Below are 56,503 nucleotides of genomic sequence, written 5' to 3' on the forward strand. Positions count from 1 at the left end.
TCGGTCGACGCCCGAGTCGGAGTCGGCGTGCTCTGGTTGCTGAGCGTCGGCGACGACACCGAGCGCACCGGCAGCGGGGAGTCCGTCGGCGGGACGCTCGATCCGGCAGCGGGCGGCGGGCTGCTCGGCGTGGAGCCGCCGGGCGACAGCGGTTGCTGCGTGCACGCGCCGCGCGCCGGGAGCAGGCCCAGTTCGTCGGTGGTGCCGGTGGTGATCTGGTAGCAGCTCAGCCGCGAACCGAGCGCGGTCGTCCGCTGCTGCACCCGGTCGAGCAGGACGCGGGCCTGCGCGAAATCCTCGCGGGCGGACGCCGGTACATCGGCTTGTTCCGATTCCAGCTGGTGCGACTGGCTCTGCGCCCACGACTCCAGCGACGTCAGCCCCGAGCGGTTGCCGCTCGTCGTCGCCAGCTCGGTGAGTCCGGCCACGCCCGCGCGGACGTCGCTGCTGAAATCGTGCAAGGCGGTTTGGTACGCCGACGGTGTGGCGTCGCTCATCCGGCCCAGTTCGGTGACGCGGTTCGCGGCGAACTTCAGGTGCTTCTCGGCCTTGGCCTGGTCGCCGAAGGTCAAGCCGAGCGACGTGACTTCGCCCGCTCGCTTCACGCTGTACAGCGCGTCACCGGGCAAGGCGTCTCGCGACAGCAGCAGCGTCAGCCCGCCCAGGCCGAGGACCAGCGCGATGCCCGCGGCGGCGAGGTCGGCCATCCGCGGCCGCCATCGCCGTCGGGGAAGCGGCTCGCCGATGCGGCCTTCGATCTCGGCGCGGATCCTGGCGCGGGTGGCTGGATCGGGGTCGCCCGCTTGGCCCAGTTCGTGCAGGGCGCCGACGAGCGCCAGCTCCTCGGCGAACTCGTCCGGCCGCTGTCCGGGGGAAGCATTGATCGCGTCGTCGAACCGCTCGCTCTCGGTCCGACCACGCGAAAACCACCCGGGCACGCCCACGGTGCTGCTCCGTCTCCACCAACGCCCGGCCCTGACTGCCGGTCTGCGGTGGGGAAACGATTAAGAAGCCGAAAAAGTTACGGCTGATCGTTGAACGATCAACGCAGGCCGGTGGGCAGCAACTGCGCGAGCCGCCGGACCGCGCGGTGCTGCAGCGCCTTCACCGCGCCCTCGTTACGGTCCATGATCTGGGCGGTCTCGGCTACCGACAGCCCCTGCAGGAACCGGAGCACGATGCATTCGCGCTGGTCGTCGCCAAGCTCGGCGACGCACCGCAGCAGTTCGGCCCGGGTCGCGCCCGCGATCGCCTGCTGTTCGGGGCCTGCCTGCGCCACCGGGCCGACCGGTCCGCCGCGCACGCCGCCCGGTTCGGCGACCTCGTCGGTGACGACCTCGAGCCGGAACCGGCTGGACTTCACGTGGTCGAGGATCAGGTTGCGGGCGATGGTGACGAACCACGCGCCGACGTCGCGGCCCTGATAGCTCACCGACGTGATCCGGCGCAGCGCGCGCAGGAAGGTCTCGCTGGTGACGTCCTCGGCCAGGTCGCGGTCGCCGAGGCGGAAGAGCGCGTAGCGGTAGACGACGTCGACGTACCGGTCGTACAGCTGGCCGAACGCGGAGGAGTCGCCCGCCTGCGCGGCCCGCACCAGTTCCCACGCCTCGGCCTTGGCGACCTCGGCGGGGTCCGGTTCGGCGTCGGCCTTGGGCAGCGGCACGGCGGCCGCGGACGAGCCGAACACGCGGTCGGCGAACATCGCGACCGGTCCGCGGTGTGCGGTGGCGGACAGGGTGATCGGACGGGTCATCGAGCGGCACCTCCGGCTGTCCCTGGTGCTGCCGGGCGCGTACCCGAGGGCGTGACGGCGTGCCGCGGCGCGTGTCCCACTTCCTCGTGGACCGGCAGCTTCGGCACGACGACTCCCTTGTTCGGGTCACCCGGTAGTGATCAACGCCACCCGGCGACGCAGTGCAGCATACGTGTTGTTACCGCGAAGTAGGTAGTGTCCCGGTCAGGCAGAGGTGCGACGATCGCGCGGCATCCCCATTACGGGTGACAAGATGACGAATCCGCAACGGAACGAGAGGGGTGGGAGTGGACCGGATCAGCACCGCCCACGGCGTCGCCGGCCTGCTCGCCGATGCGGCCAGCCGCTGGCCGGAGCGCACGGCGGTCACCGAGACGGGCACGGGCAGCACGCTCACCTGGCGACAGCTGGACGAGGCCGCGCACGCGCAGGCGCGCCGGCTGGTCTCCGCCGGTGTCGCGCCCGGCGACCCAGTGGTGCTGCGGCTTCCGACGTCGGCTGACTTCGCGGTCGCCCTGTTCGCGGTGCTGCGCGCGGGTGCGATCGCCGTGCCGCTGTCGCCGCAGGCCCCCGCGCCCGAGCTGGAGCGGCTGCTGGAGCACTGCGGCGCGAAACGCGTGGTGCAGCGCGACGACGCCGAGCTGCCCGAGGGCATCGCTGGCCTGCCGCCGCGCGGCGACGAGCCGGGCGACCCGGTCGACCTCGGTCGTTCCGGCGAGGACATCGCGGTCATTTCGTACACCTCCGGCACGACCGGCCCGCCGCGCGGAGTGCTGCTGTCGCACCGGGCATTGCTGGCGAACCTCGCTCAACTGTCCCAAGTGGACGGTGTGACCGAGCACGACGACCGCGTGCTGGTGTCGATCCCGCTCTTCCACGTCTACGGCCTCGGTCCGGGGTTGCTCATGGCGACCGCGGTCGGCGCGACGCTGGTGCTGTCCGAACGCTTCGAAGCCCGGCGGACGCTCGAAGACTGCGCCGAACATCGCGTCACGGCGATCACCGGCGTGCCCGCGATGTACAACGAATTCGCCTCGCTCGAGACCGAGGAACTGAGCCGCGGGCTGGCGACGGTCAAACGGCTGACGTCCGGTGCCGCGCCATTGCATCCGAAGGTGCTCGCCGCGATCCGCGAGGCCACCGGGCTTGATGTGTACGAGGGCTACGGGCTCACCGAGTGCGCGCCGGTGGTGACGTCCACGCTGGTCACCGGCTATCCGAAGCCCGGCTCGGTCGGACGGCCGCTGCCCGGGATCGAGCTGCGGCTGGTGGAGTCCGACGGATCCGCCGACGACCTGCCGCTCGACCCGGAGGAACCGGACGACGTCTTCGAGTCCGGCGGCAGCACCGGGCTGGTGTCGGTGCGCGGGGCGAACCTGTTCTCCGGGTACTGGCCGGACGGCGCGCACGGCCCGGACGCCGAGGGCTGGTTCCGGACCGGCGACGTCGGCTATCTCGATTCCGACGGCGACTTGCATCTGGTCGACCGGGCGAATGACTTGATCATCGTCAACGGCTTCAACGTCTTCCCGCACGAGGTCGAGGAAGTGATCTCACGGCTGCCCGAGGTAGTCGAGGCCGCCGTCGTGGGCGTGGTCGACGAGCGAAGCGGCGAAGCGGTGAAGGCGGTCGTGGTGCCTGCCGAAGGCGCGGCGTTGTCGGAGCAGCAGGTGGTGGACCAGTGCACGGCGCATCTCGCCGGGTACAAGGTGCCGCACACGGTCGAGTTCGCCGAGACGCTGCCGCATTCGGCGACCGGAAAGCTGCGGCGGCTGAAGCTGCGCTGACGGCCTCGTGAGTGGCAATGCCGGTTAGAACCGGGATTGCCACTCACGAGCCTAAGGTGGGGTGGTGCACAAAGTGACCGTGATGAGCCGCGAAGGATGCCACCTGTGCGACGTGGCCGAGGCGGACGTCGCGCGGATCTGCGACGAACTGGGCGTGCCATGGGAGACCGCGGACGTCGACAGCGACCCGGAATGGCGCGCCGAATACGGCGACCAGGTGCCGGTGATCCTCATCGACGGGGTCGAACACGGGTACTGGCGCGTCGAGGAAGAACGGCTGCGCGCGGCACTGCGGTAAGCAACCCGTAAGCGCTTTGAACGGGCCGGATGCGGTCGGACCCGCCGAAGATGGTGGGGTGAGTGCGTTGAAGGAAGCTCCGCTGGCCGCCCGGCCGCGTTTGTCCCTGGGCATCGCGACGTTCATCGGCCTGGTCTCGCTGGCCGTCGCGCTGGGCGTGGGACATCTGGTCGCCGGATTTGTCGGGTACAACGCGTCGCCGTTCGTCGCGGTCGCGGACTTCGTGATCGCGCACAGCCCGCACGCCGTCGTGGCGTGGGCGGAGCAGACGATCGGGACCGCCGACAAGACCGTGCTCAAGATCGGTCTGGCCGTGGTGCTGCTGGGGTTCGCGGTGCTCGCCGGACAGCTTTCGCGCAGCCGTCCGTTGCCGGGCCAGCTGCTGGTGATCGTGGTCGGCGCGTTCGGAATCTTCGCGGTCTTCGAGCGCACGGACGTCGGACAGCTCGCGTTGCTGGCTCCGGTACTGGCGCTGGGCGCTTCGCTGCTGGTGTTCAGCTGGCTGCACAAACGCGCGCTGCCGCCGGAAACCGAGCTGCGGCAAGGACTCAGCCGTCGACAGGTGTTGCAGCGCGGCGCGGGAATCGCGGCCGGGGCCGGGGTGGCGGCGATCGTCGGCGAGGTCGTATCGACCACTGGCAGCGCGGCTGGCTCCCGGGCTGCGGTCGGGCCGCTGGTCGCTGCCCGGAAGGCCCCGCCACTGCCTCCGGACGCGGATTTCCACAAGCTCGGCTCGCCGCCGTTCATCACGCCGAACGGGAGCTTCTACCGGATCGACACCGCTTTCGTCGTGCCGCAGGTCCGGGCCGAGGACTGGGCTTTGAAGATCCACGGCATGGTCGACCGCGAGGTGAGCTTCTCCTACGCCGACATCCGGAACCGCCCGCTGGTGGAACGGACCGTGACGCTCACCTGCGTATCCAACGACATCGGCGGCGACCTGATCTCCACCGCCAACTTCATCGGGGTGGACCTGGTCGACCTGCTGGACGCGGCGGGCGTGCACCCGGGCGCGCAGCAGATGTACGCGACCAGCGTCGACGGATTCACCTGCGGCACTCCGGCCAACGTCGCGCTCGACCCGGCGCGCGGCGCGATGCTCGCGATCGGCATGAACGGCGAGGCGCTGCCGGTCGAGCACGGGTTCCCGGCGCGGATCGTGATCCCCGGGCTGTACGGCTACGTCTCGGCCACCAAATGGGTCGCCGACCTGGAGTTCACGACCTGGGACGCGCGGCAGGCGTACTGGCTGCAGCGCGGCTGGGCGGAGCAGGCCCCGATCAAGACCGAATCGCGGATCGACGCACCGGCCAACGGGACTTCGGTGCGCGCGGGCAAGGTCCGGGTGGCGGGGACGGCGTGGGCGCAGCACGTCGGGATCGCGAAGGTCGAAGTGCGGGTGGACCAGGGCGCGTGGGTCCCGGCGACGCTTTCGGCCGAGGTCAACAAGGACACCTGGCGGATGTGGTGGGCCGAGGTGCCGGTGCCGCCGGGCAGCCACACCGTGACGGTGCGGGCGACGGACCAGTCCGGTTACACACAAACGGACCGGCCCGCGGACCCCGTTCCAGACGGTGCGACGGGCTGGCACACGGTGCCATTCACCGCTGCTTAAGCCAGCTGTTGCTGTCCGTGAGGGGAACCCTGAGGGACTCAGAGTCCCTCAGGGTTCCCCTCACGGACGCGAGGAAGGCCGAGCACCGCAGCGGAGGTCCAGGTGCTGGCGTGGACTTCCGAGGGGTGGGGTTGTGCTTCTGGTCATGCGGATGACCAGTGACTTTGTGCATGCGTTCACAAGTGGACTACCGTAGGAACCCGTCCCCGCGAGGTCCGGCATCGAACCGGACGGAAGCCGTGGGGTCAAGGGTTGGTTTTCCACTGCCGGACAGGCAGGTGGGGGACAGCGCGGGCACGAAGCCGGATTGAGGAGAAGTCAGCGTGGTGACACAGCGGGGTGGGCGCAGCGGTGCCGAACCGCCGGCCACGCCTCCCCGCGACGAGTCCGAAGCCGCCCCGCCGACCGCGCGCCGGACCGGTGGACGGCACGCCGCGGGCAGCCGCCGTCGAGCCACGGTGAGCGAGAACGGCTTGGCGCGCAACGGGAATTCAGCGGAAGCCGGTCACGAGAACGGGCAGGCCGGGCACGACCAGGTCGCCGGTGGCGGAGAGCACGCCGCGGGCAACGGTCGCGCCTCCGGAAACGGCAGGGCAGCGTCTGGCAACGGCCGCGCCAGCCGCGCGACCACCCGAGCCGCCGCGTCAGCCGAAGCGAGCCGCACCGCCGAGCCAGCCGAGGGCAGCCGCGCGACCAGCCGAGCCGCCGCGCAAGCCCAACCCCCCGCCGAGAGCGACGCCAAACCCCGCTCCCGCCGCGCGTCCCGGACTTCCCGCCCCGCGCCGGACGCCGACAACGCCCCGACCGCCGAGATGCCCGCCGTTTCCGACGGCGAGGACACCGCGGTCCGCGCGAAGCAGATCCCGGAGGCCGCCGTCGCCCGGCTGGCCGTCTACCTGCGGATCCTCTCCGGATTGGCCGAACAGGGCGCGACCACCGTCTCCAGCGAGGAACTCTCCGCGGCGGCGGGCGTGAACTCCGCCAAACTCCGCAAAGACCTCTCCTACCTGGGCTCTTACGGCACCCGCGGCGTCGGCTACGAGGTGCAGGTGCTCGTCAGCCAGATCGAACGCATCCTCGGCCTCACCCGCCAGCACCGCGTCGCCGTGGTCGGGATCGGCAACCTCGGCCACGCGCTCGCCAACTACGGCGGCTTCCCCGGCCGCGGGTTCCCGGTCGAGGCGCTCTTCGACCTCGACGCCGATCTGATCGGCGTCCCCGTAGGGGGTCTCCCGGTCTCGCATATGGACGACATTCCTCGCGTTTGCTCCGAACGGGAGATTTCCGTGGGGATCATCGCCACACCTCCTACCGCCGCGCAGTCGGTGTGCGACAGGCTGGTGGCGGGCGGCGTCCAGTGCATCCTCAACTTCGCGCCGGTAGTGCTCCAGGTGCCGGCACACGTCGAGGTCCGCAAGGTCGACCTGGCTGTCGAACTGCAGATCCTCTCGTTCCACGTGGCCCGGCGCGCCGACAGCGCGGCGAGTGCGGGGTCCGCGGGGGAAAACCAGGGGAATACCGGGTTACCCGGCACCGGCCTGCCCGCCGACAATGGCAGCACGGGCAATGGCAGCACGGGCGGCGGACGAAACGGCGCCGGTACGGACGGCGGTCTCGGAATGGTGGTGCGCTGAATGAGCGTGTTGGCGGTCGGGCTCTCCCATCGCAGTGCGGATCTCGGCACGCTCGAGCGGGCGGCGATCTCCGCGGACGAGCTGACCAAGGTCCTGCACGACCTGCAGCAGGCGGAGCACATCAGCGAGGTCATGCTCGTCTCGACGTGCAACCGCATCGAGGTCTACGCCGTGGTGGAGACGTTCCACGGCGGCGTCAACGACGTCTCGGACGTGCTCTCCCGCAAGGCCGGGATGGAGCCAGCCGAGCTGTACGACAGCCTGTACGTGCACTACGCGGGCGCGGCCGTCGAGCACCTGTTCTCCGTCACCTCGGGCCTTGACTCGATGGTGGTCGGCGAGACGCAGATCCTCGGCCAGATCCGGTCCGCGTACGCCACCGCGCGCGACGCCGGCACCGTCGGCCGCACGCTGCACGAGCTGATCCAGACCACGTTGCGCGTCGGCAAGCGCGTGCACTCCGAGACCGGGCTCGACCAGCTCGGCGCGTCCGTCGTCTCCGAGGCGCTGGCCGCCGCGGGTGACATCGCGGGCAAGCACGCGCTGATCGTCGGGGCCGGTTCGATGGGCGCGCTCACCGCGTCGCAGCTGCGCAAGGCCGGGATCGCCGAGATCACCGTAGCCAACCGCACCGAAGCCAACGCCGCCCGGCTGGCCGAAAAGGTCGGCGCGGAGGGGATTCCGGCGCGGTCGGTGCCGCTGTCCGAGCTGGCCGGCGCGGTCGAGCTGGCTGACCTCGTGGTGGCGTGCACCGGTGCGCAGGACGCGGTGTTCCTCGCCGGGCACGTGCCCGCGCGCGCCGGACGTCCGCTGGTCGTCTGCGACCTCGGGCTGCCCAAGGACGTCGACCCCGCGGTCGCCGAACTCGCCGACGTCACCGTGGTCGACCTGGAGACGATCCAGCGCCGCATGCGCGACGCGGGCGCCCCGACCACCGACCGGCAGACCGCCAAAGCCAACGGCATCGTGCTCGACGAGGTGCGCGAGTACCTCGCCGGACAGCGCAGTGCCGAGGTCACGCCCACGGTCACCGCGCTGCGCAGGCGCGCGGCCGAGGTGGTGGACGCGGAGCTGCTCCGCCTGGACAACCGGCTGCCGGAACTCGACAGCCAGGTTCGCGAGGAGGTCGGCCGCACGGTTCGCCGCGTGGTCGACAAGCTGCTGCACGCGCCGACGGTGCGGGTCAAGCAGCTGGCCGCCGAGACGGCCGACACCGACTACGCCAACGCGTTGCGGGAACTGTTCTGCCTCGACCCGCAGGCTCCTGCGGCCGTGGCGAGCCCGACAGCGCCGGAAACCGAGAAGAAGCGGTAAGTGACCAGAGTCATTCGCATCGGCACGCGGGGCAGCAAGCTCGCCCTCGCGCAGACCGGCATCGTCGCCGACACCATCCGCGCCACCGGGGCGGAGGTGGAGATCGTCACCGTCACCACGCCCGGCGACCTCTCCGGCGCCCCGATCTCGCAGATCGGGGTCGGCGTGTTCACCTCGGCGCTGCGGGAAGCGTTGCTGCGCAACGAGATCGACGTCGCCGTGCACTCGTACAAGGACCTGCCCACCGCACCCGAGGCCGGCCTCGTGCTGGCCGCGGTGCCGCCGCGCGAGGACCCGCGCGACGCGCTGATCGCCCGCGACGGCCTCACCCTCGGCGAGCTTCCGCCGGGCGCGAAGGTCGGCACCGGCGCGGCGCGGCGGATGGCCCAGCTGCGCGCGCTGGGTCTCGGTTTGGAAATCGTGCCGATCCGAGGCAATATCGATACCCGCATGCGCAAGGTGGCCGACGGCGAGCTGGATGCCGTGGTGCTCGCGCGTGCCGGACTGGCCAGGGTCGGCCGGGTGGACGAGATCACCGAAACCCTCGACCCGATCCAGATGCTGCCCGCCCCCGCGCAGGGGGCGCTGGCGCTGGAGTGCCGGGCCGCCGACGTGGACATCGAGCACCTGCTCGCGTCCGCGGTGGACGACGAGAGCACGCGGGTCGCGGTGACGGCCGAACGGGCTCTGCTCGCCGCGCTCGAAGCCGGGTGCAGCGCGCCGGTGGGCGCGCTCGCCGAGATCGTCGAGGACCTCGACGACGAGGGCGCGGTGGTGGAACGCATCTCGCTGCGCGGCACCGCTGCCGTCGAAGGCGAGAACGGCGGCGTCGACATGGTTCGGGCTTCCGCGATCGCCGGGATCGGCGACGCGGAGAAGCTCGGCCGGGAGCTGGCCGCCGAACTGCTTGACCTGGGAGCCGGGGCGCTGCTCGGCCCCGCCCTGTGACGCCAGCCGTCACCGACCCGCACGACCTGCCCGACATCCGCGGCCGGAGCACCGGCCGCCCAAGAGGAGAAGAACACCAACGATGACCCCTGCTCGCAAGACCGCCGGGCGCGTCGCCTTCGTGGGCTCGGGCCCCGGGGACGCCGGGCTGCTCACAGTCCGCGCCCAGGAACTCCTGGCCAAGGCCGAGGTCGTGGTGACCGACCCGGACGTGCCCGCCAGCGTGCTCGCCTCCGCCGCCCCCGGCGCCGAGGTCCGGCCCGCCGTCGGCGAACCGTCCGACGTCGCGAAGGACCTGACCGCCGAGGCCAAGGCAGGCCGGCTCGCGCTGCGGCTGGTCTCCGGCGACCCGCTGACCAGCCCGGCCGTCGTGGCCGAGGTCCAGGCCGTCGCTCGCACGTCCGCCGTGTTCGACGTCATCCCGGGCGTCGCGCCGGGCACCGCGGTGCCGGCGTACGCGGGTGTCGCGCTCGGCGGCACCTACACCGAGGCGGACGTCCGCGGCGAGGTCGACTGGGGCGCGCTGGCCGCGGTCCCCGGCCCGATCGTGCTGCACGCGACGTCGGCGCACCTCGCCGAGGCCGCCAGCCAGCTCACCGAGAAGGGGCTGCCCGCCACCACGCCGGTCGCGGTCACCGCGAACGGCACCATCAACACCCAGCGCACGCTGGACACCACCCTCGCCTCGGTCGCGAACGACGCTGGTGAGCTGGTCGGCCCGCTGGTCGTGACCGTCGGGCAGGCCGCCGGACAGCGTTCGAAGCTGTCCTGGTGGGAGTCGCGGGCGCTGTACGGCTGGAAGGTCCTGGTGCCGCGCACCAAGGAGCAGGCCGGCGAAATGGCCGAGCGGCTTCGCGGCCACGGCGCCACCTCGCACGAGGTGCCGACCATTTCGGTCGAGCCGCCCCGCAGCCCGGCGCAGATGGAGCGTTCGGTCAAGGGCCTGGTCGACGGCCGGTACCAGTGGATCGTCTTCACCTCCACCAACGCGGTGCGCGCGGTATGGGAGAAGTTCGAGGAGTTCGGCCTGGACGCGCGGGCGTTCTCCGGCGTGAAGATCGCCTGCGTCGGCGAATCGACCGCGGCGAAGGTGCGTTCCTTCGGCATCATCCCGGAGCTGGTCCCGACGGGCGAGCAGTCGTCCGAGGGCCTGCTGGCCGAGTTCCCGCCGTACGACGACGTGCTGGACCCGGTGAACCGCGTCCTGCTGCCGCGCGCGGACATCGCCACCGAGATCCTGTCGGCTGGTCTTGTTGAACGCGGCTGGGAAGTGGACGACGTCACGGCCTACCGGACCGTCCGGGCCGCGCCGCCGCCAGCCGAGACCCGCGAGATGATCAAGACCGGCGGGTTTGACGCGGTCTGTTTCACCTCGTCGTCGACCGTGCGGAACCTGGTGGGGATTGCCGGGAAGCCGCACACTCGCACGCTGGTCGCGTGCATCGGGCCGAAGACTGCCGAGACTGCGGTGGAGTTCGGTCTGCGGGTGGATGTTCAGCCGGAGAAGGCTGACGTGCCGCATCTGGTGGACGCGCTTGCCGAGCACGCGGCTCGGTTGCGGGCGGAGGGGGCGTTGCCTCCGCCTCGGAAGGCTAAGCGGACTCGGCGTAGCTGAGGTTTGGCGAGGGCTCCCTTGAGGTTTGAGGGGGCCCTCGCCGGTTCCGGGGTCGTGAGTGGCAATGCCGGTTCTAACCGGCGTGAACACTCACGAGGCGCGGGAGTACCTTGGATGTGTGTTCCCTGAGCAGCGACCCCGCAGGCTTCGTACTACTCCGGCTATGCGCAGGATGGTCAGTGAGACCACGTTGCGGCCACGGCAATTGATCCTGCCGATGTTCGTCGGCGAAGGGCTTGCCGCGCCGCGGCCGATTGCCAGCATGCCGGGCGTCGTTCAGCACACTCGCGACACTCTGCGCAAGGCCGCTGTCGAGGCGGTCAACGCTGGGGTCGGCGGGATCATGCTCTTCGGCATTCCGGAGAAGCGGGATCCGGAGGGGTCCGGCGCGGTGGACGAGAAGGGCATTCTCAACGTCGCGTTGCGGGATCTGCGCAGCGAACTCGGCGACTCCACCGTCCTGATGGCCGACACTTGCCTGGACGAGTTCACCGACCACGGGCACTGCGGCGTTCTTGACGCGGACGGTGTGGTCGACAACGACGCCACGCTGCGGTTGTACGCCGAGATGGGCGTCGCGCAGGCGGAAGCCGGGGCGCACGTGCTCGGGCCGAGCGGGATGATGGACGGGCAGGTCGGCGTGATCCGCCGGGCGCTCGACGAGGTCGGGCACAGCGAGACCGCGATCCTCGCCTATTCGATCAAGTACGCCAGCGCGTTCTACGGGCCTTTCCGCGAGGCTGTCGATTCGCAGCTCAAGGGCGACCGCAAGACTTACCAGCAGGACCTCGGCAACGCGCGCGAGGCGATGCGGGAACTCGAGCTGGACCTCGCCGAGGGCGCGGACATGGTCATGGTCAAGCCTGCACTGTCCTATTTGGACATCATCAAGGCGGCCGCCGACATCTCGCCGGTTCCCGTCGCGGCGTACAACATCTCCGGCGAGTACGCGATGGTCGAGGCGGCCGCGGCGAACGGCTGGATCGAGCGCGAGCGCACCGTGCTCGAGGTACTCACCTCGATCCGCCGCGCGGGCGCGGACGTCATCCTGACCTACTGGGCGGCCGAGGCCGCGGCCTGGCTGGACTGAGCCCGGGTAGGGTCTTTCGGGTGGCCGAGAACGACAAGAACACCCCGAAGCCGGGCAACCTGACCTCGGACGACCTGTCCGGGCTCACCGACGACGAACGCCGCAAGCGCGGGTTCGCGCCGGATCCGCTGCTGCCCGGGGAGAAGGCGCCGAAGGCCCAGCCTCCGACGCCGGTGCACGCCGCGTTCGTACTAGCCATCCTGGCAACGGTCGTTGTCGTGGCCGGGCAGATCCTCACCGTCGTGCTCAAGCAGCAACTGGTCGACCGGGCGGTCGAGCAGGTGCAGAAGTCCGGCCAGAAGGTCGACATCGCGCAGGTTCAGGCCAACGCCAACACTCTCGTATGGGCCATGCTGATCGGCGCGTTGTGCTTCGGCGCGCTGCTCGTGCTGTTCGCCTGGAAGGCTCGCGAGGGCACCCGATCGGCGCGCAGCATCGTGACGCTGCTGGCGGTGCTCGGCATCGTCTTCGAACTCGGGGTGATCCGCAGCATCTTCTCGATCGTCGCGTCGCTGGCGTTGATCGCCATGCTGATCCTGCTGTACCTGCCCAAGGTCGCGGACTACTTCCCGAAGGTCGGCAAGAACCTGTAATGGCGGCAAGGACGCTGTATTCCGAGCCGGGCGTCGGCTGGTCGGCGCTGGTCTGGGGCCCGTTGTTCGCGCTGCTGGGCGCGCTCGCCGAACTGGCCACCGGCGGGCCGACGCACGTCGTCGGCTGGGTGCTGATCGGGGCCGCGCTGGTCGCGCTGACCCTGCCCTGGGTCTACGCGCGGCGGCGGTTCCTTTCCCTCGAGGTCACCACCGAGGGGCTGCGGCAAGGGCGCGAGACGCTGGCCGCCGAGCGGATCGGTTCGGTGAGCGACGTCGGGGCGCCGGTCGGAACGCGCGTTCTCGGCGGTGGCTGGTCGGTGCCGCGGAAGTACGACGAGTTGCCGGTGGAGCTGGACGACGGCACGGTGGTGCTCGCCTGGGCCCGCGACGTCGAAGCGCTGAAGACCGCGCTCGCCGAGCTGGCCGCGAAGAACCACCCGGATGCCGAGGAGCGGGCCGATGACTCCCGGAACTGAACCCCCACGAGGGACGCGGAACGACGGCGAACCTGAAAGGCTGGACCCCGTGATCGACCTACCCCAGCCGACCGGAGCCGGGCTTTGGCCGCCGGAGGAAACGCAGCCGCGGACGAAACTCAACCAGCCGTGGCGCGCGTTCGTCGCGCTCGGCGAGGTCGTGGTGGCCGGATTGGTGCTGTGGGCGGCGTTCGCGCTGTGGCACGCCGGGGTCGTCACGGTCGTCACCACCGCGGGCGACGGCACTCGATTGGCCTCGCAACGGTACTTCGGCGGACATATCGCCGGGGGGCTCGGTTTGGGCACGCTGTCGGCGGTATTGATCGTGGACGCGGTCCGGCAATTGTTGCTGGCGGTGCGGGCGCGGCATAAAAAGAAGAAGGACTGATTACACAGCTGTCCCACAGGAAACCAACAGCTAACTGCTAAGCAGTCCCAGCAGTGTTGCGGCCATGACGCGGCTGCGCACACGAACCTGGGTGATCAACGGAGTCCTTGTCGTGCTGCTAGGCGGCGCGGCTTTCGGGATTTATCAGGCCTTTTCGCCGGCGAGTTCGACGGCACAAGCCCAAACCCGCACGACTCCGGTCCGCCGCGCGAACGTGTCCCAGACCGTGTCGGCGGCGGGCACGATCGCGAGCACCTACACCGGCGCCGCGAACTTCACGACGTCCGGCAAGGTCACGAGCATCGACGTGAAGGTCGGCGACGTCGTGAGCGCCGGGCAGAAGCTCGCCACGATCGACTCTTCCCAGGCCAGCAAACAACTTCAGGTCGCCAAGGCCAACCTCGCGGTCGCCGAGGACAACCTCACCACGGCGGAGGACAACCCGCCGGCGAACCAGACCGCGGCACAGGCGCAGAGCAGCACCACGTCGCTGCAGGCCAAAGTGGATCAAGCGCAACTGGACGTCGACAACGCGGAAACGGCGGTCTCCGCAACGACGTTGACCGCGCCGGGTGCTGGGACGGTCACCGCGATCAACGGGACAGTCGGGCAGCAAACGGGCAGCGGAGCCAATTCCAGCAGCAGTTCCGCGGGCGCGGCTTCGTCTAGTTCCGGTTCCGGTTCCGGCGGACAGTCTGGGCAGCAGTCGTCGTCCAGCAGTAGTAGCAGCACTGGCTTTATCGACATCACTGACATGGGCAATCTTGTCGTCAATACTTCGGTGGCGGAAATTGACGTGAGCAAGGTGAAAACTGGTCAGAAAGCCACCGTCGCTTTGAACGCGACGCCGGATCAGCCGTTGCAGGCGACCGTTTCCAGCATCGATCTCACGCCGACCACGAGCAGCAATGTCGTCAGTTACGGGACGAAACTGGCGTTGACGAATCCGCCGTCGGGGCTGCGGCCAGGACAGTCGGCGAGCGTCGTGATCACCGTCGCGGAAGCCGACAGCGTGCTGAGCGTTCCGGCCGCGGCGGTGCGGACCAGCGGCACGACGAACGTGGTCACCGTGGAGCAGAACGGGCAGTCGGTATCGCGGCAGGTCGAGGTCGGCGTGCGCGGAGAGTCCACTGTGGAGATCAAGTCCGGGCTCAACGAGGGCGACAGTGTGGTGCTCACCGCCGCGTCGCCGACGACGTCGAGCGGCTCCAACGGTCAGCAGCGCAGTGGCGGCACCGGCGGTCTTGGCGGGTTCGGCGGCGGTCAGCAGGGCGGATTCGGCGGCGGACGCCAAGGCGGCGCCGGGGGCCGGGGATGAAGCCGGTGATCGCGGTCTCCGGACTGCGCAAGACTTACGGCAGCGGGGAAACCGCGGTGCACGCGTTGCGCGGGGTCGATCTGCAGGTGTGGCCGGGCGAGTACGTCGCGATCATGGGCGCGTCCGGGTCCGGCAAGTCGACGCTGCTGAACATGCTCGGCTGCCTCGACACGCCTACCTCGGGCCGGTATCTGCTGGACGGGTTCTCGGTCGCCGATCTCAACGAACGTCAGCTTTCGTTGCTGCGCAACCGAAAGATCGGCTTCATCTTCCAATCCTTCAATCTCGTGCCGCGCACCAGCGCGTTGTCCAATGTGGAATTGCCGATGGTCTACAGCGGACTTAAGCGGGGAGAACGGCGTCGTCGCGCATTCGCCGCGCTGGAGATGGTCGGGCTGACCGACCGAGCGAAGCATCTGCCGAACGAACTGTCCGGCGGACAGCAGCAGCGCGTCGCGGTGGCACGGGCACTCGTGGGCGGACCGGCGTTGCTGCTCGCCGACGAACCGACCGGAAACCTCGACCACGCAAGCACTGTCGACATCCTCGGCGTCTTCGACCGGCTCAACGCACTCGGTCGCACGGTCGTCGTCATCACGCACGAGGACGAGGTCGCACACCACGCGCACCGCGTCGTGCGGGTCAGCGACGGGCGGATCGTGTCGGACGAGGTCCGCGCCGGGGTGGTCGCGTGAATTTCGTCGAGATCATGCGGTTCGCGGTGCGCGGGCTCGCCTCGAACAAACTGCGTTCGGTGCTCACCACGCTCGGCATCACCATCGGCGTCGCGTCGGTGATCTTGTTGGTAGCAGTGGGAAACGGCGCTTCGGCGGCGATCACCGCGAGCATTCAGGGCCTCGGCACCGACGTGGTCAACGTGTCGCCGCTCCGCGGCGGCGGGCAGACCAGCCAGGTCCGGCCGCTCACCGTGCAGGACGCGCACGCGCTGGTCGACCCGGTCGGCGCGCCGGACGTCAAGGCAGCGGCACCGGTGGTGAACACCACCGCGACCGCGACGTACGGGCAGACCTCCTACGACGTGTCGAGCGTCGTCGGCACCGAACCGAGCTACTTCACCACCACGAACCGCCAGCTCGCCGACGGCCAGCTGTTCAGCGCCGAGGACGTGACGCAGGCGCGCAAGGTCGTGGTGCTCGGGCCGACGACGGCGCAGTCGATCTTCGGCACCGCTGAGCCGGTCGGGAAGAACGTGCTGGTGAACAGCATCCAGTTCACCGTGATCGGCGTGCTGCAGACGAAGGGCAGCACCGGGCTGCAGAACGCCGACGACGTCGCGATCGCCCCGATCAGCGCGGTGCAGAACTCGCTCGCCGGCTACGGCGGGCTGAACCAGATCGCTGTACAGGCGACCACCGCCGACTCGATCGGGTTCGCCCAGTCCGAGGTCACCGCGATTCTCGACGCCCGGCACGGCATCCAGGCCTCGGCCAATCCGGACTTCCAGATCCAGAACTCCGCGCAGCTGCTGCAGACCCGCACGTCGGCGATCCAGACGTTCACCGTGCTGCTCGGCGCGGTCGCGGCGATCTCGCTGCTGGTCGGCGGGATCGGCGTCACGAACATCATGCTCGTCACGGTCACCGAGCGGATCCGCGAGATCGGCATCCGCAAGGCGATCGGCGCGCCGCGCTCGGCGATCCTCGGCCAGTTCCTCGCCGAGGCGACCATGCTGAGCTTGTTCGGCGGGCTGCTCGGTGTGCTGATCGGCGTGGTCGGCAGCCGGTTCAGCATCGCGGGCATCCAGCCGGTCGTGGTGCCGTCGTCGATCGCGCTCGCGTTCGCGGTGTCCGCCCTGATCGGGCTTTTCTTCGGCAGTTTCCCGGCGAACCGGGCTTCGCGGCTGCGGCCGATCGACGCCCTCCGGCACGAGTAGGAGCGTCATGTCCGCGTCCACCACCCAGCCCATTCCGACTCCGCCGGAGGAACCCGCCGAAACCACGGCGGCGATGGGGCGGCTTCCGGAAGACCTCATCGCCGAACCCGCCGTCGAGGGCGATCTCACCGCTGAGCTGAACCAGGTCGCGCGGCCGTTCGGCAAGCCGACGCTCGTGCTCGCCGGGCTGTTCGTGCTGGCATTGGCGTTCGCTGGCGGCGCGTGGACGCACGCGGCGTTCGGTCCGTCGAGCAGTACTTCCAGCGCCCGTACGGCGTCTGGTCCAGGTGCCGGGGCTGGTTCGGGACAGCAGGGCGCGGGCGGCTTCGGCGGACGCACGGCAGGCGGTCGCGGGACGGTCGGCACCGTGGAGAAGGTCGACGGCAGCACGGTCACGTTGAAGACCGTACAGGGCAGCGAAGTCACAGTGTCCACTTCGGACAGCACGACGGTCGGCGTGACCCAGCCGGGCAAGCTCAGCGACCTCAAGCCGGGTCAGACGGTGACCGTCCAGGGCCGCACCGGATCGGACGGTTCGGTGACCGCTCAGGCGATCGTGGCGCAGCCGGGCCGTTAGGGAACGTCGTTGAGCGCGATGATCGCGACGTTCAGCGCGGTCGTGTAGAGCAGCCACGCCAGATACGGCACGAGCAGCAGCGCGGCGGTGCGGGAACGGCGGTAGAAAAGCGCGATCGTCACGATCACGGTGAAATCGAGCAGCACGATGTCCACGCACGCGACCTGCGTGGAGCCGCCCGCGAAAAACAGCGAGATCCACATCAGGTTGAACAGCAGGCCGATGCCGTACGCGGCGAAGCCCTGGTTCTCGCCATCGGTGCGCCAATAAGTCCAGCCGGCGACGGCGAGCACGATGTACAGGACTGTCCACACCGGACTGAACAGGGACGAGGGCGGGGCCCACTCCGGCAGCACGTACCGGTTGTAGGCGTCCGGCGCGGTCGTCGCAGCCAGCGCGCCTACCAGCGCGATGACGCCGACCAGCCCGAAGAACACCGCGAGCATCAGCCACGGGTTCCGGCGGTGTGTGGGCGCCGTCACGTCTCCTCCATGGCTCGCCCCGTCCATGCGCGCCCATCTTAAGAGCGAGTGGGCCGGTGTGCCGGGTGGCAATCGGGTGGCAGCTTGGGCGCCGCCGACACCCGAACGGAGGATTTGCGAGACTGGAGCGGTGAGCACTGGCACCGAGCAGTCCAAAGCATGGTTCGCACGCGCCAAGGCAGCCGTTCCGGGCGGGGTGAACTCGCCGGTGCGTGCCTTCAACTCGGTCGGCGGCACGCCGCGGTTCATGGTCCGCGGCGAGGGCCCGTATCTGTGGGACGCCGACGGCAACCGCTACGTCGACCTCGTCTCCTCGTGGGGCCCGATGATCCTCGGCCACGCGCACCCGAAGGTCGTGGCCGCCGCCCGCGCGGCCGCCGAGCACGGGCTTTCCTTCGGCACGCCGACGATCGGCGAGGTCGAACTGGCCGAGGAGATCATCGGCCGGGTCGGCCCAGTCGAGCAGGTCCGGCTGGTCAACTCCGGCACCGAAGCCACGATGAGCGCCATCCGGCTGGCTCGCGGGTTCACCGGCCGCGCGAAGATCGTGAAGTTCGCCGGCTGCTACCACGGGCACGTCGACGCGCTGCTCGCCGAAGCCGGTTCCGGCGTCGCGACGCTTGGCCTGCCGACTTCGCCGGGCGTCACCGGCGCGCAGGCCGCGGACACGATTGTCTTGCCGTACAACGATCTTGACGCGCTCCGGAAGTCCTTCGCGGAGAACGAGGGCCAGATCGCCGCGGTGATCACCGAAGCGGCCGCGGGCAACATGGGCGCGGTGCCGCCGGACGCGGGCTTCAACGCCGCACTGCGGGACATCGCGCACGAAAACGGCGCGCTGCTGATCATGGACGAGGTGATGACCGGCTTCCGCGTCTCGCGCGCCGGCTGGTTCGGCCTCGAAGGCGTGGCAGGCGACCTCTACACGTTCGGCAAGGTGATGTCCGGAGGGCTGCCCGCCGCGGCGTTCGGCGGCCGCGCGGACATCATGGCGAAGCTCGCGCCCGGCGGTCCCGTCTACCAGGCAGGCACGCTGTCCGGTAACCCCGTCGCGGTCGCCGCCGGTCTCACCGCGCTGCGCGAAGCCGACGACGCTGTGTACGCGAAGCTCGACGCCAACGCGAAGCGCCTCGGCGGGCTTTTCGAGAAGGCGCTCAGCGAAGCGGGCGTCACGCACACTGTGCAGTACGCGGGCAACCTCTTGAGCATCTTCTTCACCGACAAGCCCGTACGCACCTACGCGGACGCGCAGGCCTCCGAGACGTGGCGCTTCCCGGCGTTCTTCCACGCGCTGCTCGAGGCGGGCGTGTACCCGCCACCGAGCGCGTACGAGGTGTACTTCGTGAACGCCGCGATGGACGACGAAGCGTTCGCCGTCATCGAAGCCGCGCTTCCGGCGGCGGCGCGCGCGGCGGCTGAGGCGGTTCGCCCGTGACCACCGTTGTCCACATGCTGCGGCACGGCGAGGTCCACAACCCGGAGAAGATCCTCTACGGGCGGCTGCCAAACTTCCGGCTTTCGGAGCGCGGGCAGCGCCAGGCGCTCACTGTCGCCGAGGCGGTCGCTGGGCACGACCTCGCGTACGTCGTCGCTTCGCCGCTTCAGCGCGCGCAGGAGACCGCGGCACCCATCGCGGGCGCGCACCGTCTCGACATCGCTACTGACGAAGGTCTCATCGAAGCGGCGAACGTCTTCGAAGGCCAGCGCGTGGCGGTGGGCGACGGCGCGCTGCGGCAGCCGAAAGCGTGGCCGCACCTGGTGAATCCGTTCAAGCCGTCGTGGGGCGAGCCGTACGTCGAGATCGCGCACCGCATGCTCGGCGCGGTGCACCGTGCGCGCGTAAAGGCCGAAGGGCGCGAAGCGCTGTGCGTGTCGCACCAGCTGCCGATCTGGACGCTTCGCCGGTTCCTCGAAGCGAAGCGGCTGTGGCACGACCCGCGCCAGCGGCAGTGCTCGCTCGCGTCGCTCACCAGCCTGGTGTTCGACGGCGAAGAGCTGCTGGAGATCGTCTACAGCGAACCCGCGGGCACGACCGACCCCAAGGTGACCGGCGCATGAAACGGCGGCTGCTCGGGATGCTGACGGCCGCCGCGCTGGTCGTGACGGGCTGCTCGACCGGCAAGGACGCGGTCGTCTCGGGCGGCACCTTCACCTTCGTCTCGCCCGGCGGCAAGGTCGACATCACCTACCCGGTGAACGAGCGCCAACAGGCCCCGACGCTGGCCGGCGACGACCTGATGCACGAGGGCAAACAGCTCTCGATCGCGGACTTCCCCGGCAAGGCGCTGGTGATCAACCTGTGGGGCCAGTGGTGCGGCCCGTGCCGTGCCGAAGCGCCGGAACTGGAGACCGCGAGCAAGCAGATGGCCCCGCTCGGCGCCCAGGTGATCGGACTCGACGTCCGCGATCCGGCGCGCGATGTGGCCCAGGACTTCGTGCGCGACCGCGGCCTCACGTACCCGTCGATCTGGGACCCGTCCGGGCGCGTGCTGCTGCAGCTGGCGGGGTATCCGCGCAACATCATCCCGTCGACGCTGGTGCTCGATAAGCAGCACCGGGTGGCGGCGGTGTTCCTGCGGCAGGTGCTGGCCTCGGACCTGGTTCCGGTGGTGCAGCGGCTGAGCGCAGAGAAGTAGCCTCGTGAGTGCTGGTGCCGGTTAGAACCGGCATAAACACTCACGAGACCCGAGTACCGCCCTTGCCGCACGGGCAGGCTCTGCCAGGCGAGGCGCAGACGTGCCCTTCCCCTGGCCTGGCTTCTCGTGAGTGGCGATGCCGGTTAGAACCGGCATCGCCACTCACGAGGGGCCAGGACCAAGGTCCCGGCCCCGCTGTGGCGTAGGTCCTGTGAGAAGGCCCCGCCCGCCTCACGTCCAGCTCACTGCCTACTCTCAAGTGCGTGAACTCCGTGTCCGAGCTGGCGCTCTCCGGGCCGCTGCTGCTCGCCGCGGGTGTTGCGCTGCTGGCCGGGGCCATCTCGTTCGCGTCGCCGTGCGTGGTGCCGCTCGTGCCCGGGTACCTCGCCTACCTCGCGGCTCTCGTCGGCGCGGACGCCCCGGCGGTGCGCGACGGCGAGGAGCGCAAGAAAGGCCGCTACGCCGTCCTCGGCGCGGCGGGCCTGTTCGTGCTCGGGTTCACCGTGGTGTTCGTCGCGACCATGGGCACGCTGGTCTGGCTCGCGAACACCTTGCTGGTCAACGAGGATCTGCTGCAGCGCATCGGCGGCATCCTCACCATCCTCATGAGCCTGGTCTTCATCGGCTGGATCCCGGGGCTGCAGCGCGAGGTCCGCTCGCACCGCGTGCCCGGCGGCGGCCTGTGGGGCGCTCCGGTGCTCGGCGCGGTGTTCGGGCTCGGCTGGACGCCGTGCATCGGGCCCACGCTGTCCGCCGTCACGAGCCTCGCCAGCGCGACCGGCGGGGCTGCGGTGCGCGGGTACGTGCTGGTGCTCGTTTACTGCCTCGGCCTCGGCGTCCCGTTCCTGCTGATCGCGCTCGGCGCCCGCTGGGCCGTGCGCGCCACCGACTGGCTTCGCCGCAACGGCCGCCGCGTGCAGATCTTCGGCGGGGCGCTGCTGATGGTGGTCGGCATCCTGCTGGTCACCGGTCTGTGGGGAGACGTCATGGGCTGGCTCCGCAACTCCGTCGCCTCCGATCTCGAGCTGCCGTTGTGACCACTACCGAAGCGCCCCCGAAGAACCCTCAGCCGTACCGGCCGTCCCCGGCCAAGCAGTTCCTGGCTTTCCTGCGCAACACCTGGCGCGGCCTGACGTCCATGCGCACCGCGCTGGTGCTGCTGTTCCTGCTGGCGCTCGCCGCGCTGCCCGGCGCTCTGCTGCCGCAGCGGCGGCTGAACGCGCCGAAGGTCGACGAGTACATCAGCGCACACGGCTGGTGGGGTTCGCTGCTCGACAAGCTGGAGTTCTACGACGTCTACTCCAGCGTCTGGTTCTCCGCGATCTACCTGCTGCTGATGATCTCGCTGATCGGCTGCCTCACGCCGCGCAGCTTCGAGTACCTCAAGCAGATGCGGGCCAAGCCGGTGCTGACGCCGCGCAACCTCGCGCGCATGCCGCACCACCGGATCGCCCGCACCGCGCGCACGCCGGAGACGATCCGCGAGGACGTGCGCAAGCAGCTGTCCGGCTGGCGGCGCATCGAGCGCGAGGAGGACGGCGGCGGGTTCAGCATCTCGGCCGAACGCGGCTACCTGCGCGAGACCGGCAATCTGCTCTTCCACTTCGGCATGCTCGGCCTGATCATCTTCTTCGCGCTCGGCAAGCTCTACAGCTACGAGGGCCAGGTCATCGTGCAGGCCAACGGCGGCCAGTTCTGCAACTCGGGCATCTACAACTACGACTCGTTCGAGGCCGGGCTGCGCATCGACGGCACCGACCTCGACCCGTTCTGCGTGAAGGTCAACGACTTCACCGCCCGCTACACCGCCACCAACCAGGCCGACTACTACCACTCGCACATCGAGTACCAGTCCGGCGAAGACCTGCGGACGGGCACGTGGAAGCCCTACGACCTCGAGGTCAACGAGCCGCTGCGGACCGTCGGAGACCGGGTTTACCTGCTCGGCAACGGCTACTCGCCGCAGTTCACGGTGACCTTCCCGAACGGCGAGAAGCGCACCCAGAACACCCAGTGGATGTTCACCAATCCGTCGACGATGCTGTCCGAGGGCGCGACGAAGTTCGACCAGCCCGGCGTCACCGACGAGGTCCAGCGGCGCACCAAGCAGCTCGCGATCACCGGCCTCTTCGCGCCGTCTTCGTTCATCCACGGCGGCGTGCTCACCTCGACCGCGCCGCAGCTGAACAACCCGATGGTCGCGGTCGACGTGCTGCGCGGCGACCTCGGCCTCGACGCGGGCCGCGGCCAGTCGGTGTTCTCGGTCGACCAGTCCCGCGTCCAGGACGGCCGGCTCAAGCGGGTCGCCCGCAAGAACCTCGCGGTCGGCCAGGAACTGACGCTCGACGACGGCACGAAGGTGCGTTTCGACGGCGTCAACAAATGGGTCAACCTGCAGATCTCGCACGATCCGACGCAGGGCTTCGTGCTCGGCTTCGCGATCGTGATGTTCGCCGGACTCGGCGCGTCGCTGCTGGTCAAGCGGCGTCGCGTGTGGGTGCGGGTGCGGCCGGGCAAGGACGAGAGCGCGAGTACCGTGATCGAGGTCGCGGGGCTCGCGCGCACGGATCAAGCCGGATACGGCGAGGAATTCCAGCGGATCAGCGAACGGCTGGTCACGGGCCGGAAGGGCAGCTGAGGCATGGAAATCAACGAGACTCTCTCGCAGTACAGCGACCTGCTGTACACGACGACAGTGGCGATTTACGTGCTGGCGCTGCTGTTTACGTTGTTCGAGCAGGCGTTCGGGGCCAAGGGCCGTCTCGCCGCCGAGCGCAGCCGCAAGCGCGTGCTGGTCGGCGCGGGCGGGCCGGACTCCGACGACGCCGGCATCGAGGACGGCGACGCACCTGTCGAGCCCGAAGCCCCGCGCGCGGTCGGCCGCGCCGAGCGGATCGGCCGGATGGGCGCGGCGCTGCTCGTGCTCGGCGCGCTGCTGCAGTTGTCGGCGATCGTGCTGCGCGGACTCGCGGTGCACCGCGCGCCGTGGGGCAACATGTACGAGTACGGCATGGCGGTCACCTTCATCACCGTCGTCGCGTGGCTCGTGGTGATCAAGAAGTTCCCGGTCCGCCACCTCACCGGCTTCCTGCTGCTGCCCGTCGTGATCCTGATGTTCATCAACGGCACGATGCTGTACACGGTGGCCGCGCCGGTCGTGCCCGCGCTGCAGTCGTACTGGCTCTACATCCACGTCTCGGCCGCGATCATCGGCTCCGGCGTGTTCCTGGTGCCGGGCGTGGCGAGCGTGCTGTACCTCTTCCGCACCGCGCACGACCGCGACCCGGCCAAGTTCGCCAGGTTCGGCCCGAAGCTGCCCGCCGCCGACGTGCTCGACCGGATCGCCTACCGCGCCACCATCGTCGCGTTCCCGATCTTCACCTTCGGCGTGCTGTGCGGCGCGGTGTGGGCCGAGGCCGCGTGGGGCCGGTTCTGGGGCTGGGACCCGAAGGAGACCGTCGCGTTCATCGCGTGGGTCGTCTACGCGGCATATCTGCACTCCCGCGCCACCGCGGGCTGGCGCGGGACGCGCGCGGCGGTGATCAACATCGTCGGGTTCTCGGTGACGATCTTCAACCTGTTCTTCGTCAACCTGGTTACCGCCGGACTGCATTCCTACGCCGGAGTGAGCTGAGCCGGGGGGTCCACCGCCCGGACTGGGCCTCGGGCGACTACCGTCGTCGCCAGGGGCCCTTCGACGTACCCGGGAGGTAGGCAACGGTGACCGGACCCAGTGAAGAGACTGCCGGCGAACAGCAGTCCGAGCAGGCCCAGGAACCGGCTGCCATGTTCTCCGAGGAACGCACCGATTCGACGCCGCATCCCGGCACCGGGCCGTACGACGCGCAGCCGACACAGGTCGTCGACCCGCCGCCGCAGGGGGCCTATCAGCCGCTGCCGCAGCCGGGCGGCTACCAGCCGCACTACGACCAGAACCTGCCGCCGTTGCAGCCTCCCGCGCAGCCGCAGCCGCAGTATCCCGCGCCGGGTGGGTACCAGCAGCCGCCTGCCGCTCCGGCCGGCACGCCGGTTCCCGCTCCGGGTGCCGTTCCCGTGGCGCAAGGACTGCCGCAGCCAGCGTCCGGTGCTGATGAGTTGGCGACCGCGCACCTGGTGAAGCAGCAGAAGCGGACGCCGCAGTCGGGCTGGCGCAAGGCGGTGTACCTGGGCACCGGCAAGCTGGTGAACCCGGGGGAGAGCCCCGCGGACACGCGACGGCGCGAGCTGATCGCGCGCGTCAACCAGCCGTTGCGCGGGTGCTACAAGATCGCGATGCTGAGCCTCAAGGGCGGCGTCGGCAAGACCACTACGACGACCACGCTCGGCGCGACTTTCGCCTCGCTGCGAGGCGACCGGGTGGTGGCGGTGGACGCTAACCCGGACCGCGGGACGTTGTCGCAGAAGATCGCTATCGAGACCACTGCGACTGTGCGGCATCTGCTGCGCGACGCGGACAAGATCACGCGTTACAGCGACGTCCGGTCGTATACGTCACAGGGGTCGAGCCGGTTGGAAATCCTGGCCAGCGAACAGGATCCGGCGGTGTCGGAGGCGTTCTCCGAGAATGACTATCGGCGGACTGTGAACCTGCTGGAGCACTTTTACAACATCGTGCTCACTGACTGCGGCACCGGTTTGATGCATTCGGCGATGAAGGGCGTTCTCGACGTCGCGGATTCGCTCGTGGTGGTGTCGTCTGGGTCGGTTGACGGGGCGCGTAGTGCGTCGGCGACGTTGGACTGGCTTGAGGCGCATGGGTATGGCGACCTGGTTAAGCGGTCGGTTGTGGTGATCAACTCGGTGCGGCCTAAGGGCAGTTCGGTGGATTTGGACAAGCTGGCGGCGCACTTTGGGGCCAAGGTGCGGTCGGTGTGCCGGATTCCGTTCGATGCGCATTTGGAAGAGGGCGCGGAGATCGAGTTGGAACGGCTTGGCGGGGATACGAGGCTTGCGTTGTTGGAGTTGGCTGCGACTGTGGCTGACGGGTTTGGGGGACGGGTTTAGCGGGCTGGGTTAGCGATCGGTTTTGCCGGCGGGTTGGTGGCCCTGGCAGTGGTTGGCCTAGCGGTGGTCGCCCTGGGTTTGTTGGTTGCCGGGCGGGTGGTCGCCTTGGGGTTTGAGTGGCACCAGCACTGTGTTTGATTGCCCTGGCTTCGCCGTGGCGCCGAGATCGCCGGGGGGCTGGTTTCTTCCTTCCCCGATTTCGCCGGGCTGTGTTTGATTGCCCCGGCTTCGCCGTGGCGCCGAGATCGCCGGGGAGCCGGTTTCTTCCCTCCCGATTCGCCCGGCCTGGGGGCCGGTCGAATCGCTCAGTCCAGAAACCGGCGCGATCTCGGGTTGTGGTTGCGGAGTCGGGGAGGGGGACTCCGTTCGCGGGCTTTTAGGCCAATGCCGGGGACCTAAGGCGGCGCTGCGGGTGCGGGATGTGCTGTCCGTGAGGGGAACCCTGAGGGAATCAGATTCCCTCAGGGTTCCCCTCACGGACGCGAGCAAGCGGTCACGAGGGCGTGGATCGGGCATTTCGGCGAGCCCGGCGTCCTTTGTGGGCGGTCGGCATGCCGAGGCCGCTCGGCTTAAGTTTCTGGTATTGGGCTTTTAGGCCCTCAGGAGTCGGTGTCGTCCGGGCGGCGGTTGCGCTGCTCTTCAGCGAGCTTGCGCAGGAATTCGGGATCGTCGTCGGGGGCGACGGCCGGGCGGCGTTGCGGGACGCTGATCCGCTGCGCGCCTAGTGCCCGCCACAACAGAACGGCGATGGTGATCGCGCCCACCGCTGCGAGCAAAGGGATCATGCCCGGGTCCTTCCGTCGTGCTGGCCCCCCAGGTTAGCCGCAATCGGGGTGAACGGGGGACGGGACGGCGGGCGCGGCAGGCTCCGGAACGCGGCGAAGGGTCGTGACCGGCAAGCGATGCGGGAGGCACCCCTTGCCACTCACGACCCTTCGTCGTCTGCGTGACCTGCGGATCAGATCTTGCGGGTCGGTTCGCTGGCGTCCGTGGTGAGTTCGGCCAGCAGGTCGTTCACCTCGGACTCGCGGAACCTGCGGTGTCCGCCCGGCGTCCGGATCGAGCCGATGCGGCCCGCGGTGGCCCAGCGGGTCACGGTCTTCGGGTCCACCCGGAACAGAGCGGCCACCTCACCCGGGGTGAGCAGCCGTCCGCCCATGGTTGCGGTCATTTTCCGCCTCCTTAACGCCCTACTTGCTATACCGGGGACATCGGGCGGTTTCGCCCGTCGCGCCCGGGTGGCCAACGCGGCAATCGTGGCACTTCACCCGTCGGGTACTCGAACGGTTGTCCTTGGGTAAAGAGCCCTTAAAGTGCAAAAGGGACATAACTCAGCAGATTCTCAGGATCGCTCAGGGCCCAATCGCGCCCCGCTGACCAGGCATTTTCCAACAGTCTGCGCCGAGAACTGGGTAAAGACCAGGCAAAGGCCGAGTCTGGGCGCTGTCCGGCGCTGAGGTTGCTGTGACGCAGGAGACAATCCGGGGCCTACCGGGATGAGCCGGTCGCGCGGGCGCGCCGCATAATGAGCCGGTGGATCAGCTGGACCGGAAGATCATCGCCGAGCTGCGGGCCAACGGCCGGGCTACCTACGCCGACCTCGGCCGGACGGTGGGGCTCTCCGCGTCGTCGGTGCACGAACGCGTCGGAAAACTCGAGGCGGCGGGCGTGATCACCGGGTATCACGCGATGGTCGACCCGAACACGGTCGGCCTCGGCGTCACCGCGCTGGTCGGCATCCATCCCACCGACACCGCCACCGACGAGGACGTCGCGACCTCGCTCGGCGAATTGCCCGAGGTGGAGAGCTGTTACGCGGTCGCAGGCGACGAGGCCTTCGTAGTAAAGGTGCGGGTATCCACCGTCGACGAGCTGGAGCTCACGCTCGGCAGGCTGCGCCGCATCCCCGGCGTCGGCCGCACCAATACGACGGTCGTGCTCTCGACCCGGTTCGAGGGCCGCCCCAACAACGCGGGCCTGGACGAAGACTCGCCGAGCGGGGCGTAGCCTGTTTCGGTGTGAGCGAGACACCGGACCACCTGCCCCGTGACCTGACGGTGTACTTGATCGCGCGGTTCGCGCTCGTCGCGGTGGTCGCGGTCGTGCTTTCGCTGGTCGGCGTGCCGCTGCTGGTCTCTTTGCTGATCGGGCTCGTCGTCGGACTTCCGCTCGGCCTGCTGCTCCTGCGCGGCCTGAACCAGCGCGTGACAGCCGGTCTGGCCAAGCGCAACGAATCCCGCGCGCGTGCTCGTGCCCAGTTGCGTTCGCAGCTGCGCGGCGAGACCTCGGCCGACGATTCCGCGGCATGAGCAAACCGCACAGCCGCGCCTGGGTCCGGGAAGCCGTCCGGATCATCGAGGCCGACGCGAACCGCAGCGCTGACACTCACCTGCACGTCTTCCCGCTGCCGCCGGAATGGGGCATCGACCTTTACCTGAAGGACGAGTCGGTGCATCCGACCGGCTCGCTCAAGCACCGGCTCGCGCGGTCGCTGATCCTGTACGGCCTGGTCAACGGGCACATCGGCCCGGACACCGTGCTGGTCGAGGCGTCCAGCGGCTCGACCGCCGTGTCCGAGGCGTACTTCGCGCGGATGCTCGGCCTGCGGTTCGTGACCGTCGTGCCGCGGCGGACCAGCAAGGAAAAGATCGCGCTCATCGAGTTCTACGGCGGCGAGTGCCACTACGTCGACGCGGCCCCGGCGATGTACCCGGAGGCCGAGCGGCTGGCCGCCGAGTGCAACGGGCATTACCTCGACCAGTTCACCTACGCCGAGCGCGCGACGGACTGGCGCGGCAACAACAACATCGCCGAATCGGTGTTCGCGCAGATGCGCGCCGAACGCCACCCGGTGCCGTCGTGGATCGTTGTCGGCGCGGGTACCGGCGGGACGAGCGCGACGTTCGGCCGCTACGTCCGGTACAAGCGGCACACCACGAAGATCTGTGTGGTGGACCCGGAAAACTCGTCGTTCTACGGCGCTTGGGAAACTGGCGCGCCGGACTACGCGACAGGGATGCCGTCGCGGATCGAGGGCATCGGTCGGCCGCGCTGCGAACCGTCGTTCGTGCCCGGCGTGATCGACGAGATGTTCCAGGTGCCCGACGCCGGTTCCCTGGCGGCGATCCGCTTGCTGCGCGACCGCACCGGACACTGGGCGGGCGGCTCGACCGGGACCAACCTGTACGGCGCGTTCCAGCTGATCTCGCGAATGCTGGCGGAAGGCCAGGCGGGCTCGGTGGTGACGCTGCTGTGCGACGGCGGCGAGCGGTACGCGAACACGTACTACTCCGACGAATGGCTCGGCGAGCAGGGGATCGATCTGGCTCCGTACCGGGCGCGGTTCGACGAGTTCCTGCTCACCGGCCGGTTCGAGGGCTAGCTGTCGAGCAGTTTGGCGACGCCCTCGGGGTCTTCGCGCATCGCGTTGTGGGCGGTGGGGAGGTCGTGGACGAGCCAGTCCGGGTCGGTTTCGAGCCGGGTGCGGAGTTCCGTGAACGGCGTGCCTTCCCAGTTCGAGCAGTAGACGAACTCGCGCCGGGGGATCTTGTTGAAGGCTCCGGTGAGCTGGATCTTCTGCAGCAGCGAGGCGAGCGGATGGGGACGGCGGCGGGAATCCCGGCCATCACGCTCGGGCGGGCGGACGGCGTAGCCGGTGTCCGCGGCACCGGCCACGAACGCCTGCCGGTACGCCTCGGTGGTCGATGACCAGCATGAATCGCCGTCGCGGGGCACATAAGCGTCGAGATGCACGACCCGCGAGACCCGGCCGCCAGCCCGGTCGGCAGCGGCGGCGATCACCATCCCGCCGTAGCTGTGGCCGACGAGTGTCGCGTCGGTGATGTTGGCGCGGTCGAGGAGCGCCAGTACGTCGTCGGCGTGGGTGTCGAGGTTGGCGCCGGCGACCGTCGCGGTGTCGTCGTCCGGCCGCAGACCAGTCAGGGTCAGGGCGTGCACGGTGTGTCCGGAGCGTTCCAGCAGCGGCACTACCTCCTCGAAAACCCAGCCGCCGTGCCAAGCACCAGGGACGAGAACGAACGTCGACATGCATTTCTCCCTTGAACCGCAACGGCTTCTTCGGGAGAAAGCTTTCCAAGAACTGGCGATGGCTAGTTAACGCTAGAATGCCAACTGATGCCCGTTCCCCGCCAACCCAGTATTGCGTCGTATCTGTGGCCGTCCGGTGGCAGGCATCTCTGGCCGTCCGGAGAAACCAGCGAGCTGCAGACGCACGAGCGCGGACACCTGGTCTACGCGGCCACCGGTGTTCTGGCGGTGCACACCGAGTACGGCACGTCGCTCGCGCCCGCCACCCGAGTCGCCTGGACGCCCGCCGGGTTCCCGCATTTCCACCGTGCCCACGGCGACACCGACATCCGGATCGTCTTTCTCGCGCCGTCCCTGGCTCGGCTCGTCTCGGATCGACCAGCCGTGTTCCGGACTTCTGGCCTTGCCCGCGAGGTTCTGCTCGCGCTGACCGGGCCCCGCAATTACGAGGGCTCCGGCTACCGCGGCTCCGCGCTCGCTCGCCTCCACCGGGTCCTCGTCGACGAACTCCGCGAAGCACCCGACCCGCCGCTGCAACTGCCCGCGCCCCGGGACGACCGGCTGCGGGCCATCGCCGAGCGGCTGCACGAGAATCCGGCGGACAACGCCACTCTGGCCGAACTCGGGAAGTCGATCGGAGCCAGCGCGCGCACCCTCAGCCGACTGTTCCACGACGAACTCGGCATGACCTTCTACGAGTGGCGCACCCAGCTCCGCGTCTACCACGCGCTGGTGCTTCTCGCCGACGGTCACGACACCGTCCGCACCGCTTACGCCTGTGGCTGGGCCAATCCCAGCGGCTTCATCGCGGCGTTCACCGCCATCATCGGGACGACGCCGGGCCGCTACCGAAGCGGGCGTTAGAGCGCCAGGGCGACCGCGCTCAGCACCGCCCACGCCAGCATCGCCATGCCGGTGTCGCGCAGGGCGGGGATCAGCTCCCGGCCCTTGCCGCCACCGCCGACGGCCTTGATCGGTTTCAGCAGCAGCGGCGCGGTGACGAACGTGATGAACAACAGCGGGTGCCAGACGCCCATCAGCACGGTGAGCGCGTACGGAACGGTCACCAGGGTCAGGTACAGCTTTCGCGTGCCGCCGTCGCCCATGCGGGTCGCGAGGGTGTGTTTGCCGGACTCGATGTCGGTGGGGATGTCGCGCAGGTTGTTGGCCACCAGCACGGCCATCGAGAACGAGCCGACGGCCACCGCGCAGCCCAGCGCGTCCCAGCTGACCCGGCCGGCCTGGACGTAAACCGTGCCGAGGACGCCGGCCAGTCCGAAGAACACGAAGACCGCGATCTCGCCCAAACCGTAGTAGCCGTAAGGCTTTTTGCCGCCGGTGTAGAACCACGCGCCGAGGATGCACAGCGCGCCCATCGCGAGCAGCCACCAGTGTCCGCTCAACGCGACGAGCGTCAGGCCGAGCACTCCGGCGAGGCCAAGGGAGGTCAGCGCGGCGCGCAGCACGGCTTTCGGGTTCGCCGCGCCGGAGCCGACGAGACGCAGCGGGCCGACGCGGTGTTCGTCGGTGCCGCGGATGCCGTCGGAGTAGTCGTTGGCGAAGTTCACGCCGATGATCAGCGACAGCGCGACCAGCAAGGCGAGCAGCGAACGCCACCAGGAGAACGAGTCGAGCGCGATCGCCGCCCCGACCCCGGCCACGACCGGCGCGATCGCGTTCGGCAGCGTCCTCGGTCGCGCGCCTTCGATCCACTCACTGACTGTCGCCATGGGGTCTATTCAACGCCATGCGATCTTCACCCGTTCGGTACCCGGCCCAAAGCCGTGAAGGACTCCTTGAGGGAATCAGATTCCCTCAAGGAGTCCTTCACGGAACGAGCCGGGACCGGACTGCCTGGCGGTCGATTTTTCCGGGGCCGCGCAGGGGCAACTCGTCGGCGAACTCGATGCGTTTCGGGGTGGCGGCGGGCCCCAGTTCCGCGCGGACGGCGGCTCGCAGCGCGGCCTCGTCCGTGGAAGCCACCACCATCGCGACAACCGCCTCGCCCCACTGCGGATCCGGAATGCCGACCACACAAGCGTCCCGAACCCCGGGCTGCGCGCCGAGAAGCCGTTCGATCGCAGCAGCGGACACCTTCACCCCGCCGGTGTTGATGACGTCGTCCGCCCGTCCGAGCACCTCGACCCGGCCGTCGGGGAGCAGTCGGCCGCGGTCGGAAGTACGGAAAGAGCCGTCCCGGAACGACTCCGCGGTCAGCTCCGGCGCGAGGCGATAACCGTGCGAAAGCACCGGGCCGGAGATCCACAGTCGCTCGTCGGCGTCGGGTTCCACGCGCACACCATCGAGCGGAATACCGTCGTAGACGCAGCCGCTCGCCGTCTCGCTCATCCCGTACGACGGAACGATCCGCACGCCTTCCTCAGCCGCCTGCGCCCGCAGCTTCGGCGAGGTCGCGGCGGCGCCCAGGATGATTCCGTCGAACGCCTTCGCGGCGGCCAGGCCAGCGCCGCCGTCGTCGAGGAGCCGGACTAGCTGGGTCGGTACGAGTGCGGTGTAGCGCGGGCCGTTCTCCGCGAGCACCGGCGCGGCCGCGCCGGCGAACTCGTCCGGTCGGAAGCCGACGCCGGTCAGGAACGCCGGTTTCGTACCCGCCAGCCGCGCCCGGATCAGGACTTGCAGGCCGCCGATGTAGTGCGCGGGCGTGGCGAGCAGCCAGTGTCCGGGGCCGCCCAGCCGGGCGTGCGTGGCCGTCGCGGACGCAGTCAGCGCGCGTGGCGACAGCAGCACTCCCTTTGGTGCCCCGGTGGACCCGGACGTGGCGATCACCACGGCGGTGTCCGGCTCGACGGGCTGCGAGGGGGCCATCGCCTCGAGCAGCGCCGGGGCCGACGGATCCGCCGAGTTCAGCGGCAGCACAGCGGGGCCGCCGTCTAGGGCGGCCGCTAGGGCTGCGTCGAGGGCGTTAAGGGCGTCGGCGCTGCCGTCTAGCCAGGAAACGTGCAACTTGGGGCTCCGCGGGTGCTCGTGAGTGTTGATCACGGTTCTAACCGTGATCAACACTCACGAGGTCAGTAGTAGTACGGGTAGTCGGACCAGTCCGGGTCGCGCTTCTCCAGGAACGCGTCGCGCCCTTCGACAGCCTCGTCCTGCATATACGCCAGCCGGGTCGTCTCACCAGCGAACAGCTGCTGCCCCACGAGCCCGTCGTCGATCGCGTTGAACGCGTACTTCAGCATCCGCTGCGCGGTCGGCGACTTGCCGATGATCGTCCAGCCCCATTCGAGTGCGACCCGCTCCAGTTCGGCGTGCGGGACGACCTCGTTGACCGCGCCCATCCGGTGCATCTGCTCGGCGGTGTAGTCGCGGCCGAGGAAGAAGATCTCCCGCGCGAACTTCTGCCCGACCTGCCGGGCGAGGCCGGCCGAGCCGTAACCGGCGTCGAACGAGCCGACGTCCGCGTCGGTCTGCTTGAACCGCGCGTGCTCGGCCGAGGCGAGGGTGAGATCGCACACGACGTGCAGCGAGTGCCCGCCGCCCGCCGCCCATCCGGGCACCACGGCGACCACCGGTTTCGGCATAAAACGGATCAACCGCTGCACCTCGAGGATGTGCAGCCGGCCCGCCCGCGCCGGGTCGACCGTGTCCGAGGTCTCCCCGCTCGCGTACTGATACCCGGAGCGTCCGCGAATACGCTGGTCACCGCCGGAGCAGAATGCCCAGCCGCCGTCCTTCGGCGAAGGGCCGTTGCCGGTGAGCAGGACGCACCCGACGTCCGAGCTCATCCGGGCGTGGTCGAGCGCCCGGTAGAGCTCGTCGACGGTGTGCGGGCGGAAGGCGTTGCGGACCTCCGGACGGTCGAAAGCGATCCGGACCACCCGTTTGCCGGAGCGGGCATCTCGCGAACGGTGGTAGGTGATGTCGGTGAAGGAGAACCCTTCGACCTCGGACCAGGCGGCGGGGTCGAACAGCTCGGAAACTCGGGCGTCATCCACGTTTGGGAGAATAGGACCTGTGGACATGATCGCTGTGCCTGATGCCGCCTCTGGACAAGAGCGCGCTCAAGCGGAGGTCTGCCGGTGAACCCGTCCACCGCGCAGGCCAGGGTCATCGTCGACGAACTCGTCCGCAACACCGTTTCGCACGTCGTGTTGTGTCCAGGATCTCGCAACGCGCCGCTGTCCATCGCGCTCTACGACGCCGCCGCGTCGGGGCGGCTGAAGCTGCACGTCCGCATCGACGAGCGCGGCGCGGCGTTCCTCGCGCTCGGCATCGCGGCGCGCACCGGCCGTCCGGCGGCGGTGGTCTGCACCTCCGGCACCGCGGCGGCGAACTTCCACCCGGCCGTGCTGGAAGCCGACCGAGCGGGCGTGCCGCTGATCGTGCTCACCGCCGACCGTCCGCCGGAGCTGCGTTCGGCGGGCGCGAGCCAGGTGATCAACCAGTACGAGCTGTACGGCGACGCGGTCCGCTACTTCGACGAGCTGGCCGTCGGCGAACGCCGGGCCGGGCAGAACTCCTACTGGCGCAGCCAGATCTGCCGCGCGTGGAACGCCGCGTACGGCGAGTGGCGCTGCGGCCCGGTGCACCTGAACATCCCGTTCCGCGAACCGCTGGTGCCCGACCTCGACGATGACGGCGAGTGGTACGAATCGCTCGAAGGCCGTCCGGACGGCGAACGCTGGACCGAACTGCCGGACTTCGGCGCGCTGCCCTCGTTCGTGGTGCCCTCGGCGCGGCACGGCCTGGTGATCGCGTGCGACACCGGCGCGCAGGCGGCCAGTGAATGGGCTGAACAGCACGGCTGGCCGGTGGTTTCGGAGACCGGCGGGCTGGGGCTGTCCGGTGCGACCGCGATGTCGTCCGGCGCCTGGCTGCTGGGCGTCGAGGAATTCATCTCGCGGCACCGGCCCGAGCAGGTGCTGTGCCTCGGCCGTCCGACGGTGTTCCGGCAGGTGCAGAAGGTGCTGTCGGACCCGGAGGTCGAGGTGTTGCTGGTGCGTCCGGATTCGGACTGGCCGGCGCCCGCGCACAACGTCCGCCAGGTCGGGCAGTGGTTCGCCGAGCCGACGAAGCCCGCCGACCCGGAGTGGCTCGCGAGCTGGCAGCGCGCGGACGCTGCGGCCAGCCAAGCGGTGTCGACAGCGTTGGCCGCCGAGTCGTGGCCGAGCGGCGTGCGGGTGGCGGCGGAGCTGGTCGACGCGCTGCCGGAAGGCGCACTGCTGGTGGTCGGCTCCTCGAATCCAACGCGCGATGTCGCGCTGGCTGGACGGCTGCGTCCGGACGTCCTGGTGCACCGCAACCGCGGCGTCGCCGGGATCGACGGCACGGTGTCGACGGCCATCGGCGCGGCCACCGTGCACCGCGCGCCGTCGTATGCGCTGCTCGGCGACCTGACGTTCCTGCACGACGCGTCCGGCCTGCTCACTGGGCCCGCCGAGCAGTTGCCGGACCTGACGATCGTGGTGCTGAACGACGACGGCGGCGGCATTTTCTCGCTGCTGGAGCAGGGCGCGCCGGAGCACTCGGCGAGCTTCGAGCGCGTCTTCGGCACCCCGCATGGCGCGGACTTGGGCGCGCTTTGCGCGGGCTACCGGGTGCCGCATGTCCTGGCCGAGACGGTCGAAGAGTTCCGTGCCGCGTTGCAGCCGGCACCGGGCCTTCGGGTGGTCGAGGTCCGCGTTGACCGGGCACAGCACCGGAATCTCCACGCGCGGTTGAAGTCCGCGGTCGCGGAAGCGGTGGGGACGGTTTAACCGGCGGGGAGCCGGTGAAAATGGGGGATTTCTTGAACGAGGCGGACCTGCGCCCGCGAGGCCGGTGGGCCTGGTTCAGCGCGGCGGTGGCGGCACTGGCCCTGATCGGGCTGGTGTGCTCGTATTTTTCGTCGTTCCTGGTGATGGCCAGCGACAACTGCTTCCCCGGGGACAGCCGGGCGATCTGCAGCGCGGCCGGACAGCAGGCGGTCGCCTCGCTGCCCTGGGTCGGCTGGTTCGCGGCGATCGGCGGCTCGTTCGCGATGGCCGGGCTGGCCGTGCGGCGCGGCTGGGGGCCGTGGCCGGGGCTGTACGCGGGGCCGATCCTGTACGGCATCCCGATCGCCATCGCGTGGTGGATCGCCGAATCCGGTTGACCTTCCCAGTGGGTAAGAACCCGTCGTTCGGACGTACCTGTGAAGTGCTGGCGTGGATACGTTCGGTCGCATTGGCCACCTTGGAGGAACCATGCGATCGAGAACTCGGGCCGGAATCGGGGCGGTTGCGGCTGGAGTCGCGACGGTGCTGCTGGCAGGCACCGCTTCGGCAGTGCCGGCGCCGGGCGCGCCGGGGGTCGGCGACCCGTACTACCCGAACGCCGGAAACGGCGGCACCGACGTGCAGCACTACGACATCCGGCTGAGCTACCAGCCGGAAACCGACCTCCTGTCGGGCACCACGACCCTGCTGCTGACCGCGACGCAGGACCTGTCGCGGTTCGACCTGGACTTCGCGCTCAAGGCGTCGAACGTGCTGGTGAACAACCGGCCGGCGCAGTTCAGCAACCAGAACGGCGACGGCGAGCTGGTGATCACCCCGGCGCAGCCGCTGCTCAAGGGCCAGTCCGCGACGGTCGTCGTGAGCTACTCCGACAGCCCGTCGACGGAGAAGGTCGGCGGCCTGAACACGTGGAAGAAGGGCGCTTTCGGGGCGCTCGGCGTCGACGAGCCGCAAAGCGCGCAGTGGTGGTTCCCCTCCAACGACCACCCGACCGACAAAGCGACTTACGACGTGTCGATCGAGGCTCCGGACGGCCTCGCCGCCATCACCAACGGCACGCTCGTGAAGAAGACCAAGAAGCGCGCCGGCTGGACGCGGTGGAACTGGCGCAGCACCAAGCCGCAGGCGACCTACCTGACGTCGTTCATCGTCGGCAAGTACGACGTGGTCCAGTCCACCACGCCGGACGGCAAGCCGTTCATCACCGCCTACGGCGCGGATCTCGGCGACTCGCTCGACGCGGCCAAGGCAAGCGTGGAGCGGACGCCGGAGGTCGACGAGTTCCTGGCGTCGAAGTTCGGTCCGTATCCGTTCGAGGCCGAGGGCGGCGTCGTGACCAGCGGGATCACCTTCTCGCTGGAAAACCAGACCCGGCCGACCTACGGCGCGCGCAACTTCGCCGCCGGCTCCAACACCACGCTGATCGCGCACGAGAACGCACACCAGTGGTTCGGCGACAACGTCTCGCTGGGCAAGTGGAGCGACATCTGGCTGAACGAGGGCTTCGCGTCCTACGCCGAGTACCTGTGGTCCGAGCACGAGGGCGAGGGCACGACCGCGGAACTCGCGCAGTACGCCTACGACTCCTACGCCGCCGACGACCCGTTCTGGCAGGTCCTGCCGGGCGACCCGGGCGAGCCGAAGCAGTTCGACCGCGCGGTGTACGACCGGGGTGCGATGGCCTTGCAGGCGCTGCGCAAGACGGTCGGCGACGATGCGTTCTTCTCGATCCTCCAGCAGTGGCAGGTGGCGAAGGCAGGCAAGGCGGCGGTGATCCCGGACTTCGTGGCGCTCGCGGAGAAGGTGTCGGGCAAGCCGTTGCAGGAGCTGTTCCAGACCTGGTTGTTCACCAAGGGCAAGCCTGCGATCGGTCCTAATGGGACGGTCGCGGCCCGAGCGTTCGCCGCTGCTCCGGCGAAGCCGAAGGCGTGGGACCAGATCCAGGCGAACCACCGCGCGCTGGCCGAGGCAGGCCAGCACTGAAATTCGCTTGCCGGGCTGCGGGATCCTGGAGAGTTCCGCTCTCTGAAGGAGGATTCGGTGGCCATGAAAGTGCGGGCGCAGCTCCGCCACGCTCGGCTCGACGGCCGGGAGTGGCGGGTGCTGCGCCCTGATCCCGGTCTGGACACCGCGGTGTTGTACGAAAAGGGTCCGTGGCCGGGGATGTGCGTGGATCGCCGGGCGGCCTATCGGATCGGGGTGCTGTGGCTGCTGGCGGCACGGTCTCGGCACACGGTCATTCACCTGCCGTTGCGGGCGAGCCGCACTCCCGCCGAGCCGGAGTTCACCGGTCGTCGGCTGGATCTGGTGCTGAGCCACCACACCGCGCAGTTGCGCGTCTCGCACTGGCCGCGGTTGCGGGCGGCGCTCGGCCCGGCCCGGCCGCACACGGTGCGGGTCCCGGCGGATCGGCGTCCGGTGGAGCGGCCGCATTGGCGGACCCGGGACCGGCTGTACGACCGGATCCACGCCGACACGATGTTCCTGACCGGCAGTGCGGCGGTTTTCCGCCACACCGCTGAGTACTTTTTCGCTCTCGCGTTCCGTGCGCCCGGTTCGGCTCCGGGAGAGGAAACGGCGCACCACGCCTGTGCGGAGTTGCATTGGTCGGCTGGAGTGCTGGTGAATACCGATTGCCTGCACGTGCTCTACCGGGCGCACTGGCTGCCGCGTGCCGAGCTGGTCGGCGCACCCGACTAAACTCTGGGTGTGGCAGCCAGGAGTGTGAAGGCGCGGCGAATCGGATGGTTCGCCGTGTTGGGCGTGGCTGTGCTGCTCACCGTGATGTGCGTGAGCCTGGTTTTCGCCGCGTTCCGCAACGACAGCGCGATCGAATCGCACCTGGGCACGGCGACCGCGACGGTCGAGTCGGTGGCTTTCGACCGCACGATCATCCAGTACCAGACTCCGGACGGCATCGTGCACAGTCCGCCGACCGGGGTGCTGTATCCGTCGGGTCTCGCCGCCGGTCAGCTCGTGTCGATCGAGTACGACGCGACCAACCCGGAGCTGACCAGGGTCGCCGGTCGGACCGCGACGTTGACGCTGCTGCCGGTGGGGATGACGGTGCTGATCACGTGGCTGGTCGCGGGCCCGCTGCTGTGGTGGCTGCGCCGGCTGATCAAGCGGGACCGGTCCGCTGCTGCTCCGGAGCCGGTGCCCGCGAAGGTGTGAGGTCGGGTCCCGGCAAGGTCCGTGAGGGGAACCTTCACGGACTCTGATTCCCCCAGGGTTCCCCTCACGGACTTCAGGTCCCGACGGTCGTCAGGTACCGACGGTTTCCTGCCACCAGCCGAGTACCTCGTCGGCCACGCCGGGGGCGGCGACCAGCAGCCCGTCCGTAGGCAGTGCGGCGTCCTCGCCGTGTTTGTCCAGTACCACCGCACCCGCCTCGATCGCCATCGCGACTGAGCCTGCGACGTCCCATTCGTGGTAGCTGTGCAACACCGCCGCTGCCGCGTGTCCCAGCGCGACCTGCGCGATCGACAGCGCGGCCGACCCCAGCACCCGCACCCCGGCGTGCGCGGCGGCCGCTCGTTCGATGAACTCGCCCATCCCCGGCCACGGCCCCTTGCGCGCCAGCTCGGTGCAGACGATCGCCCCCGCGGTACCCGTGCGGTCCACCAGCTTCAGCGGTTTCCCGTTCGCGCGAGCGCCGCGTCCGCGAGCGGCGGCGTAGATCTGCGCCCGGTACGGGTCAGCGACCACGCCGACCACGGGGCCGCTCGCGTCGACCAGGGCGAGACTGTAAGCGCACCAAGGCACTCCGGCGACGTAGTTCGCGGTGCCGTCCACCGAGTCGACCACCCAGCGGTACTCCGCGACGTCCGCGCCGTGGTCGGCCCCGAATTCGTGGCCTACCACCGGGATTCCGGGGAACTCCGCGGTCAGCACGCGGCGCGTGTGCCGTTCCAGGATCCGATCGGTGTCGGTGACCCAGTCGAACGGCGAATCCAGCGTCGCCGGGTGCGCCCCGCGGCCGGCGGTCGCGGTGATCACGTCGGTGGCGTCGTTCGCCAGCCGCCCCGCGACCTCGAGCGCTCGGGAGAGCAGCCCGGGTTCGACGGGCCGCGACGGCCTGGAGGACAAGAGGGTCATGCCTGCTTAGTCTGGGTGTTCCTGGTGTCCGGGACACGACCGGAAGATGACATGTCGTGGCGAATTATTCGACGGTCGGCGCCTGAGCGCGGACGCTGCGGAGTGTTTCGCCGCCGTTGGCCGGTCGGTTACGCGGGATTGGCCCGCCCTGCCTGCGGTTTTGCGACAGTGACGGGGTGCGAGTCGCCATAGTCACCGAAAGTTTCCTGCCCCAGGTGAACGGCGTGACGAATTCCGTGCTGCGGGTCGTCGAGCACCTGGTCGAATCCGCACACGACGTGCTGGTCGTCGCGCCGGGGCCGGGGCCGTCGAGTTACCGCGGCGCCCCGGTCGTCCGCATTCCGGCGCTGGACTTCCCCGGCGTGAACTCGCTGCCGATCGGCCTGCCGACGCGCACCGTGCTGACCGCGCTGGCCGAGTTCGGCCCGGACGTCGTGCACCTGGCCTCGCCGTTCGTCGTCGGCGCGCGCGGGCTCGCCGCGGCCAGACGGCTGCGCGTGCCGTCGATCGCGGTCTACCAGACCGACATCGCCGGGTTCGCCACGTCGTACGGCTTCGGCATCGGCGCGCGGGCGGCCTGGCGCTGGGTGCGCCGCCTGCACTCGCGGGCCGACCGGACGCTCGCGCCGTCCTCGGACTCGATCGAACAGCTGAAGTTGCACGGGGTTCCGCGCGTGCACCGCTGGGCGCGCGGCGTCGACATCAGCCGGTTTTCCCCGGCGCACGCGGACCCGGCGTTGCGCGCGGAACTCGCGCCGAACGGCGAGCTGCTGGTCGGGTTCGTCGGACGCCTCGCGCCGGAGAAGGAGGTCGACCGGCTGACAATGCTGGCCGGGATGCCGGGCGTGCGCGTAGTCGTGGTCGGTGACGGGCCGGAGCTGCCGACGTTGCGGGAACGGTTGCCTGGCGCGGCTTTCCTGGGCGCGAAGTACGGGGACGAGTTGTCGGTCGCGTACGCGAGCCTTGATGTTTTCGTGCACACCGGGCCGCACGAGACGTTCTGCCAGGCGGTGCAGGAGGCGATGGCTTCGGGGCTGCCGGTGCTCGCGCCGGACGCGGGCGGGCCCAAAGACCTCGTGTTGCCTGGCCGGACTGGGTATCTGCTGCCCGCTGATCGGGAGTCCTTCGGCCCGGCGCTGGTTTCGAAGGTCGACGACCTGCGGGACGCGGCATTACGGGCTCGGTTGGGCGAGAAGGCGCGGAAAGTGGTCTTGGGCCGGACGTGGCCCGCGGTGTGCCGGGAGCTGGTCGGGCACTACGAAGCGGTACAGGGCCGAGTCGCGCGTGCGGCTTGAGCCATGCACATCGTCCAGCTGGCGAACTTCTACGGACCGCGGTCTGGCGGTTTGCGCACTGCGCTGAACCACCTCGGCGCGGGGTACGTCGCCAGCGGGCACCGGGTGACGCTCGTCGTGCCGGGACGGCGGTACGCGGTGGAAAGCCTGCCGACGGGAGTGTGCCGGTATTCGTTGCCTGCCTTGCAGATTCCGGGCACCGGCGGGTATCGAGCGGTTGATCCGCAGCGGGTACGGACGGTGTTGCGGCGGCTGGAACCGGATCGGCTGGAGGTGTCCGACCGGCTGACGTTGCGGGGGATGGGCGTCTGGGCTCGGCGCAATGGCGTGCCCAGCATGGTCATCTCGCACGAGCGGCTGGATCGGTTGCTGGAGCAGTTTCTCTTGCCGGGAGCGATGGCCCGGCACGTAGCGGATGTCGCGAATCGGCGGATGGCGGCGTCGTACGACACCGTGGTTTGCACTACTGCCTTTGCGCACGCGGAGTTCGAGCGAATTGCCGCGCCTAACGTCCGGCGGGTGCCGCTGGGAGTGGATCTGGCTACCTTCGCGCCGTCGATGCGTGATTCCGGATGGCGGCTGGCGTTGGCCGGTGGCGCTGACGCGTTGATCGTCCATTGTGGGCGATTGTCACCGGAGAAACACGTTGAGCGGAGCGTGGATACGGTCGCCGAGCTGACTGAGTCCGGTGCGCGGGTGCGGTTGGTCATCGCTGGCGATGGGCCTCGGCGGCGGGCTTTGGAACGGCGGGCTCGGGGATTGCCGGTGACGTTCCTTGGCTTCTTGGCCGGACGAGGCGAGGTAGCTCGGTTACTGGCCAGTGCGGATGTTTCTCTGGCTCCCGGGCCGCATGAGACGTTCGGATTGGCGGCCTTGGAGGCGCTCGCTTCGGGGACGCCGGTGGTGGTTTCGGCGTCGTCGGCATTGCGGGAGATCGTACGGCCCGGATGCGGAGCGGCGGTGGACGACGACGCGCCAGCTTTCGCCAGTGCGGTGACCGGCCTGCTGGACAGCCCGGAGGAGATCCGGCGGGCGGCTGCGCGGGCGCGGGCGGAGGAATTCGCCTGGCCGACCTCGGTACGCGGGATGCTCGCCGCCCTCGGCTGACCAAGGTCCGTGAAGGACTCCTTGAGGGAATCAGATTCCCTCAAGGAGTCCTTCACGGACAACTAGGTGCGGTAGCCGGGGTGGACGCCGGGCGTTAGGCCGCGGTCCTCGGCGACGCGACCGAGCAGGTCGCGCAGCAGCGAACGTTCCTCTGTGGACAGTGCCGCCATCAGCTCGTCTTCGTGTGCTGCGGCGGCTTTTGCCAGTTCGGCCATCGTTTCTTGGCCTTTGTCGCTCAGGAAGACCGCGTAGAGACGGCGGTCTTGCGGGTTGCGGCGGCGTTCGATCAGGCCCTGCTGCTCCAAGCCGTCGACCAAAGCGACCAGCCGGGTCGGCGGCGTGCCCAACTCGGCGGCCAGGACCTGCTGGCTTTCGCCGGGCCGCCGCGCGATCGCTCGGAGCAGTCCGGTCTGGGGCGGGGTCAAGCCGAGGTCCGCGACCCGCTCGGCGAAGCGCTGGGTCGCGTGTGCGCCCAGTTGGGCCAGCAGGAAGGCGCTGCCGACCGTCGGGGGTCCTTGCATGCCCTGAACCGTATCGCTTGACAATCCATTACACCAGTGTAATCGTTCAATCAGTGAAACTAATTGACCTGGAGGTTTGCCATGACGACCATGACTAGACAGCAGGGCGGCCCGCCGTTGCTGGCACCGGCGCTGGCATTCGGGGCGCTGACGATCGCGTCAGGGGTGCTGGGTGCGTCGGGGACCCGGCCGGATTCCAGCGCGGCTGAGGTCGCCGCGTATATCGGCGGCCACCAGGGCGTCGTGCAGCTGCTCGCGTTCGCGGTGTTCGGCGCTTCGGTTCCGCTGGCGGTCTGGGCGGCGACGGCCTATCGCAGACAGCGGCGGCTCGGCGTAGCTGCGCCGGGGGCGGTGATCGGACTCACCGGTGGCGTGCTGTCCGCGGCCGCGCTCGCGATGAGCGGGCTGATCACCTGGACCGCCGCGCAGGCCAGCGAGACGCCTGCGGTGGCGCGGGCGTTGACCAGCCTCGCGTTCGCGTCCGGCGGGCCGGGGTTCGTGGTGCCGCTGGCGCTGCTGATCGCCGGGATCGCGGTGCCCGCGCTGTTCCTGAACCTCTTGCCGCGCTGGCTGTCCGTCGCCGGGCTAGTGGTCGCCGCGGCCGCGGTCCTCGCCTCGTTGTCCTTGCTGACTCCGGCGCTGTATCCGCTGATCCCGGTCGGCCGGTTCGGCGGGCTCGGCTGGCTGGTCGCCGCCAGCGTCCTGCTCCCGCGCGACCGTCCGGCGCGGACGGACTAATCTCGAACCCATGCCCCGAGCGAGCCTGGACAAGGATCCGCACGAAGTCGCCGCGATGTTCGACGGCGTCGCGTCCGGTTACGACCGGGCGAACTCGTTCATGACGTTCGGGTTCGACCGGCGCTGGCGCACCACCACGGCTCGCGTGCTGGACGCCAAACCGGGGGAGAAGGTGCTCGACCTGGCGGCGGGCACCGGGGTGTCCACCGTCGAGTACGCGCGCGGCGGAGCCTGGTGCCTCGCCGCCGACTTCTCCTTCGGGATGCTCAAGGCCGGGCTGCACCGGAACGTGCCGATGGTCGCCGCGGACGCGATGTGCCTCCCGTTCGCCGACGACAGCTTCGACGCCGTCACGATCTCGCTCGCGCTGCGGAACTTCGTCGACACCAAGGGCGCGCTCGCGGAGATCCTGCGCGTGGTCAAACCGGGCGGCCGGCTGGTGATCTGCGAGGTGTCGACGCCGTCGTTCGCCCCGATCCGGTTCGTCTACCGGCGGTTCGTCCTCAAGCTGCTCACCTGGGTCGGCAGCCGGTCCTCGACGAACCCCGAGGCCTACTCCTACCTGGCCGAATCGATGCTCGCCTGGCCCGATCAGCGCGGGCTCGGCGAGATCATCGCGAGCGCCGGATGGACCGAGGTCGAATGGCTGAACCTCACATTCGGCGTCGTCGCGATCCACCGGGCGCGCAAGCCTGCCTAAACTCAGGCTTATGACGACTTCGCGCCGCAGCCCGGACCACGACGCCGAAGTGATCGTGGTCGGGGCGGGACCGGCTGGTTCGACCGTGGCCACCTACCTCGCCCGGGCTGGGGTGGACGTGTTGCTGCTGGAGAAGACTGTCTTTCCGCGCGAGAAGGTATGCGGGGACGGTCTTACTCCGCGCGGGGTCAAGCAGTTGATCGATCTGGGGCTGGATACCAGTGAAGAGGCCGGGTGGGTCCGGAGTCGGGGGCTGCGGATTCTTACCGGGGATCTGACGTTGGAGTTCGACTGGCCGGACCTCACTGATTACCCGCCGTACGGGGTGTCTCGGACTCGGCATGACTTCGACGACTTGCTCGCTAAGACCGCGGTTAAGGCTGGGGCTCGGTTGTACGAGCGGACCACGGTTACTGGGGCTATTACGAACGCGTCCGGTCGGGTTGTTGGGGTTGAGGCGAAGGTCGGGCCGGAGAAGACTTCCGTTAGTTATCGGGCGCCGTTGGTGCTGGCTTGCGATGGGGTGTCGGCTCGGCTTGCGTTGAGTGTCGGGATCGACAAGAACGAGAAGCGTCCGATGGGGGTCGCGGTTCGGCGGTATTACAAGAGTCCTAAGCATGATGATCCGTTTATTGAGGGTCACCTTGAGCTGTGGGACCGGTCTGATCCTCGGGATCCGAAGCTGCTTCCCGGCTACGGCTGGGCGTTCCCGCTAGGCGACGGGACGGTCAACGTCGGGCTCGGGATGCTGTCGACTTCGGCTTCCTTCCGGAACACCGACTACCGGGCGTTGTTGCGGCAGTGGCTTGACGGGACTCCTGAGGAGTGGGGGTACCGCGAGGAGAACGCCATCGGCAAGGTTGGCGGGGCTGGGTTGCCGATGGGGTTCAATCGGACTCCGCATTACCGCGATGGGTTGCTGTTGCTTGGCGACGCGGGCGGCATGGTGAGCCCGTTCAACGGTGAGGGCATTTCTGCGGCTATGGAGTCGGCGCAGCTTGCGGCTGAGGCTGTGGTGCAGGCGCTGGCTCGGCCCGAAGGTCCGTCGCGGGAGCGGGCGTTGGAGGGGTATCCGCGGGCTGTCGGTGAGCTGATGGGTGGGTATTACCGGCTCGGCAACGTCTTCGCGAAGTTGATTGGGAAGCCGAAGATCATGCACGCGGCTACCAAGTACGGGTTGCGGGTCAACAAGCTTCTTCCCTTGGTGTACAAGGGGCTTTCCGGGTGTTACGACGCTCGTGGGGGCGATGGGGTTGACCGGTTGATCGCGGCGTTGGCTCGGGTTACGCCTCGTCCTCGCTGACGGCTCGTCGCCTGGCGGCGACATTGCGCACGGGTGGGGCCCCACACCCCGAAGCTTGATTGTGCTGACGGTTCGGGGGTGCTTGTCAAGGCGGGAAAGATGCCTTGACAAGCACCCCCGAACCGCAGAGAAGACTTCGTATCGGGGTGCGGGGGAGGGGCTGGGTGCCTCGATAGTTGGGTGCGTCTGTGCGGTTTGGTGGCTTTGATTTGGGCTGTCGTACGGGTTTCTGGTGCTTGGCGTTACCCGGGTGGAGCAATGGGTTGTCCGGCCGGTCAGTGTGATACGTCACAAGATCGAGTCGGCCTGGGGTGCTGGCGCGGTTCTTGAATTGGCCTTTACCGCTGGTCTCGCCATTGCGGGCGGGGGTGGGCCTGGGGAATGCCCCGCTCAAGTTAGGGCTGCCTTAGTCCGCAACCCCTCGGGACAAGAGTGTGACTCACGTCCTACACTCCCCCCATGCTTTGTGAATCGCTTCACAACCGCGACGCGTCGCTTGTGAACTATTTCACAAGCAGGTGGTGGGTCGGACACGGGCCGTAAGGGCGCCCTGACCCTCGGCGGTGTGACCCAGCTCCCTTAGGGTGCGCAACCGAGGACTCGGACCACCAACCGAGAACAACCGCAGCGGCGCGGAAAGGATGGCGAAGACCCCGTGCTGATGGTGCCCGTGCTGGCGCAGGCCGATCCCGGACCGGCGGCGCCCGGACTGAACGTGTATCTGCCGCTCGTCCTGCTTTTCGTGCTCGCGGCGGGGTTCGCCGTGTTCTCCGTGCTGCTGGGTCCGCTCGTCGGGCCGAAGCGGTACAACCGCGCGAAGACCGCGGCGTACGAGTGCGGCATCGAACCGTCGCCGCAGCCGCTCGTCGGCGGCGGCCGGATGCCGGTGGCCTACTACATCACGGCCATGCTCTTCATCCTGTTCGACATCGAGATGGTGTTCCTCTACCCGTTCGCGGTGAACGCCAACGCTCTCGGGGTGTTCGGCCTGGTGGAGATCGTGCTGTTCATCGTGACGGTCGGGTTCGCGTACGCCTACGTGTGGCGGCGCGGCGGCCTGGATTGGAACTGAACCCATGGGCCTGGAAGAAAAACTCCCCAACGGCATTCTGCTGGCCAGCCTCGAGGGACTGGTCAACTGGGCACGCAAGAACTCGCTGTGGCCGGCGACCTTCGGGCTCGCCTGCTGCGCGTTCGAGATGATGTCGGTCGGCGGTTCGCGCTACGACATCGCGCGGTTTGGCATGGAGCGGTTCTCCGCCACTCCGCGGCAGGCCGACTTGATGATCGTGGCCGGCCGGGTGACCCAGAAGATGGCCCCGGTGCTGCGCCAGATCTACGACCAGATGGCCGAGCCCAAGTGGGTCCTCTCCATGGGCGTCTGCGCCTCGTCCGGCGGGATGTTCAACAACTACGCCGTCGTGCAGGGCGTCGACCACATCGTGCCGGTCGACATGTACCTGCCTGGTTGCCCGCCGCGGCCGGAGATGCTGCTCGACGCGATCCTCAAGCTGCACGCCAAGATCCAGGACGAGCCGATCAACGCCCGCCGCGCCGCGATCCGCGCGGCCAGCGGGGCCCGTACCGAGCTGATCCCGTCCTCGATCAAGTACGCGAAGAAGTGAGCACCGGTGCCTGAGAACCCCGAAGAGACTCCCGAAACCGGCGGCCCGCAGTCCAGCGCGGAGCGGCCCGAAGCCGGCCTGGAAGCGCACGGGCCCGGAGCGGCCGAACCGGTCGTCGCCGGACGCGAGCGCAAGGGCATGTTCGGTGTCCGCGGCAGCGGGGACACCTCCGGTTACGGCGGCCTGCGGCTGCCCGCGTACAGCCCGCCGCCCGCGGAGCGCCCGTACGGCGGCTGGTTCGACGAGTTCGCCGACGAGTTCATGGCGGCGTTGGCGGACAACGACATCCCGGCGTCGGCGATCCTCCAGACCACTGTGGACCGCGGCGAGATCACCTTCTACGTCAGCCGCGAGCACCTCGTCGACATCGCGAAGGTGCTGCGCAACGACCCGGGCCTGCGGTTCGAAATGCTGCTGGCGGTCACCGGCGTCGACTACGGCGTGGACGTCCCGCAGCGGATGCACACGGTCTACAACTTCCTGTCGATGACCTACCGCCGCCGGATCCGCCTCGAAATCACCATGGACATGGACAACCTGCACGTCCCGTCCCTGGTCCCGGTGTACGCGACGGCGGACTGGCACGAGCGCGAGGCCTACGACATGTTCGGCATCGTCTTCGACGGCCACCCCGGGCTGACCCGCATCTTCATGCCGGACGACTGGGACGGCTTCCCCCAGCGCAAGGACTACCCGCTCGGCGGGATCCCGGTCGAATACAAGGGCGCGGAAATCCCGCCGCCGGACCAGCGGAGGTCGTACTCGTGACCATCAACGACGAAGCGACGGAAGCCGAGTACGCGGAAGTCCGGGACACCACCGAAGGCCCCGTCTACCACGTCTCCGGCGGAGACTGGGACGAAGTTCTCGGCGACGCCCAGCACGACGACCGCATGGTCATCAACATGGGCCCGCAGCACCCGTCCACGCACGGCGTGCTCCGGCTCGTGCTGGAACTGGAAGGCGAGACGGTCACGCAATTGCGCGCGGTCGTCGGCTACCTGCACACCGGTATCGAGAAGAGCGCGGAGTTCCGCAACTGGACCCAGGGCGTCACCTTCGTGACGCGCGCGGACTACCTCGCCCCGCTGTCGAACGAGATGGCCTACTGCCTCGGCGTCGAGAAGCTGCTGGGCATCAAGGCCCCGCCGCGCGCGGAGATCCTGCGGGTGCTTCTCCTCGAACTCAACCGGATCACCTCGCACCTGGTGTTCATCGCGACCGGCGGCATGGACCTCGGCGCCACCACCGCGATGACGCTCGGCTTCCGCGAGCGCGAAGAAGCCATGCACCTGCTGGAGTACCTGACCGGCCTGCGGATGAACCACGCGTTCATCCGGCCCGGCGGGCTCGCCCAGGACCTGCCGGAGGACTGGGCCGAGAAGGTCCTCGACTTCTGCAAGCTCATGGACAAGCGGCTTCCGCTGTACGACAAGATGTTCAGCGGCCAGCCGATCTGGCGCAACCGGCTCAAGGACGTCGGCGTGCTGCCGCTCGACGCGTGCCTCGAACTCGGCGTCACCGGCCCGGTGCTGCGAGCCGCGGGCCTGCCGTGGGACCTGCGCAAGACCGAGCCGTACTCGCGCTACGACGAACTCGAGTTCGACATCCCGACCTCGACCGACGCGGACAGCTGGGCGCGGTACCTGCTGCGGCTGGAGGAAATCCACCAGAGCCTGCGGATCATGAAGCAGGTCGCGAAGATGGCCGAGCCGGGCCCGGTCATGGTGGAGGACAAGAAGGTCGCCTGGCCCGCGCAGCTGTCCATCGGCAGCGACGGCATGGGCAACTCGCTCGCCCACGTCAAGAAGATCATGGGCCAGTCGATGGAATCCCTGATCCACCACTTCAAGCTCGTCACCGAGGGCTTCCACGTGCCGCCGGGCCAGGTCTACGCGGCCGTCGAATCGCCGCGCGGCGAGATCGGCGCGCACCTGGTGTCCGACGGCGGCACCCGCCCGCTGCGCGTGCACCTGCGGGAGCCGAGTTTCGTGAACATGCAGGCGATGCCCGCGATGGCCGAGGGCGGCCTGGTCGCCGACCTGGTCGTCGTGATCGCCTCGATCGACCCGGTTCTGGGGGGAGTTGACCGATGACGAACCCGACTGCAGTCCCGGAGCCGGGTCCGCACGACGCGACGAAGACGTACGCCGCGGCGGGCCCGGACACCGATGTCGCGGCGATCGCGCCCGACCCGGCGGTCGCCGAGGGAATCCTCGCCGACCGGCCGGCGGCGGACGTCTTCGACGCCGACACGCACCGCGAGGCGAAGGAAATCATCGCCCGGTACCCGATGTCGCGGTCGGCGCTGCTGCCGATGCTGCACCTCGTGCAGTCGGTGCAGGGCTACGTGAGCCAGGAAGGCATCGCCTTCTGCGCACAGCACCTCGACCTGACCGACGCCGAGGTCAGCGCGGTCGCGACGTTCTACACCATGTACAAGCGCCGCCCGTGCGGCGAGCACTTGGTGAGCGTCTGCACCAACACGCTGTGCGCGGCGCTGGGCGGCGACGACATCTACAAGAAGCTTCAGACGCACCTCGGTTCGGCGGAAAAGCCGCTGGGGCACGAGGAAACCTCGGGCACGCCGGGCGAGGCCGGCTCGATCACCTTGGAGCACGTGGAATGTCTCGCCGCGTGCGACCTCGGGCCGGTGCTCCAGGTGAATTACGAGTACTTCGACAACCAGACGCCGGAGCAGGCGGTCGCGCTCGTGGACGCGTTGCAGGCAGGCAAAAAGCCCGCCCCGACGCGCGGTGCGGCGCTGACTGACTTCAAGGGCGCGGAGCGGCAGCTCGCCGGGTTCTGGCCGGAGGACGACGCCACCTACCGCAGCGCGGTGGACGGTCCGTCGCAGGCGGTCGAGACCCTGCGCGGCGCGCAGATCGCCGCTGACCGCGGCTGGTCCGCTCCCGGTGCGCAGGATGTTCCGCTTCCTGCTGTGCCTAATAAAGAGGGGGAGAAGAAGTAATGGCTGATCCCATCACTCCGGTCCTCACGAAACGCTGGCTGTCCCCGGAATCCTGGCGCATCGAGACCTACGAAGCGCTCGAGGGCTACACCGCGGCACGCAAGGCGCTGGCCGCCACGCCCGAACAGCTCGTCCAGGTGGTCAAGGACTCCGGTCTGCGCGGCCGCGGCGGCGCGGGCTTCCCGGCGGGCGTGAAGTGGTCGTTCATGCCGCCCAACGAGGACAAGCCGCACTACCTGGTGATCAACGCCGACGAGGGCGAACCCGGGACCTGCAAAGACATTCCGCTGATGATGGCGGACCCGCACTCGCTGCTCGAGGGCTGCATCATCGCCTCGTACGCGATGCGGTCGCACCACTGCTTCATCTACGTCCGGGGCGAGGCGCTGCACTGCATCCGCCGGCTCAACGCGGCCGCGCGCGAGGCGTACGCGAAGGGCTACCTCGGCAAGAACATCTTCGGCAGCGGCTGGGACCTCGAGCTGACTGTGCACGCCGGAGCCGGCGCGTACATCTGCGGCGAGGAAACGGCGCTGCTCGACTCGCTCGAAGGCCGCCGCGGCCAGCCCCGGCTCAAGCCGCCGTTCCCCGCCGCCGCCGGCCTGTACGCCGCGCCGACGACGGTGAACAACGTCGAGACCATCGCGAGCGCGTCGTACATCATCAACGCCGGTTCGTCGTGGTTCCGCGAGATGGGCCGCGAGAAGTCGCCCGGTCCGAAGATCTACTCGATCTCCGGCCACGTCGAGAAGCCCGGCCAGTACGAATGCCCGCTCGGCACCACGCTGCGCGAACTGCTGGAGCTGGCCGGCGGCATGAAGGACGGCATCCCGCTCAAGTTCTGGACGCCGGGCGGCTCGTCGACGCCGATGTTCACCGCCGAGCACCTCGACGTCCCGCTCGACTTCGAGGGCGCGGCCGAGGCCGGCTCGATGCTCGGCACCACCGCGGTGCAGGTCTTCAACGAGACCGTTTCGGTGCCGTGGGCCGTCATGAAGTGGACGCAGTTCTACGAGCACGAGTCCTGCGGCAAGTGCACCCCGTGCCGCGAGGGCACGTACTGGCTGGCGCAGATCCTCGAGCGGATGGTCGAGGGGCACGGCACCGAAGAGGACATCGACACCCTGCTGGACGTGTGCGACAACATCTTCGGCCGCTCGTTCTGCGCGCTCGGCGACGGCGCGGTGTCGCCGATCCAGAGCGGCATCAAGTACTTCCGGGACGAGTTCCTGGCCCTGTGTGAAAGCGCTAAGCGAGAACTGGTGGGAGCGCAGGCATGACGATCGCGCCCGACAAGCCCGAGACGGCTGAAACGCCGGTCCCCGAGGGTTACGTCAAGCTGACCATCGACGGCGAAGAGGTCATCGCGCCCAAGGGCGAGTTGCTGATCCGCACCGCCGAGCGGCTCGGCACGAGCATTCCGCGGTTCTGCGACCACCCGTTGCTCGACCCGGCGGGCGCGTGCCGCCAGTGCCTGGTCGAGGTCGAAATGGGCGGCCGTCCGATGCCGAAGCCGCAGGCCTCGTGCACGATGACGGTCGCCGACGGCATGGTGGTCAAGACCCAGCTCACCTCGCCGGTCGCGGACAAGGCGCAGCAGGGCGTGATGGAGCTGCTGCTCATCAACCACCCGCTCGACTGCCCGATCTGCGACAAGGGCGGCGAGTGCCCGCTGCAGAACCAGGCGCTCGCGCACGGCCGCGCGGAATCGCGGTTCGTCGACACGAAGCGCACGTTTCCGAAGCCGCTGCCGATCTCGTCGCAGGTGCTGCTCGACCGGGAGCGCTGCGTGCTGTGCCAGCGCTGCACGCGGTTCTCCGACCAGGTGGCCGGGGACCCGTTCATCGCACTGCTCGAACGCGGCGCGCACCAGCAGATCGGCACCGCGGAAACCGCCGACGTGCTGGATCTGGCCTCCCGCACCACCAGCGGCGAACCGTTCCAGAGCTACTTCTCCGGCAACGTGATCCAGATCTGCCCGGTCGGCGCGCTCACCAGCGCGGCGTACCGATTCCGGTCGCGGCCGTTCGACCTGGTCTCGTCGCCGAGCGTGTGCGAGCACTGCTCGTCCGGCTGCGCCGAGCGCACCGACTTCCGGCGCGGCAAGGTCCAGCGCAAGCTGGCCGGCGACGACCCGGAGGTGAACGAGGAATGGCTGTGCGACAAGGGCCGCTTCGCGTTCCGCTACGTGCAGGCCGGTGACCGGATCCGTCGTCCGCTCGTCCGCAACGAGCACGGCGAGCTGGAGGAAGCGTCCTGGACCGACGCGCTCCGGACCGCCTCGGCCGGGCTGCTGAAGGCCCGCGACGGCAAGGGCGCCGCGGTGCTCACCGGTGGCCGGCTGACCGTCGAGGACGCTTACGCGTACTCGAAGTTCGCCCGGCTTGCCTTGCGCACCAACGACATCGACTTCCGCACCCGCGCGCACTCGGACGAGGAGCTGGCGTTCCTCGGTTCGACGGTCGTGGGCACCACGCCGGAAACCGGCGTGACGTTCGGCGAGATCGAGCGGGCCAAGACGGTGCTGTGCGTGGCGTTCGAGCCCGAGGACGAAGCGCCGATCGTGTTCCTGCGACTGCGCAAGGCGGCCCGCAAGAACCGCACCCGCGTTGTCCACTTGGGACAGTGGACGACCTCCTCGGTGCGCAAGACCTTCGGCGAACTGCTGGCCTGCGTTCCCGGCGGCGAGGCGGCCGCGGTGGACGGCATCGCGCAGCACGCGGCCGACGTCGACACCGCGCTCAGCGGCGAAGGCGCGGTGATCCTGGTCGGCGAGCGGGCCGCCGAGATCCCCGGCCTGTTCTCCGCGCTGCTGCGGCTCACCGCCCGCACCGGAGCCCGGCTGGCGTGGATCCCGCGCCGCGCGGGCGACCGGGGCGCGCTCGAAACCGGTTGTGTGCCAACGCTTCTGCCCGGCGGCCGCTCGGTCGCCGACGACGCGGCTCGCGCCGAGGTCGGCAAGCAGTGGGGCGCCGAGCTTCCGGCCGAACCGGGCCGCGACGTCACCGGCATCCTCCAGGCCGCTTCCGGCGGACAGCTGGACGCGCTGGTGGTCGGCGGCGTCGACCCCAACGACCTGCCGGACCCGGACCTGGCCCGCCGCGCGCTCGACAACGTCGGGTTCGTAGTCAGCCTGGAACTGCGGGCGAGCGAGGTCACCGAACGGGCCGACGTGGTCCTGCCGATCGCCCCGGCGGTCGAGAAGTCCGGCAGCTACCTCAACTGGGAGGGCCGCCGCCGCGACTTCGACACCACGCTGGAGGGCACCGGTTCCCTCTCGGACGGCCGGGTGCTCGACACCCTGGCGGTCGAGATGGACGCCGACCTGTTCACCCAGACCCCGGCCGCCGCCGCGGGCGACTTCGCGAAGCTCGCGCCGGTCGCCCCCTCGGTGACCGCGCCGTCGGTGGCCGCCGCCGCGGCCCCGGTCCCGAACGGCAAGGCAGTGCTCGCCACCTGGCGGCAGCTGATCGACAACGGCTCGCTGCAGGACGACGAACCGCACCTCAAGGGCACCCAGCGGCCGCCCGTCGCGCGGCTTTCGGCGAAGACCGCCGAAAGCGTCGGCGGAACGGTCCGGGTGTCGAACGAGCGCGGGTCGATCACCCTGCCGGTCGAGGTCGCCGACCTGCCGGACGGCGTGGTGTGGCTGCCCGGCAACTCCGACGGCTCGGCCGTCCGCGCCGCACTCGCCGCCGGACACGGCGCGCTCGTGCAGATCTCCGGAGGTGACCAGTGAGCCCGCAGCTCACGCAGTTCCTCGCCGCGTACCCGGACGCCGCGGAACGGGCTCGGCTGATCGCCGACGACCCGTGGTGGCTCGTCCTGCTCAAGGCGGTCGTGGTCCTCCTGATCGGGCCGGTCCTGACGATCTTCCTGATCGTGTGGGAGCGCAAGGCGATCGGCCGGATGCAGAACCGGCCCGGCCCCAACCGGGTCGGCCCCGGCGGCTACCTGCAGTCGCTCGCCGACGCGGTCAAGCTCCCGTTCAAGGAGCAGATCATCCCGGACACGGCCGACCGCAAGGTGTACTTCCTCGCGCCGGTGCTGTCCGCGGTCCCCGCGCTGATCGCGCTGTCGGCCATCCCGTTCGGCCCGGTCGTCTCGATCTTCGGCCACCGCACGGTGCTGCAGCTGATGGACCTCCCGGTCGGCGTGCTGGTGATCCTCGCCTGCTCGTCGGTCGGCGTGTACGGCATCGTGCTGGCGGGCTGGGCTTCCGGCTCGCCGTACCCGCTCTTCGGCGGCATGCGCTCGGCGGCGCAGGTGATCTCCTACGAGATCGCGATGGGCCTCTCGATCGTCGCGGTGATCCTGTACTCCGGTTCGCTGCAGACGTCGGAGATCGTGCAGGCGCAGGCGCACGGCTGGTACTTCTACATGCTGATCCCGAGCTTCGTGATCTACGTGATCTCGATGGTCGGCGAGACGAACCGCGCGCCGTTCGACCTCCCGGAGGCCGAATCCGAACTGGTCGGCGGCTTCCACACCGAGTACAGCTCGATGAAGTTCGCGATGTTCTTCCTCGCCGAGTACGTCAACATGGTGATCGTCTCGGCGTTCTGCACCACGCTGTTCCTCGGCGGCTGGCGGTTCCCGTTCGTCGGCGACGATTCGCCGTTGAACCAGAACTGGTGGCCGATCCTCTGGTTCTTCGCCAAGACCTTCGTCCTGCTGTTCGGCTTCATCTGGCTGCGCGGCACGCTGCCCCGGCTGCGCTACGACCAGTTCATGCGGCTGGGCTGGAAGGTCCTGGTCCCGGTCAACCTGGTGTGGATCGTGGTCGTGGTCGCGATCAAGACGATCCAGTGGAGCTGGCCGCAGATCCTCGTCGGGGTCGGCATCGTGCTGGTGGTGCTCGTGCTGCTGAGCCTCGCGCTGCCGGACAAGAAGCTGCCCGAATCGGACTACGTGGACCTGGCCGGAAGCGGCTACCCGCTGCCGCCGCTGGACCTGCGGGTCCCGGACGCGACGCCGCGGCAGAAGGCGCTGGCCAAGGCGGAGGCGAAGGCCGCGCGGCGCAAGCCGGCCGGCGTCACCGCCGCGGCCGCACAGGAAGGAACGGAAGATGGCGGCAACTGACTTCCTCAATCCCATCAAGGGATTCGGCGTCACCTTCGGGATGATGTTCAAGAAGGTCGCGACCGAGGAGTACCCCGAGGCGGGCGCTCCGGCCGCGCCGCGCTACCACGGCCGCCACCAGCTCAACCGGCATCCGGACGGGCTGGAGAAGTGCGTCGGCTGCGAGCTGTGCGCGTGGGCGTGCCCGGCGGACGCGATTTTCGTCGAGGGCGGCAACAACACCGACGAAGAGCGGTACTCGCCGGGCGAGCGGTACGGCGCGGACTACCAGATCAACTACCTGCGCTGCATCGGCTGCGGCCTGTGCATCGAGGCGTGCCCGACCCGGTCGCTCACCATGACCAACTTCTACGAGATGGCCGACGACGACCGGCAGCGGCTCATCTACACCAAGGAAGACCTGCTCGCCCCGCTGCTGCCGGGCATGGAGCAGCCGCCGCACCCGATGCGGCTCGGCGACAACGAGCAGGACTACTACGTGAACGGTCCCGAGCTGGCCGCAGGGGTCGTGAGCGGCGATGCCGGTTCTAACCGGGATCAGCACTCACGAGGTGCGACGGAGGCGGCTCAGTGACCCTCTCCGCGCTGCTTCCCCTTCTCGCGCAGGCCCCGGCGTCCGGCGTCAACGCGTCCGTGACGACCGGCGAGGCCATCGCGTTCTGGATCCTCGGCCCGCTCTCGCTGCTGGGCGCGCTCGGGATGATCTTCTCCCGCAACGCCGTGCACTCGGCGCTGTGGCTGGTGCTCACGATGCTGACGCTGGGCGCGTTGTACATGACGCAGTCCGCGCCGTTCCTCGGGTTCACCCAGATCATCGTCTACACCGGCGCGATCATGATGCTGTTCCTGTTCGTGCTGATGCTGGTCGGCCGGGACAGCTCGGACTCGGTGGTCGAAGTGCTGCGCGGGCAACGGCTCGCCGCGGGCGTGCTCGGCATCGGGCTCGCCGCCTTGATCGCCGCGGGCGTGTTCCGCGCGATGGTGAACGTGACCCCGGCGCAGCCGCTCGACCCGTACCAGCCGACCGGCGGCGGTCCCGGCGGTCTGGGCAGGCTGATCTTCACCCAGTACCTGTTCCCGTTCGAGCTGACCTCGGCGCTGCTGATCACCGCCGCGCTCGGCGCGATGGTGCTGGCCTTCACCGGCCGCAGCGGCAAGACCAAGCTCTCCCAGCGCGAACTGGTCAAGCTGCGCTTCCGCGGCGAGCACGACCGCCCGTCGCCGCTGCCCGGTCCCGGCGTGTTCGCCACCGCCAGTTCGGTGTCGACCCCGGCGCTGCTGCCGGACGGTTCGGTCGCGCCGGAGTCGCTGTCGGAGATCATCGAGTCCACCTCGGCGATCCGGCTCATGCGCGAGCGCAAGCTCATCGCGGACGAGGGCCCGAAGCCCGACGCGCACGCACTGGTCGGCGGAGCCGAAAAGGCCGAGCCCGCCGAGGAAGAAGAAGGGGAAGGAAAGTGACCCCGAGCTACTACCTGCTGCTGTCCGCGCTGCTGTTCTGCATCGGCGCGGTGGGCGTGCTGGTCCGCCGCAACGCGATCGTCGTGTTCATGTGCATCGAGCTGATGCTGAACGCGGTGAACCTGACCCTGGTCACCTTCGCCCGCATCAACGGCGGGCTGCACGGCCAGGTGATGGCGTTCTTCGTGATGGTGGTCGCGGCCGCCGAGGTCGTGGTGGGGCTGGCGATCATCATGGCGATCTTCCGCACCCGCCGCTCGGCTTCGGTCGACGACACGAACCTGCTGAAGTACTGAGGGAGACGACCGAGTGACCGCATCATCGTGGCTGCTGGTGGCCCTTCCCGCCCTCGGCGCCCTCGTCCTGCTGCTATCCGGGAAACGCGCGAAGGCGTGGGGGCACCTGCTCGGCTGTGCCAC

At 69.3% G+C, this 56,503-nt stretch carries 59 protein-coding genes (1 of these 59 cut by a window edge); 48 read left to right on the forward strand and 11 right to left on the reverse strand.

Features of this window, described 5'->3' with window-relative positions; all coding sequences use genetic code 11:
• On the reverse strand, positions 1–944 hold a 944-nt coding region (locus tag D0D37_RS19630), incomplete at its 3' end, for a DUF5667 domain-containing protein (RefSeq protein WP_116202016.1).
• 98 nt (positions 945–1,042) lie between these two features.
• Positions 1,043–1,753, reverse strand: coding sequence for a sigma-70 family RNA polymerase sigma factor (locus tag D0D37_RS19635; RefSeq protein WP_116202017.1), 711 nt, complete (start codon positions 1,751–1,753; stop codon positions 1,043–1,045).
• A gap of 281 nt (positions 1,754–2,034) precedes the next feature.
• On the opposite strand from D0D37_RS19635, the gene D0D37_RS19640 reads away from it, so the two are divergent.
• The 15 genes from D0D37_RS19640 to D0D37_RS19710 all read left to right on the forward strand — a co-directional run bounded on the left by D0D37_RS19640 (position 2,035) and on the right by D0D37_RS19710 (position 17,300).
• Positions 2,035–3,540, forward strand: coding sequence for an AMP-binding protein (locus D0D37_RS19640; protein ID WP_116202018.1), 1,506 nt, complete (start codon positions 2,035–2,037; stop codon positions 3,538–3,540).
• A gap of 61 nt (positions 3,541–3,601) precedes the next feature.
• Positions 3,602–3,838, forward strand: coding sequence for a glutaredoxin family protein (locus D0D37_RS19645; RefSeq protein WP_116202019.1), 237 nt, complete (start codon positions 3,602–3,604; stop codon positions 3,836–3,838).
• 58 nt (positions 3,839–3,896) lie between these two features.
• Positions 3,897–5,453, forward strand: a complete 1,557-nt coding sequence (locus D0D37_RS19650; protein WP_116202020.1) for a molybdopterin-dependent oxidoreductase — start codon at positions 3,897–3,899, stop codon at positions 5,451–5,453.
• 812 nt (positions 5,454–6,265) lie between these two features.
• Positions 6,266–7,087: a redox-sensing transcriptional repressor Rex gene (locus D0D37_RS19655; protein WP_116202063.1), complete on the forward strand. Its 822-nt coding sequence runs from the start codon at positions 6,266–6,268 to the stop codon at positions 7,085–7,087.
• Positions 7,088–8,401 (forward strand): glutamyl-tRNA reductase, encoded by a 1,314-nt coding sequence (locus D0D37_RS19660; protein ID WP_116202021.1) that lies wholly within the window; start codon positions 7,088–7,090, stop codon positions 8,399–8,401.
• Complete coding sequence (hemC, locus tag D0D37_RS19665; RefSeq protein ID WP_162834334.1) at positions 8,402–9,349, forward strand: hydroxymethylbilane synthase; 948 nt, start codon at positions 8,402–8,404, stop codon at positions 9,347–9,349.
• Positions 9,350–9,431: 82 nt separating this feature from the next.
• Positions 9,432–10,964 carry a bifunctional uroporphyrinogen-III C-methyltransferase/uroporphyrinogen-III synthase gene (locus D0D37_RS19670; RefSeq protein ID WP_116202022.1) on the forward strand — a complete coding sequence of 511 codons (1,533 nt, stop codon included), beginning with the start codon at positions 9,432–9,434 and terminating at the stop codon, positions 10,962–10,964.
• 118 nt (positions 10,965–11,082) lie between these two features.
• A complete protein-coding gene (hemB, locus tag D0D37_RS19675; RefSeq protein ID WP_116202023.1) occupies positions 11,083–12,054 on the forward strand; it encodes a porphobilinogen synthase in 972 nt (323 codons plus the stop codon).
• A 20-nt stretch (positions 12,055–12,074) separates the two neighbouring features.
• The gene (locus tag D0D37_RS19680) at positions 12,075–12,647 is read left to right on the forward strand and encodes a hypothetical protein (RefSeq protein WP_116202024.1); all 573 of its coding nucleotides are present in this window, start codon (positions 12,075–12,077) and stop codon (positions 12,645–12,647) included.
• On the forward strand, positions 12,647–13,123 hold the full coding sequence (locus tag D0D37_RS19685) for a hypothetical protein (protein ID WP_116202025.1): 477 nt from the start codon (positions 12,647–12,649) through the stop codon (positions 13,121–13,123). The genes D0D37_RS19680 and D0D37_RS19685 overlap by 1 nt, the downstream gene beginning before the upstream one ends.
• A 49-nt stretch (positions 13,124–13,172) precedes the next feature.
• Entirely contained in the window at positions 13,173–13,511 is a 339-nt protein-coding gene (locus D0D37_RS19690; protein ID WP_162834335.1) for a hypothetical protein, read from the forward strand.
• A gap of 64 nt (positions 13,512–13,575) precedes the next feature.
• Positions 13,576–14,829, forward strand: a complete 1,254-nt coding sequence (locus tag D0D37_RS19695; RefSeq protein ID WP_116202027.1) for an efflux RND transporter periplasmic adaptor subunit — start codon at positions 13,576–13,578, stop codon at positions 14,827–14,829.
• Positions 14,826–15,524 (forward strand): ABC transporter ATP-binding protein, encoded by a 699-nt coding sequence (locus tag D0D37_RS19700; protein WP_116202028.1) that lies wholly within the window; start codon positions 14,826–14,828, stop codon positions 15,522–15,524. Before D0D37_RS19695 ends, D0D37_RS19700 begins: the two co-directional genes overlap by 4 nt.
• Positions 15,521–16,723 carry an ABC transporter permease gene (locus D0D37_RS19705; protein ID WP_116202029.1) on the forward strand — a complete coding sequence of 401 codons (1,203 nt, stop codon included), beginning with the start codon at positions 15,521–15,523 and terminating at the stop codon, positions 16,721–16,723. Before D0D37_RS19700 ends, D0D37_RS19705 begins: the two co-directional genes overlap by 4 nt.
• Positions 16,724–16,730: 7 nt before the next feature.
• Complete coding sequence (locus D0D37_RS19710; RefSeq protein WP_116202030.1) at positions 16,731–17,300, forward strand: DUF5666 domain-containing protein; 570 nt, start codon at positions 16,731–16,733, stop codon at positions 17,298–17,300.
• Here D0D37_RS19710 and D0D37_RS19715 read toward each other — a convergent pair.
• On the reverse strand, positions 17,297–17,782 hold the full coding sequence (locus D0D37_RS19715) for a TspO/MBR family protein (RefSeq protein ID WP_095213800.1): 486 nt from the start codon (positions 17,780–17,782) through the stop codon (positions 17,297–17,299). The genes D0D37_RS19710 and D0D37_RS19715 overlap by 4 nt on opposite strands.
• Positions 17,783–17,912: 130 nt before the next feature.
• Here D0D37_RS19715 and hemL point away from each other — a divergent pair, with 130 nt between their 5' ends.
• The 7 genes from hemL (at position 17,913) to D0D37_RS19750 (ending at position 25,422) form a co-directional block, all read left to right on the forward strand.
• Positions 17,913–19,217, forward strand: a complete 1,305-nt coding sequence (gene hemL, locus D0D37_RS19720) for a glutamate-1-semialdehyde 2,1-aminomutase (RefSeq protein WP_116202032.1) — start codon at positions 17,913–17,915, stop codon at positions 19,215–19,217.
• The gene (locus tag D0D37_RS19725) at positions 19,214–19,840 is read left to right on the forward strand and encodes a histidine phosphatase family protein (RefSeq protein WP_009071997.1); all 627 of its coding nucleotides are present in this window, start codon (positions 19,214–19,216) and stop codon (positions 19,838–19,840) included. The genes hemL and D0D37_RS19725 overlap by 4 nt, the downstream gene beginning before the upstream one ends.
• A complete protein-coding gene (locus D0D37_RS19730; RefSeq protein WP_116202033.1) occupies positions 19,837–20,418 on the forward strand; it encodes a TlpA family protein disulfide reductase in 582 nt (193 codons plus the stop codon). Before D0D37_RS19725 ends, D0D37_RS19730 begins: the two co-directional genes overlap by 4 nt.
• A 263-nt stretch (positions 20,419–20,681) precedes the next feature.
• On the forward strand, positions 20,682–21,455 hold the full coding sequence (locus D0D37_RS19735; protein ID WP_116202034.1) for a cytochrome c biogenesis CcdA family protein: 774 nt from the start codon (positions 20,682–20,684) through the stop codon (positions 21,453–21,455).
• Positions 21,452–23,056: a cytochrome c biogenesis protein ResB gene (gene resB / locus D0D37_RS19740; protein WP_116202035.1), complete on the forward strand. Its 1,605-nt coding sequence runs from the start codon at positions 21,452–21,454 to the stop codon at positions 23,054–23,056. Before D0D37_RS19735 ends, resB begins: the two co-directional genes overlap by 4 nt.
• Positions 23,057–23,059: 3 nt before the next feature.
• Entirely contained in the window at positions 23,060–24,052 is a 993-nt protein-coding gene (gene ccsB, locus D0D37_RS19745; protein WP_116202036.1) for a c-type cytochrome biogenesis protein CcsB, read from the forward strand.
• Positions 24,053–24,138: 86 nt separating this feature from the next.
• On the forward strand, positions 24,139–25,422 hold the full coding sequence (locus D0D37_RS19750) for a MinD/ParA family ATP-binding protein (RefSeq protein WP_116202037.1): 1,284 nt from the start codon (positions 24,139–24,141) through the stop codon (positions 25,420–25,422).
• Positions 25,423–26,021: 599 nt separating this feature from the next.
• Here D0D37_RS19750 and D0D37_RS19755 read toward each other — a convergent pair.
• Both D0D37_RS19755 and D0D37_RS19760 read right to left on the reverse strand, forming a co-directional pair.
• The gene (locus D0D37_RS19755; protein WP_116202038.1) at positions 26,022–26,207 is read right to left on the reverse strand and encodes a hypothetical protein; all 186 of its coding nucleotides are present in this window, start codon (positions 26,205–26,207) and stop codon (positions 26,022–26,024) included.
• Positions 26,208–26,380: 173 nt separating this feature from the next.
• A complete protein-coding gene (locus tag D0D37_RS19760; protein ID WP_009072010.1) occupies positions 26,381–26,593 on the reverse strand; it encodes a BldC family transcriptional regulator in 213 nt (70 codons plus the stop codon).
• A 362-nt stretch (positions 26,594–26,955) separates the two neighbouring features.
• Between D0D37_RS19760 and D0D37_RS19765 the strand changes: the two genes are divergently transcribed.
• From D0D37_RS19765 to cds1, 3 genes are read left to right on the forward strand one after another with little or no spacing between them, the layout of a single operon-like run.
• Positions 26,956–27,429 (forward strand): Lrp/AsnC family transcriptional regulator, encoded by a 474-nt coding sequence (locus D0D37_RS19765; protein ID WP_162834336.1) that lies wholly within the window; start codon positions 26,956–26,958, stop codon positions 27,427–27,429.
• An 11-nt stretch (positions 27,430–27,440) separates the two neighbouring features.
• Positions 27,441–27,731, forward strand: coding sequence for a DUF4229 domain-containing protein (locus D0D37_RS19770; protein ID WP_037818858.1), 291 nt, complete (start codon positions 27,441–27,443; stop codon positions 27,729–27,731).
• On the forward strand, positions 27,728–28,804 hold the full coding sequence (gene cds1, locus D0D37_RS19775) for an L-cysteine desulfhydrase Cds1 (RefSeq protein ID WP_116202039.1): 1,077 nt from the start codon (positions 27,728–27,730) through the stop codon (positions 28,802–28,804). Before D0D37_RS19770 ends, cds1 begins: the two co-directional genes overlap by 4 nt.
• On the opposite strand, the gene D0D37_RS19780 is transcribed toward cds1, so the two are convergent.
• Positions 28,801–29,469 carry an alpha/beta fold hydrolase gene (locus tag D0D37_RS19780; protein WP_116202040.1) on the reverse strand — a complete coding sequence of 223 codons (669 nt, stop codon included), beginning with the start codon at positions 29,467–29,469 and terminating at the stop codon, positions 28,801–28,803. The genes cds1 and D0D37_RS19780 overlap by 4 nt on opposite strands.
• 87 nt (positions 29,470–29,556) lie before the next feature.
• Here D0D37_RS19780 and D0D37_RS19785 point away from each other — a divergent pair, with 87 nt between their 5' ends.
• Positions 29,557–30,333 (forward strand): helix-turn-helix transcriptional regulator, encoded by a 777-nt coding sequence (locus D0D37_RS19785; RefSeq protein ID WP_116202041.1) that lies wholly within the window; start codon positions 29,557–29,559, stop codon positions 30,331–30,333.
• Here the strand turns inward: D0D37_RS19785 and D0D37_RS19790 are convergent.
• From D0D37_RS19790 to D0D37_RS19800, 3 genes are all read right to left on the reverse strand, one after another.
• Positions 30,330–31,199 (reverse strand): 1,4-dihydroxy-2-naphthoate polyprenyltransferase, encoded by an 870-nt coding sequence (locus D0D37_RS19790; protein WP_116202042.1) that lies wholly within the window; start codon positions 31,197–31,199, stop codon positions 30,330–30,332. The genes D0D37_RS19785 and D0D37_RS19790 overlap by 4 nt on opposite strands.
• A 97-nt stretch (positions 31,200–31,296) precedes the next feature.
• The gene (gene menE / locus D0D37_RS19795) at positions 31,297–32,433 is read right to left on the reverse strand and encodes an o-succinylbenzoate--CoA ligase (RefSeq protein ID WP_116202066.1); all 1,137 of its coding nucleotides are present in this window, start codon (positions 32,431–32,433) and stop codon (positions 31,297–31,299) included.
• Between the two features lie 65 nt (positions 32,434–32,498).
• Positions 32,499–33,422, reverse strand: coding sequence for a 1,4-dihydroxy-2-naphthoyl-CoA synthase (locus tag D0D37_RS19800; RefSeq protein ID WP_037818864.1), 924 nt, complete (start codon positions 33,420–33,422; stop codon positions 32,499–32,501).
• Positions 33,423–33,506: 84 nt separating this feature from the next.
• Between D0D37_RS19800 and menD the strand changes: the two genes are divergently transcribed.
• From menD to D0D37_RS19825, 5 genes are all read left to right on the forward strand, one after another.
• Positions 33,507–35,183 (forward strand): 2-succinyl-5-enolpyruvyl-6-hydroxy-3-cyclohexene-1-carboxylic-acid synthase, encoded by a 1,677-nt coding sequence (menD, locus tag D0D37_RS19805; protein WP_162834337.1) that lies wholly within the window; start codon positions 33,507–33,509, stop codon positions 35,181–35,183.
• A 20-nt stretch (positions 35,184–35,203) separates the two neighbouring features.
• Positions 35,204–35,560: a hypothetical protein gene (locus tag D0D37_RS19810; RefSeq protein ID WP_116202044.1), complete on the forward strand. Its 357-nt coding sequence runs from the start codon at positions 35,204–35,206 to the stop codon at positions 35,558–35,560.
• A gap of 91 nt (positions 35,561–35,651) precedes the next feature.
• Complete coding sequence (locus D0D37_RS19815; protein ID WP_116202045.1) at positions 35,652–37,166, forward strand: M1 family metallopeptidase; 1,515 nt, start codon at positions 35,652–35,654, stop codon at positions 37,164–37,166.
• Positions 37,167–37,223: 57 nt separating this feature from the next.
• Complete coding sequence (locus D0D37_RS19820) at positions 37,224–37,883, forward strand: hypothetical protein (RefSeq protein ID WP_162834338.1); 660 nt, start codon at positions 37,224–37,226, stop codon at positions 37,881–37,883.
• An 84-nt stretch (positions 37,884–37,967) separates the two neighbouring features.
• The gene (locus D0D37_RS19825) at positions 37,968–38,357 is read left to right on the forward strand and encodes a DUF3592 domain-containing protein (protein ID WP_425266955.1); all 390 of its coding nucleotides are present in this window, start codon (positions 37,968–37,970) and stop codon (positions 38,355–38,357) included.
• Between the two features lie 90 nt (positions 38,358–38,447).
• Here the strand turns inward: D0D37_RS19825 and D0D37_RS19830 are convergent, their stop codons facing one another.
• The gene (locus D0D37_RS19830) at positions 38,448–39,281 is read right to left on the reverse strand and encodes an inositol monophosphatase family protein (protein ID WP_116202048.1); all 834 of its coding nucleotides are present in this window, start codon (positions 39,279–39,281) and stop codon (positions 38,448–38,450) included.
• Positions 39,282–39,505: 224 nt separating this feature from the next.
• Between D0D37_RS19830 and D0D37_RS19835 the strand changes: the two genes are divergently transcribed.
• Positions 39,506–40,576, forward strand: coding sequence for a glycosyltransferase family 4 protein (locus tag D0D37_RS19835; RefSeq protein ID WP_279630321.1), 1,071 nt, complete (start codon positions 39,506–39,508; stop codon positions 40,574–40,576).
• A 3-nt stretch (positions 40,577–40,579) separates the two neighbouring features.
• A complete protein-coding gene (locus D0D37_RS19840) occupies positions 40,580–41,683 on the forward strand; it encodes a glycosyltransferase (RefSeq protein WP_116202050.1) in 1,104 nt (367 codons plus the stop codon).
• Between the two features lie 62 nt (positions 41,684–41,745).
• Here the strand turns inward: D0D37_RS19840 and D0D37_RS19845 are convergent, their stop codons facing one another.
• Positions 41,746–42,204, reverse strand: coding sequence for a MarR family winged helix-turn-helix transcriptional regulator (locus D0D37_RS19845; protein ID WP_116202051.1), 459 nt, complete (start codon positions 42,202–42,204; stop codon positions 41,746–41,748).
• A gap of 81 nt (positions 42,205–42,285) precedes the next feature.
• Here D0D37_RS19845 and D0D37_RS19850 point away from each other — a divergent pair, with 81 nt between their 5' ends.
• The 15 genes from D0D37_RS19850 to nuoL all read left to right on the forward strand — a co-directional run.
• Positions 42,286–42,942, forward strand: coding sequence for a DUF4386 domain-containing protein (locus D0D37_RS19850; RefSeq protein ID WP_116202052.1), 657 nt, complete (start codon positions 42,286–42,288; stop codon positions 42,940–42,942).
• 10 nt (positions 42,943–42,952) lie between these two features.
• Positions 42,953–43,642: a demethylmenaquinone methyltransferase gene (locus D0D37_RS19855; RefSeq protein ID WP_116202053.1), complete on the forward strand. Its 690-nt coding sequence runs from the start codon at positions 42,953–42,955 to the stop codon at positions 43,640–43,642.
• Positions 43,643–43,652: 10 nt separating this feature from the next.
• On the forward strand, positions 43,653–44,945 hold the full coding sequence (locus D0D37_RS19860) for a geranylgeranyl reductase family protein (protein ID WP_162834339.1): 1,293 nt from the start codon (positions 43,653–43,655) through the stop codon (positions 44,943–44,945).
• A 661-nt stretch (positions 44,946–45,606) separates the two neighbouring features.
• Positions 45,607–46,017, forward strand: coding sequence for an NADH-quinone oxidoreductase subunit A (locus D0D37_RS19865; protein WP_037818926.1), 411 nt, complete (start codon positions 45,607–45,609; stop codon positions 46,015–46,017).
• 4 nt (positions 46,018–46,021) lie between these two features.
• Positions 46,022–46,570 carry a NuoB/complex I 20 kDa subunit family protein gene (locus D0D37_RS19870; RefSeq protein WP_009072052.1) on the forward strand — a complete coding sequence of 183 codons (549 nt, stop codon included), beginning with the start codon at positions 46,022–46,024 and terminating at the stop codon, positions 46,568–46,570.
• A 6-nt stretch (positions 46,571–46,576) separates the two neighbouring features.
• A complete protein-coding gene (locus D0D37_RS19875) occupies positions 46,577–47,338 on the forward strand; it encodes an NADH-quinone oxidoreductase subunit C (protein WP_116202054.1) in 762 nt (253 codons plus the stop codon).
• Entirely contained in the window at positions 47,335–48,666 is a 1,332-nt protein-coding gene (locus D0D37_RS19880) for an NADH-quinone oxidoreductase subunit D (RefSeq protein WP_116202055.1), read from the forward strand. The genes D0D37_RS19875 and D0D37_RS19880 overlap by 4 nt, the downstream gene beginning before the upstream one ends.
• Positions 48,663–49,541 (forward strand): NADH-quinone oxidoreductase subunit NuoE, encoded by an 879-nt coding sequence (gene nuoE / locus D0D37_RS19885; protein ID WP_116202056.1) that lies wholly within the window; start codon positions 48,663–48,665, stop codon positions 49,539–49,541. Before D0D37_RS19880 ends, nuoE begins: the two co-directional genes overlap by 4 nt.
• The gene (gene nuoF, locus D0D37_RS19890; protein ID WP_116202057.1) at positions 49,541–50,821 is read left to right on the forward strand and encodes an NADH-quinone oxidoreductase subunit NuoF; all 1,281 of its coding nucleotides are present in this window, start codon (positions 49,541–49,543) and stop codon (positions 50,819–50,821) included. Before nuoE ends, nuoF begins: the two co-directional genes overlap by 1 nt.
• Positions 50,818–53,280 (forward strand): NADH-quinone oxidoreductase subunit G, encoded by a 2,463-nt coding sequence (locus D0D37_RS19895; protein ID WP_116202058.1) that lies wholly within the window; start codon positions 50,818–50,820, stop codon positions 53,278–53,280. Before nuoF ends, D0D37_RS19895 begins: the two co-directional genes overlap by 4 nt.
• Positions 53,277–54,623, forward strand: coding sequence for an NADH-quinone oxidoreductase subunit NuoH (gene nuoH / locus D0D37_RS19900; protein WP_116202059.1), 1,347 nt, complete (start codon positions 53,277–53,279; stop codon positions 54,621–54,623). Before D0D37_RS19895 ends, nuoH begins: the two co-directional genes overlap by 4 nt.
• Positions 54,610–55,197, forward strand: coding sequence for an NADH-quinone oxidoreductase subunit NuoI (gene nuoI / locus D0D37_RS19905; protein WP_162834340.1), 588 nt, complete (start codon positions 54,610–54,612; stop codon positions 55,195–55,197). The genes nuoH and nuoI overlap by 14 nt, the downstream gene beginning before the upstream one ends.
• Entirely contained in the window at positions 55,194–56,084 is an 891-nt protein-coding gene (locus tag D0D37_RS19910; RefSeq protein WP_244223581.1) for an NADH-quinone oxidoreductase subunit J, read from the forward strand. The genes nuoI and D0D37_RS19910 overlap by 4 nt, the downstream gene beginning before the upstream one ends.
• The gene (nuoK, locus tag D0D37_RS19915) at positions 56,081–56,380 is read left to right on the forward strand and encodes an NADH-quinone oxidoreductase subunit NuoK (RefSeq protein WP_033291119.1); all 300 of its coding nucleotides are present in this window, start codon (positions 56,081–56,083) and stop codon (positions 56,378–56,380) included. Before D0D37_RS19910 ends, nuoK begins: the two co-directional genes overlap by 4 nt.
• Positions 56,381–56,393: 13 nt before the next feature.
• On the forward strand, positions 56,394–56,503 hold the start of the coding sequence (nuoL, locus tag D0D37_RS19920; protein WP_116202060.1) for an NADH-quinone oxidoreductase subunit L. It continues 1,798 nt past the right edge of the window; the window shows 110 of its 1,908 coding nt (coding positions 1–110); it begins with the start codon at positions 56,394–56,396; its stop codon lies off the right edge, out of view.

Source organism: Amycolatopsis circi (assembly GCF_003385235.1).
GTDB classification, from domain to species: Bacteria; Actinomycetota; Actinomycetes; order Mycobacteriales; family Pseudonocardiaceae; genus Amycolatopsis; species Amycolatopsis circi.

What these genes read in the sequence shown, in the direction of transcription:
- D0D37_RS19710 (WP_116202030.1), top strand. Translation starts at nt 16,731, where the DNA reads ATGTCCGCGTCCACCACCCAGCCCATTCCGACTCCGCCGGAGGAACCC.
- D0D37_RS19855 (WP_116202053.1), top strand. Translation starts at nt 42,953, where the DNA reads ATGCCCCGAGCGAGCCTGGACAAGGATCCGCACGAAGTCGCCGCGATG.
- D0D37_RS19730 (WP_116202033.1), top strand. Translation starts at nt 19,837, where the DNA reads ATGAAACGGCGGCTGCTCGGGATGCTGACGGCCGCCGCGCTGGTCGTG.
- D0D37_RS19895 (WP_116202058.1), top strand. Translation starts at nt 50,818, where the DNA reads ATGACGATCGCGCCCGACAAGCCCGAGACGGCTGAAACGCCGGTCCCC.
- D0D37_RS19780 (WP_116202040.1), bottom strand. Translation starts at nt 29,469, where the DNA reads ATGTCGACGTTCGTTCTCGTCCCTGGTGCTTGGCACGGCGGCTGGGTT.
- D0D37_RS19785 (WP_116202041.1), top strand. Translation starts at nt 29,557, where the DNA reads ATGCCCGTTCCCCGCCAACCCAGTATTGCGTCGTATCTGTGGCCGTCC.
- D0D37_RS19755 (WP_116202038.1), bottom strand. Translation starts at nt 26,207, where the DNA reads ATGATCCCTTTGCTCGCAGCGGTGGGCGCGATCACCATCGCCGTTCTG.
- D0D37_RS19760 (WP_009072010.1), bottom strand. Translation starts at nt 26,593, where the DNA reads ATGACCGCAACCATGGGCGGACGGCTGCTCACCCCGGGTGAGGTGGCC.
- D0D37_RS19840 (WP_116202050.1), top strand. Translation starts at nt 40,580, where the DNA reads ATGCACATCGTCCAGCTGGCGAACTTCTACGGACCGCGGTCTGGCGGT.
- D0D37_RS19850 (WP_116202052.1), top strand. Translation starts at nt 42,286, where the DNA reads ATGACGACCATGACTAGACAGCAGGGCGGCCCGCCGTTGCTGGCACCG.
- nuoF (WP_116202057.1), top strand. Translation starts at nt 49,541, where the DNA reads ATGGCTGATCCCATCACTCCGGTCCTCACGAAACGCTGGCTGTCCCCG.
- D0D37_RS19860 (WP_162834339.1), top strand. Translation starts at nt 43,653, where the DNA reads ATGACGACTTCGCGCCGCAGCCCGGACCACGACGCCGAAGTGATCGTG.
- D0D37_RS19700 (WP_116202028.1), top strand. Translation starts at nt 14,826, where the DNA reads ATGAAGCCGGTGATCGCGGTCTCCGGACTGCGCAAGACTTACGGCAGC.
- D0D37_RS19830 (WP_116202048.1), bottom strand. Translation starts at nt 39,281, where the DNA reads ATGACCCTCTTGTCCTCCAGGCCGTCGCGGCCCGTCGAACCCGGGCTG.
- nuoI (WP_162834340.1), top strand. Translation starts at nt 54,610, where the DNA reads ATGGCGGCAACTGACTTCCTCAATCCCATCAAGGGATTCGGCGTCACC.
- D0D37_RS19815 (WP_116202045.1), top strand. Translation starts at nt 35,652, where the DNA reads ATGCGATCGAGAACTCGGGCCGGAATCGGGGCGGTTGCGGCTGGAGTC.
- D0D37_RS19670 (WP_116202022.1), top strand. Translation starts at nt 9,432, where the DNA reads ATGACCCCTGCTCGCAAGACCGCCGGGCGCGTCGCCTTCGTGGGCTCG.
- D0D37_RS19810 (WP_116202044.1), top strand. Translation starts at nt 35,204, where the DNA reads ATGGGGGATTTCTTGAACGAGGCGGACCTGCGCCCGCGAGGCCGGTGG.
- D0D37_RS19655 (WP_116202063.1), top strand. Translation starts at nt 6,266, where the DNA reads ATGCCCGCCGTTTCCGACGGCGAGGACACCGCGGTCCGCGCGAAGCAG.
- D0D37_RS19870 (WP_009072052.1), top strand. Translation starts at nt 46,022, where the DNA reads ATGGGCCTGGAAGAAAAACTCCCCAACGGCATTCTGCTGGCCAGCCTC.
- ccsB (WP_116202036.1), top strand. Translation starts at nt 23,060, where the DNA reads ATGGAAATCAACGAGACTCTCTCGCAGTACAGCGACCTGCTGTACACG.
- D0D37_RS19685 (WP_116202025.1), top strand. Translation starts at nt 12,647, where the DNA reads ATGGCGGCAAGGACGCTGTATTCCGAGCCGGGCGTCGGCTGGTCGGCG.
- D0D37_RS19825 (WP_425266955.1), top strand. Translation starts at nt 37,968, where the DNA reads ATGTGCGTGAGCCTGGTTTTCGCCGCGTTCCGCAACGACAGCGCGATC.
- D0D37_RS19695 (WP_116202027.1), top strand. Translation starts at nt 13,576, where the DNA reads ATGACGCGGCTGCGCACACGAACCTGGGTGATCAACGGAGTCCTTGTC.
- D0D37_RS19635 (WP_116202017.1), bottom strand. Translation starts at nt 1,753, where the DNA reads ATGACCCGTCCGATCACCCTGTCCGCCACCGCACACCGCGGACCGGTC.
- D0D37_RS19845 (WP_116202051.1), bottom strand. Translation starts at nt 42,204, where the DNA reads ATGCAAGGACCCCCGACGGTCGGCAGCGCCTTCCTGCTGGCCCAACTG.
- nuoE (WP_116202056.1), top strand. Translation starts at nt 48,663, where the DNA reads ATGACGAACCCGACTGCAGTCCCGGAGCCGGGTCCGCACGACGCGACG.
- D0D37_RS19865 (WP_037818926.1), top strand. Translation starts at nt 45,607, where the DNA reads ATGGTGCCCGTGCTGGCGCAGGCCGATCCCGGACCGGCGGCGCCCGGA.
- cds1 (WP_116202039.1), top strand. Translation starts at nt 27,728, where the DNA reads ATGAGCAAACCGCACAGCCGCGCCTGGGTCCGGGAAGCCGTCCGGATC.
- D0D37_RS19790 (WP_116202042.1), bottom strand. Translation starts at nt 31,199, where the DNA reads ATGGCGACAGTCAGTGAGTGGATCGAAGGCGCGCGACCGAGGACGCTG.
- D0D37_RS19660 (WP_116202021.1), top strand. Translation starts at nt 7,088, where the DNA reads ATGAGCGTGTTGGCGGTCGGGCTCTCCCATCGCAGTGCGGATCTCGGC.